The 57,671-nt window shown below is 62.4% G+C and carries 48 protein-coding genes, 1 pseudogene and 1 CRISPR repeat array (1 of these 50 running past the window's edge); of the genes and pseudogenes, 28 read left to right on the forward strand and 21 right to left on the reverse strand.

The features are described 5' to 3' along the window. Positions 1–130: 130 nt before the first annotated feature. Entirely contained in the window at positions 131–397 is a 267-nt protein-coding gene (locus BM357_RS19115; protein WP_139234485.1) for a hypothetical protein, read from the reverse strand. Positions 398–574: 177 nt separating this feature from the next. Beyond that, positions 575–1,561: a DUF4855 domain-containing protein gene (locus BM357_RS00005; RefSeq protein WP_074948384.1), complete on the reverse strand. Its 987-nt coding sequence runs from the start codon at positions 1,559–1,561 to the stop codon at positions 575–577. Positions 1,562–1,724: 163 nt separating this feature from the next. Here BM357_RS00005 and BM357_RS00010 point away from each other — a divergent pair, with 163 nt between their 5' ends. The 5 genes and pseudogenes from BM357_RS00010 (at position 1,725) to BM357_RS00025 (ending at position 5,157) form a co-directional block, all read left to right on the forward strand. Then, complete coding sequence (locus BM357_RS00010) at positions 1,725–2,708, forward strand: glycosyltransferase (RefSeq protein ID WP_074948386.1); 984 nt, start codon at positions 1,725–1,727, stop codon at positions 2,706–2,708. 93 nt (positions 2,709–2,801) lie between these two features. Continuing rightward, the gene (locus BM357_RS00015) at positions 2,802–3,317 is read left to right on the forward strand and encodes a DNA topology modulation protein (RefSeq protein WP_074949161.1); all 516 of its coding nucleotides are present in this window, start codon (positions 2,802–2,804) and stop codon (positions 3,315–3,317) included. Between the two features lie 86 nt (positions 3,318–3,403). Beyond that, a pseudogene (locus tag BM357_RS18865) lies at positions 3,404–3,946 on the forward strand (GNAT family N-acetyltransferase); the annotation flags it as partial. 54 nt (positions 3,947–4,000) lie between these two features. After that, the gene (locus BM357_RS18870) at positions 4,001–4,411 is read left to right on the forward strand and encodes a VOC family protein (RefSeq protein WP_175511413.1); all 411 of its coding nucleotides are present in this window, start codon (positions 4,001–4,003) and stop codon (positions 4,409–4,411) included. A 194-nt stretch (positions 4,412–4,605) separates the two neighbouring features. Continuing rightward, positions 4,606–5,157: a peptidoglycan-binding domain-containing protein gene (locus tag BM357_RS00025; protein WP_074948390.1), complete on the forward strand. Its 552-nt coding sequence runs from the start codon at positions 4,606–4,608 to the stop codon at positions 5,155–5,157. Between the two features lie 225 nt (positions 5,158–5,382). On the opposite strand, the gene BM357_RS00030 is transcribed toward BM357_RS00025, so the two are convergent. Then, positions 5,383–5,955, reverse strand: a complete 573-nt coding sequence (locus BM357_RS00030; RefSeq protein ID WP_074948392.1) for a bifunctional transcriptional activator/DNA repair enzyme AdaA — start codon at positions 5,953–5,955, stop codon at positions 5,383–5,385. A 462-nt stretch (positions 5,956–6,417) separates the two neighbouring features. Here BM357_RS00030 and BM357_RS18875 point away from each other — a divergent pair, with 462 nt between their 5' ends. From BM357_RS18875 to BM357_RS00050, 3 genes are all read left to right on the forward strand, one after another. Continuing rightward, positions 6,418–7,539, forward strand: coding sequence for a molybdopterin-dependent oxidoreductase (locus BM357_RS18875; protein ID WP_083430090.1), 1,122 nt, complete (start codon positions 6,418–6,420; stop codon positions 7,537–7,539). Positions 7,540–7,828: 289 nt separating this feature from the next. Then, positions 7,829–8,824, forward strand: a complete 996-nt coding sequence (locus BM357_RS00045) for an ATP-binding cassette domain-containing protein (protein WP_074949166.1) — start codon at positions 7,829–7,831, stop codon at positions 8,822–8,824. Next, positions 8,821–9,636: an ABC transporter permease gene (locus BM357_RS00050; RefSeq protein WP_074948396.1), complete on the forward strand. Its 816-nt coding sequence runs from the start codon at positions 8,821–8,823 to the stop codon at positions 9,634–9,636. The genes BM357_RS00045 and BM357_RS00050 overlap by 4 nt, the downstream gene beginning before the upstream one ends. A gap of 113 nt (positions 9,637–9,749) precedes the next feature. On the opposite strand, the gene BM357_RS00055 is transcribed toward BM357_RS00050, so the two are convergent. Together BM357_RS00055 and BM357_RS00060 are read right to left on the reverse strand one after the other, a co-directional pair. Beyond that, on the reverse strand, positions 9,750–10,925 hold the full coding sequence (locus tag BM357_RS00055; RefSeq protein WP_083430020.1) for a sensor histidine kinase: 1,176 nt from the start codon (positions 10,923–10,925) through the stop codon (positions 9,750–9,752). Next, a complete protein-coding gene (locus tag BM357_RS00060) occupies positions 10,916–11,590 on the reverse strand; it encodes a response regulator transcription factor (RefSeq protein WP_074948398.1) in 675 nt (224 codons plus the stop codon). The genes BM357_RS00055 and BM357_RS00060 overlap by 10 nt, the downstream gene beginning before the upstream one ends. Positions 11,591–11,732: 142 nt before the next feature. On the opposite strand from BM357_RS00060, the gene BM357_RS00065 reads away from it, so the two are divergent. Beyond that, positions 11,733–13,718 (forward strand): S9 family peptidase, encoded by a 1,986-nt coding sequence (locus tag BM357_RS00065; RefSeq protein ID WP_074948401.1) that lies wholly within the window; start codon positions 11,733–11,735, stop codon positions 13,716–13,718. Between the two features lie 177 nt (positions 13,719–13,895). Here BM357_RS00065 and BM357_RS00070 read toward each other — a convergent pair whose 3' ends face one another. Then, a complete protein-coding gene (locus tag BM357_RS00070) occupies positions 13,896–15,230 on the reverse strand; it encodes a B12-binding domain-containing radical SAM protein (protein WP_175511380.1) in 1,335 nt (444 codons plus the stop codon). Between the two features lie 323 nt (positions 15,231–15,553). Between BM357_RS00070 and BM357_RS00075 the strand changes: the two genes are divergently transcribed. From BM357_RS00075 to BM357_RS00095, 5 genes are all read left to right on the forward strand, one after another. Then, positions 15,554–16,093: a potassium channel family protein gene (locus BM357_RS00075; RefSeq protein ID WP_074948405.1), complete on the forward strand. Its 540-nt coding sequence runs from the start codon at positions 15,554–15,556 to the stop codon at positions 16,091–16,093. A gap of 250 nt (positions 16,094–16,343) precedes the next feature. Further along, positions 16,344–19,772, forward strand: coding sequence for a type V CRISPR-associated protein Cas12b (gene cas12b / locus BM357_RS00080; protein WP_139234486.1), 3,429 nt, complete (start codon positions 16,344–16,346; stop codon positions 19,770–19,772). A 71-nt stretch (positions 19,773–19,843) separates the two neighbouring features. After that, a complete protein-coding gene (gene cas4g/cas1g, locus BM357_RS00085) occupies positions 19,844–21,535 on the forward strand; it encodes a CRISPR-associated endonuclease Cas4g/Cas1g (RefSeq protein ID WP_175511381.1) in 1,692 nt (563 codons plus the stop codon). Positions 21,536–21,540: 5 nt separating this feature from the next. Next, positions 21,541–21,834 (forward strand): CRISPR-associated endonuclease Cas2, encoded by a 294-nt coding sequence (gene cas2, locus BM357_RS00090; protein ID WP_074949170.1) that lies wholly within the window; start codon positions 21,541–21,543, stop codon positions 21,832–21,834. A 363-nt stretch (positions 21,835–22,197) separates the two neighbouring features. Then, positions 22,198–24,319: a CRISPR direct-repeat array (repeat unit 36 nt; unit sequence GTCGGATCGTTGAGCGGGCGATCTGAGAAGTGGCAC). Positions 24,320–25,123: 804 nt separating this feature from the next. After that, entirely contained in the window at positions 25,124–25,456 is a 333-nt protein-coding gene (locus BM357_RS00095) for a hypothetical protein (protein ID WP_074948411.1), read from the forward strand. Between the two features lie 340 nt (positions 25,457–25,796). Here the strand turns inward: BM357_RS00095 and BM357_RS00100 are convergent, their stop codons facing one another. Both BM357_RS00100 and BM357_RS00105 read right to left on the reverse strand, forming a co-directional pair. Continuing rightward, complete coding sequence (locus BM357_RS00100; protein ID WP_074948413.1) at positions 25,797–26,537, reverse strand: AzlC family ABC transporter permease; 741 nt, start codon at positions 26,535–26,537, stop codon at positions 25,797–25,799. A gap of 32 nt (positions 26,538–26,569) precedes the next feature. Next, the gene (locus BM357_RS00105; protein ID WP_074948416.1) at positions 26,570–26,887 is read right to left on the reverse strand and encodes an AzlD domain-containing protein; all 318 of its coding nucleotides are present in this window, start codon (positions 26,885–26,887) and stop codon (positions 26,570–26,572) included. Positions 26,888–26,975: 88 nt separating this feature from the next. On the opposite strand from BM357_RS00105, the gene BM357_RS00110 reads away from it, so the two are divergent. Next, positions 26,976–27,560 (forward strand): helix-turn-helix domain-containing protein, encoded by a 585-nt coding sequence (locus tag BM357_RS00110; protein ID WP_074948419.1) that lies wholly within the window; start codon positions 26,976–26,978, stop codon positions 27,558–27,560. A gap of 7 nt (positions 27,561–27,567) precedes the next feature. Here BM357_RS00110 and BM357_RS00115 read toward each other — a convergent pair whose 3' ends face one another. Continuing rightward, positions 27,568–28,689 (reverse strand): FUSC family protein, encoded by a 1,122-nt coding sequence (locus BM357_RS00115; RefSeq protein ID WP_074948421.1) that lies wholly within the window; start codon positions 28,687–28,689, stop codon positions 27,568–27,570. A 225-nt stretch (positions 28,690–28,914) separates the two neighbouring features. Between BM357_RS00115 and BM357_RS00120 the strand changes: the two genes are divergently transcribed. Further along, positions 28,915–29,145 carry a hypothetical protein gene (locus tag BM357_RS00120; RefSeq protein ID WP_074948423.1) on the forward strand — a complete coding sequence of 77 codons (231 nt, stop codon included), beginning with the start codon at positions 28,915–28,917 and terminating at the stop codon, positions 29,143–29,145. 73 nt (positions 29,146–29,218) lie between these two features. Here BM357_RS00120 and BM357_RS00125 read toward each other — a convergent pair whose 3' ends face one another. Both BM357_RS00125 and BM357_RS00130 read right to left on the reverse strand, forming a co-directional pair. Further along, positions 29,219–30,736 carry a carboxylesterase/lipase family protein gene (locus tag BM357_RS00125; protein WP_074948425.1) on the reverse strand — a complete coding sequence of 506 codons (1,518 nt, stop codon included), beginning with the start codon at positions 30,734–30,736 and terminating at the stop codon, positions 29,219–29,221. A 104-nt stretch (positions 30,737–30,840) separates the two neighbouring features. Continuing rightward, a complete protein-coding gene (locus BM357_RS00130) occupies positions 30,841–31,638 on the reverse strand; it encodes a dioxygenase family protein (protein ID WP_074948427.1) in 798 nt (265 codons plus the stop codon). A gap of 253 nt (positions 31,639–31,891) precedes the next feature. On the opposite strand from BM357_RS00130, the gene BM357_RS00135 reads away from it, so the two are divergent. After that, positions 31,892–33,220, forward strand: coding sequence for a M20/M25/M40 family metallo-hydrolase (locus tag BM357_RS00135; protein ID WP_083430024.1), 1,329 nt, complete (start codon positions 31,892–31,894; stop codon positions 33,218–33,220). Between the two features lie 443 nt (positions 33,221–33,663). Then, positions 33,664–35,979 carry a YcdB/YcdC domain-containing protein gene (locus tag BM357_RS00145; RefSeq protein WP_074948429.1) on the forward strand — a complete coding sequence of 772 codons (2,316 nt, stop codon included), beginning with the start codon at positions 33,664–33,666 and terminating at the stop codon, positions 35,977–35,979. 153 nt (positions 35,980–36,132) lie between these two features. Here the strand turns inward: BM357_RS00145 and BM357_RS00150 are convergent, their stop codons facing one another. The 6 genes from BM357_RS00150 to BM357_RS00175 form a co-directional block, all read right to left on the reverse strand. Further along, on the reverse strand, positions 36,133–36,771 hold the full coding sequence (locus tag BM357_RS00150) for a YidC/Oxa1 family membrane protein insertase (protein WP_074948431.1): 639 nt from the start codon (positions 36,769–36,771) through the stop codon (positions 36,133–36,135). Between the two features lie 429 nt (positions 36,772–37,200). Continuing rightward, a complete protein-coding gene (locus BM357_RS00155; RefSeq protein ID WP_074948433.1) occupies positions 37,201–38,334 on the reverse strand; it encodes a hypothetical protein in 1,134 nt (377 codons plus the stop codon). Further along, positions 38,324–38,869, reverse strand: a complete 546-nt coding sequence (locus tag BM357_RS00160) for an RNA polymerase sigma factor (RefSeq protein ID WP_074948435.1) — start codon at positions 38,867–38,869, stop codon at positions 38,324–38,326. Before BM357_RS00160 ends, BM357_RS00155 begins: the two co-directional genes overlap by 11 nt. Positions 38,870–39,128: 259 nt before the next feature. After that, positions 39,129–39,572 (reverse strand): GNAT family N-acetyltransferase, encoded by a 444-nt coding sequence (locus BM357_RS00165; RefSeq protein WP_074948438.1) that lies wholly within the window; start codon positions 39,570–39,572, stop codon positions 39,129–39,131. Between the two features lie 95 nt (positions 39,573–39,667). Next, on the reverse strand, positions 39,668–40,975 hold the full coding sequence (locus BM357_RS00170) for an MFS transporter (protein WP_074948440.1): 1,308 nt from the start codon (positions 40,973–40,975) through the stop codon (positions 39,668–39,670). Next, the gene (locus BM357_RS00175; protein WP_074948442.1) at positions 40,972–41,634 is read right to left on the reverse strand and encodes a hypothetical protein; all 663 of its coding nucleotides are present in this window, start codon (positions 41,632–41,634) and stop codon (positions 40,972–40,974) included. The genes BM357_RS00170 and BM357_RS00175 overlap by 4 nt, the downstream gene beginning before the upstream one ends. A gap of 163 nt (positions 41,635–41,797) precedes the next feature. Here BM357_RS00175 and BM357_RS00180 point away from each other — a divergent pair, with 163 nt between their 5' ends. The 3 genes from BM357_RS00180 (at position 41,798) to BM357_RS20055 (ending at position 44,678) form a co-directional block, all read left to right on the forward strand. Further along, a complete protein-coding gene (locus tag BM357_RS00180) occupies positions 41,798–42,481 on the forward strand; it encodes a response regulator transcription factor (protein WP_074948444.1) in 684 nt (227 codons plus the stop codon). Beyond that, entirely contained in the window at positions 42,478–43,989 is a 1,512-nt protein-coding gene (locus tag BM357_RS00185; RefSeq protein WP_083430029.1) for a sensor histidine kinase, read from the forward strand. Before BM357_RS00180 ends, BM357_RS00185 begins: the two co-directional genes overlap by 4 nt. A 77-nt stretch (positions 43,990–44,066) precedes the next feature. Next, the gene (locus tag BM357_RS20055) at positions 44,067–44,678 is read left to right on the forward strand and encodes a hypothetical protein (protein WP_074948447.1); all 612 of its coding nucleotides are present in this window, start codon (positions 44,067–44,069) and stop codon (positions 44,676–44,678) included. Positions 44,679–44,846: 168 nt separating this feature from the next. On the opposite strand, the gene BM357_RS00195 is transcribed toward BM357_RS20055, so the two are convergent. Further along, on the reverse strand, positions 44,847–46,232 hold the full coding sequence (locus tag BM357_RS00195) for an MFS transporter (RefSeq protein ID WP_074948449.1): 1,386 nt from the start codon (positions 46,230–46,232) through the stop codon (positions 44,847–44,849). Continuing rightward, positions 46,229–46,831, reverse strand: coding sequence for a glycerophosphodiester phosphodiesterase (locus BM357_RS00200; protein WP_175511383.1), 603 nt, complete (start codon positions 46,829–46,831; stop codon positions 46,229–46,231). Before BM357_RS00200 ends, BM357_RS00195 begins: the two co-directional genes overlap by 4 nt. 266 nt (positions 46,832–47,097) lie before the next feature. Between BM357_RS00200 and BM357_RS00205 the strand changes: the two genes are divergently transcribed. Both BM357_RS00205 and BM357_RS00210 read left to right on the forward strand, forming a co-directional pair. Then, a complete protein-coding gene (locus tag BM357_RS00205; RefSeq protein WP_074949177.1) occupies positions 47,098–48,060 on the forward strand; it encodes an ATP-grasp domain-containing protein in 963 nt (320 codons plus the stop codon). A 54-nt stretch (positions 48,061–48,114) separates the two neighbouring features. Then, the gene (locus BM357_RS00210) at positions 48,115–49,164 is read left to right on the forward strand and encodes an LLM class flavin-dependent oxidoreductase (RefSeq protein ID WP_074948453.1); all 1,050 of its coding nucleotides are present in this window, start codon (positions 48,115–48,117) and stop codon (positions 49,162–49,164) included. Positions 49,165–49,261: 97 nt separating this feature from the next. Here the strand turns inward: BM357_RS00210 and BM357_RS00215 are convergent, their stop codons facing one another. Both BM357_RS00215 and BM357_RS00220 read right to left on the reverse strand, forming a co-directional pair. Continuing rightward, on the reverse strand, positions 49,262–50,122 hold the full coding sequence (locus tag BM357_RS00215; protein ID WP_074948455.1) for a protein phosphatase 2C domain-containing protein: 861 nt from the start codon (positions 50,120–50,122) through the stop codon (positions 49,262–49,264). Between the two features lie 18 nt (positions 50,123–50,140). Continuing rightward, complete coding sequence (locus BM357_RS00220; RefSeq protein ID WP_074948457.1) at positions 50,141–51,217, reverse strand: BAR domain-containing protein; 1,077 nt, start codon at positions 51,215–51,217, stop codon at positions 50,141–50,143. 150 nt (positions 51,218–51,367) lie between these two features. On the opposite strand from BM357_RS00220, the gene BM357_RS00225 reads away from it, so the two are divergent. The 5 genes from BM357_RS00225 to gluQRS all read left to right on the forward strand — a co-directional run. Next, positions 51,368–52,147, forward strand: a complete 780-nt coding sequence (locus tag BM357_RS00225; RefSeq protein ID WP_074948459.1) for an enoyl-CoA hydratase-related protein — start codon at positions 51,368–51,370, stop codon at positions 52,145–52,147. A 975-nt stretch (positions 52,148–53,122) separates the two neighbouring features. Next, entirely contained in the window at positions 53,123–54,475 is a 1,353-nt protein-coding gene (locus BM357_RS00230; protein ID WP_074948460.1) for a methyl-accepting chemotaxis protein, read from the forward strand. A gap of 395 nt (positions 54,476–54,870) precedes the next feature. Continuing rightward, positions 54,871–56,259, forward strand: coding sequence for an amino acid permease (locus tag BM357_RS00235; RefSeq protein ID WP_074949179.1), 1,389 nt, complete (start codon positions 54,871–54,873; stop codon positions 56,257–56,259). Between the two features lie 269 nt (positions 56,260–56,528). Beyond that, entirely contained in the window at positions 56,529–57,362 is an 834-nt protein-coding gene (locus tag BM357_RS00245) for a VOC family protein (protein ID WP_074948464.1), read from the forward strand. 107 nt (positions 57,363–57,469) lie between these two features. Then, on the forward strand, positions 57,470–57,671 hold the beginning of the coding sequence (gene gluQRS / locus BM357_RS00250) for a tRNA glutamyl-Q(34) synthetase GluQRS (RefSeq protein WP_074948466.1). Its footprint extends 767 nt past the window's final position; 202 of the gene's 969 nt are visible here — the first part of the coding sequence; the start codon lies at positions 57,470–57,472; its stop codon lies off the right edge, out of view.

Here is a 57,671-nt window from a genome sequence, read left to right on the forward strand (position 1 = left end):
GTTATTTTCCACGCCTTGGAGCTTGCGAATCCACTCAAGAACTGCGAAGCTATTGACAGAAGCCATCGTTGCGTTCCTCCTACTAGTTTGTTTCGACACACTCTAGTAGACACGCACGGTGGCTTCGTCGTCAATTGTGGACGACGCATTTTACACCACTACTTGAGACTTTAACACGGTCTGTATTCGGCATGATGTTCAGTGAGCCTGCGTTGATCTCGGTTACAATGGCATTCATCGTACTGGAATCACGAACCAACTTTGCGGTTGCATGAGTTTGGTCATATTTTGTAACTATTATGAAATCTGGTGGCGTGGCAACAGGTGAAAACGTGGGGTGGCCACACCCCGCCAAGATGAACGACAGAAGAAGTGCTGTTGCAACCTGTTTCCTCATGCGATTCAACTCCCTGCATGTTAGACGCATAAGGAATGGACTCGTTACACGGAAGCCCGTCTTATTCGGCGGCACAACTCGCAAAGGAGATGCCTGGTTACCAGAGGCCGTGATTGAAGTCGCCTGTGCCGCCAGCAGACTGAAGAATATATATCTGGCCGCGGAGCATTCCTGCATTCAATAGTCCATACCCGTATAGTAAGTCTTTCGGTAGATCCCGCGAACAAACGTGTAAAGACGACGGTAGCTCTCAAAGTCCTCTTTGTACATGATGTGAATCGAATAGTCGGTGAATCGGTACACGATGACGGCGTCCATGATGTAGCCGCAGTATTCAGGCAGCCCCAGGTTAAAATAGTCAATCAAATGGGTGTCACCATACAAGAGGCCGCGCCCGCAAGGAATCTGCATGCCCATGTTGTAGGTTCGAGCACCCATACTCGTCCACTCAACCCACTCACGTGCATACGGTCCTTTCCCATAATAATTGGCGTTCACTGCAGCCACGTCAAAACCAAATTGGCGCCATTCCCAGAACGCATGCGATCCGTAGTTCGGCAGCCACAGCGTCAATCGATTGCGGGCATGAATTTCCTCATTGACCCGGGTGACCAGCTGTGCGTCTTCTTCAGGCAGTATGACTTCCCTGAGCCATACAAAGCCACGAAAAATGAGCTTGTTGTGCAGTTGCGGAGACTGCTCCCAACGTTGCAAAAACGCATCCATCCACCACTTGAGGGCCTCCAAACGGTCTCCATCATCGGCAAAATTCAGCGTTTTTCCGTTGACGTCTCCAAAATGCAATTGACCACGGTGAGGATAGGGAAGCGACACCCACACGTCGACCGGATCACTTGAGGCGTTCCACAGCGCTTCCAGATTTCGTCCAGGGGTATACAATTCTTCGATCCAGTTTTTCCAGGTATCCTTTCCGGCCGCTTCCCCGAACGGATGGGCCAAGGGGTGCATGGATGCCGTACCGATCGCGACACACATGAAGATAAACGAACGAAACATGCGATCGAAATGGCTTCCATTTGGCAAGGTGAACTCGAGCGCCGGCTTGAGGAGCAGCTCGGTCCATACCTCTTGACCACCACAAGGTAGGACGACGATTTGGTCTTCAATTCCGAGTTCGTGCCCAGAGAGATATTTGTAGCTCACGCCAGGAATCCCCCCTACCATGTCTTGGCGCATGGTATGCGTCAACACTTCCTTCCGAACCGGTCATTCACCACAACGCGATTTCCAATGTGCTCACTGGCCCGAACACGCTGTGACAATCGCTTGTATGATACGACGAGTTGATTTGGAGGAGGGCGTTGACATGTTCGTTTTGCATGCTCCAACCGAGATTGCTGGTCAAATGGGATTGCTTTGCGGAGGGCTTCGTTCCATCGGGATCCGTGCCACTGGCTACAACTGGTTTCAATCCTACATTCAGTACAACGAAAACATCATCAATACGGATGCGTTTGAGCTGGCGCACTTCGCTTACTATCTCACGAGAGATGCCGATGTGTTGCATTTTCACAATGGGGACACGCTCACTGTCGGACATACGGAATTGCCAGCGTTGAAGGCCATGGGGAAAAAGATGGTCATGCATCATTGGGGAGGCGACGTTCGAGCCAAGTGGCGTACCCGGCAACTGAATCCTTATGAACTTACAGATGCTTATTTCCCGGACGAGGAAATTGACCGCCACTTACGCCAGCTGTCTGAGTATATCCCGACCGCGATCGTACAGGACTACGAGTTGTATCCATACGTCAAGGACTATTATCAACATGTGCACGTATTACCCCTGGCTTGCAACGTCAAACAGATTGCGCCCGTATATCCTGACCCTGGGCGTGTGGTTCCCCTGGTCCTGCATGCTCCCACGAACCGCGAATTTAAAGGGAGCAAATATGTTGAACAGGCCGTTGAGCGATTGCGACCCATGGTACCCTTCGAATTCCAATTGATTGAGCACATGCCACATGCGAGAGCGATGGAAATCTATGCGCACGGTGACATCATTGTCGACCAGCTTCTCAGCGGCACTTACGGAATGCTCAGTGTGGAAGCCATGGCCCTTGGAAAAGTGGTTGTGGCGTACGTTCGTGACGATGTGAGAGCGCACCTTCCGGCCGACTTCCCGATTGTCGTGGCAACACCGGAAAACTTGGCCGATGTACTGCTTCCACTCCTACACAATGCGCAGTTGCGGCACGACATTGGGAAGAGAAGTCGTGCGTTTGTCGAACAGTTCCATGCCGTGGATCGGGTGGCCCAACAGTTGTTGGAAATCTACAGGACACTGTGATCCCGCCAATCCGAGAGGAAGGTGAGACGGGGGGTGATGACGAATGCACTCGTCAGCGTGGAGCCCGCGCGGATGTCAAAGGAGGGGCTGAGCGTGAGAAAGGTGGCCATCATCGGCTCGCCCGGGGCCGGCAAATCCACCTTCGCCCGCAGGCTTGGTGACATCACGGGGATTGAGGTGTACCACCTGGATCGTCTGTTCTGGAAACCGGGGTGGGTTGGGACGCCAAGGGAAGAGTGGAAGACGCTTCAACAGCAACTGATCCAAAACGAGTCTTGGATCATGGATGGTCATTACGGAGCCACCATGGACATTCGCATTCAAGCGGCGGACACGGTGATATTCTTGGACTTCCCACGGCGGGTGTGCCTCTGGCGAATTGCCAAGAGGGTTATCCGGTATCGTGGTCAAATCAGGCCCGACATGGCGGAGGGGTGCCCCGAGAAGGTGGATTTCGATTTCATTCGATACGCCTGGGGATTCAGACGGCGGGAGCAAGCGAGGATTGTCCAGCGGTTGGAAGAGGCGCGGCGAGAAGGGAAACAGGTCGTTCGGTTGAGCACGAGGCAGCAGGTTGAAAGGTATTTGGCTGGATTACAATCCTTCTGATGCCATCGGGCAGAGGAGCATTTCGCATCTCGGATTCGCAATCCAAGGAGGACCCTGTTTTGGCAAGGCAGGAGCAACGCAATGACATGGTGTTAACGGATGGGGACCTGGTTCTTCGCCCCATTGAGGAACGGGACCATGCGGTTCTGTGGCACTTCATCCATGGGCGGCCTGATCCGGAATGGAAGAAATGGGACGCTCCATACTTTCCGCTGGAGTACAGGGACTTTGAGTCATTCTGCAGGCAACTTCAGGAACGGTTGGATGCGGATGAGGGCGTGCCGTCGCGGCTCGTCATCGAAGTGTCGAGGGCTGTGATAGGCACCGTGTCCTATTACTGGGAACACAAACCGTCCAATTGGTTGGAAGTTGGAATTGTGATATACGATCCCGCGTTTTGGAACGGGGGTATCGGTACCCGGGCGCTCCGTTTATGGATCGATCACCTGTTCAAATCCATGCCGTCGTTGCCGAGGATCGGGCTTACCACGTGGTCGGGAAACGAACGGATGATGCGGTGCGCGGAGAAATTGGGGATGAAATTGGAAGGGCGTCTGAGGAAGTGCAGGTATTACAACGGGGCGTACTATGATTCCATTCGCATGGGTGTGCTCCGCGAGGAGTGGGAACAGCGGGCCATAGCCCCGTCTGCGGCACGCACCGACACCCGCCGAACGGGCGGGATGCAGGTGTGCGGATGTCCTTCGGGATCGCTGCACCACATTGAAATCAACGTGTCGGACCTTCGTCGGTCAGCGGAATTTTGGGGATGGTTCCTGAGCCTGCTCGGATACGAGCCGTATCAGGAATGGCACAGCGGGCGGAGCTGGAGGCTGGGGGATACGTACCTCGTGTTCGTCCAGGCCGAGCCACGATACCATCATCCGCCATATCATCGGCGTCGCGTGGGATTGAACCACCTGGCCTTTCACGCCGCCTCTCGTGCGCAGGTCGATAAGATCACGCAATTGCTCCGACAACGTGGCGTCAGCATCCTGTACGAGGATCGGCACCCGTATGCCGGCGGACCGGACCACTACGCGGTCTTCTTCGAGGATCCGGATCGTATCAAGGTAGAGGTGGTGGCGCCGTGACGCCTGATAACCATGAAGAGAAGAAGTACATAAAGCCAGCGTGATTTGTCCGGGGCGCCCAGTTTAAGGATTGTTTTGAAACCATTACCTTGTCTTCGCCGTCTAATCGGTTGGTGTCGGGTGAATGCATTCGCTGAGGTGAATGGGAATTCCACCGTCACGCCTTTCCACGTCCATCCAAGGAGGAGTCCTTCATGAGGAAGAGGTTGCTGACGTTGGCTGCTGCCTGCACACTGGCCGGTCTGCCGATCACGGTGGTTGCCGCGGGATCAGAACAGGCTGTAACCACCCAAAGCGCTGCTGGGCAACAGGCGGCGAGCAACGGGAACTATGCTGGTGTAACCGTCTCCGTCGGAGCGCGTGTCCGAACAGGGCCAGCGACTCCGTATCCTACAGTGAAAATCCTGCCGGGTGGCCAAACGGTACGGTTCACCAAGGTAACGGACGGGCAGAGGGTTGGGGGCACGAATGTTTGGTACTTTGATGCGAGTGACAACGGTTGGATTTCTTTTAGTGCCCTGAAATGGGTGAGTTACCCTGGGGTATTGGTTCGATACGGAAGTCAAGGGCCGTTTGTGGAGGAAGTTCAGTATCAACTGAATCGCCTGGGCTATCATTCTGGCACCGTTGATGGAATTTTTGGACCACAAACGCTGAGCGCGGTCCGCGCATTTCAACAAGTCCATGGACTGACCGCGGATGGCATCGTCGGACCTCTGACCTGGAGCAGGTTGTTTCCAAAATAACTCGGCTGCTTCCGATGAGATACATGACCTGTGCAACTCTGAGATGAACCCGTAAAGGTAACGATCCTGTTCCGATGCTGTCGACACCCCGTCGGCAGCATTCTCTGTGCCGCATGAATCCGCGCTCCAACGGAAAAGACGCGCCGCCAGTACGGTGAAGATCACAAACATCCCAACCGAGCCTTCCGGCATTGCCGATGACCCGGCGGCAGGTGGGCGCGGGGTTCATCTTGCGGCCTCCTGGGCGGTACCCACCGTGCCATGCTGCGTTCGGTAGTGTTTCGGGCTGCACCCGGTCATCTTGCGAAACACGGTGGAAAAGTGCGATGCACTCCGAAATCCCACCGCGAGGGCGATGTCCGTGATGGTTCGGAGGGGCTCGGTACGCAGCGCCTCTTTCGCCACTTCGATCCGTTTGGCGAACAGGTACTCCGCTGGAGTGACGCCGGTCCATCGTTTGAACGTCCGGTGCAGGTGATACGGGCTCATGCTCAGTTCCTGCGCCAGGGACTCCAACGTCAAGGGCTCTTCGAAGCGGCGATTTACGATGGCTTTCACCATATGCACCATTTCTTCGTCCGGCCGCAGGGGCGTATCGGGGCGGCAACGTTTGCAGGGCCGGAATCCGGCGGCCTGCGCTTCGCCGGCACTCTTGAAAATGCGGACATGCTCCGGCAGCGGCGCGCGGGACCGGCAGGACGGGCGGCAGAAGATGCCGGTGGTGGTCACGCCGTAGAAGAACCGGCCGTCGAATGTGGCATCGCAGTTCACAATCGCCTTCCACTGTGCTTCGTCCATACATTCCGCCTCCTGATTTCACTGTACCGCAATTTCGGCCGTTGAGTCAGTGTTTGGGAATATGACAGCAAGAAGGCAAAAGGCGTGTGAGTCCGCGCATGTTTAAACGGGGATCCGACTTTGCCAAGATGCTGCAACGCCCACTGTCACGTCCATTGAAGGTTACCGTGATCTAGCTGGAGGCACGATTCTACATCACCGCCTTGAAGCTTTTCACCTGGAATTTGTGGGTTCGAGGATGATGGCGGGGAAGGAATTGGAACAGCAGGTGGAGAAGCAAGAGCCGACGCTGAGCTCACCGGCAATCACACGCTACTTCGAAACGAATCGTGAATCTGCCCGGGGGTTACAAGGGTTGCGGTTTTTACCCTTCAATGGGGGTGAACTGAATATCGACAATAAAATGGACTTGAGCCCATTCCGGAAAACGTGCGTCGCACGACCGGGGGAGGGGATGGCGTGATGAAGTGGCGGTTCAAATCTGGGAAGTGGCCACGGTGGATGATCCAGCTCCATACCTACACCATCATCTCCTTTGTTCTGTTAATGTTGACGGGCGTGGCCCTGTTCGCGCCTCGTGTTCACGCCATGCTGATCCCGTACTTGCCGGTGATCTATGACGTTCACATCGTATTCGGCCTCGTCTTCGGCGTGACGTTGCTCACACCGCTGCTGGCCCGGCTGCCCGCCGGCAAATGGATTCGCCGTTTGGACTGGTTTATCCCCATGGTGTTCGGAGCCATCATTGTGATGACGGGGATTCTCATCTGGCAGGTGACCCGCTTTCCCACAACTTGGCGCAGCCGGGCTTTCCTCTGGCACGGGTGGATGTCATACGCGCTGTCCGCATGGCTGCTCATTCATGCAACGTATAAAGCAATGGGTTATCGGCCGGCCCGAGATGGTCTGAATGCCGGTTTGGATCCCACGCGAAGAATGTTCGTGAAATGGTTGGGGACCGGGGTCGTCGGTGCGGTGGTGTTGACCATTGTGGATCCCGTTGGCCTCCTGAGGCGCTCGTTTACCTCCGGGAACAATGGGGCAGGAACCGGCGGTACATCCACCGACTTTGCTGCCTATTACACGGTTACGGACGGATATCCCGCTGCGGACCTGAAGACCTACCGGCTGACCCTCGATGGCTTGGTGACCCATCCGACGACGCTCACATGGAACGATCTCGTGACGTTGGAGGCAATCCAGGAACAGGTGGACTTTCACTGTGTGACGGGATGGAGTGTCCCAAATGTCCAGTGGAAGGGCGTGCATCTGAAGACACTCGCAGACTTGGTGAAACCTTCGACGACGGCCAGCTATGTGCACTTCTACTCGTTTGACGGTGTGTACACGGAGTCTCTGTCGCTGTCTGAAGCCCTCGACCCGACCGTGATGCTGGCCTATCAGTTGAACGGCCAACCGCTACGCAGGCAACAGGGTTTTCCGTTGCGCTTGGTGGTTCCCAAGATGTACGGATACAAGTCCATCAAGTGGGTGAACCGAGTGGAATTCAGCGACAAACCGCTGACCGGCTATTGGGAAGCGCGAGGGTATCCCAACGAGGCCTATCTCGGCAATCCGATGTAGGCACCAAACCGATCCTCGGGCGATACAACAAAGGATCTCAACAAACGATCTCAACAAAGGAGCCTCCCTTTTCGTCCCGGGCAAGGAGACGAACGCGACGTCTCCAAAATCCTCCCATCCCCCCGCATGGTGAAGCCCCACGCCGATGACAAGCGCTTGTGGGCTCCGAACCCCTGCGCCCTCCTGAACGGCTGTGATTCCTCCCCGTTGTTCATATTGAGTTCACACGTGTGAGGTACGCTTCCCTCAGATTCACGGTATTGGAGGAATCCGCGTGGACAGTGTGAAGATGAAAACGGATTGGGCCATTGAAGCGCGTGGTCTTGTCAAGAGCTTTGGCAGCAACCGAGCGGTCGATGGGGTCGATCTGAAGGTGCGTGCCGGAACCATTTACGGCGTGCTGGGGCCGAACGGGGCCGGGAAGACCACCACCGTGCGAATGTTGGCGACCCTGTTGCGGCCGGACGCAGGCTCGGCGCGCATTTTCGGATACGATGTGGTGAAGGAAGCGCAGATTGTGCGTCAACTGATTGGCGTGACGGGGCAGTACGCCTCGGTGGACGAGACGCTCAGCGCGACCGAGAATCTGGTGATCTTTTCCCGGTTGCTCGGGTTGGGGCGCGCGGAGGCACGGCGGAAGGCTGCGGAGCTATTGGAGGAATTCGGTTTGACCGACGCCGCAAAACGTCCGTTGAAACACTTCTCCGGAGGCATGCGCCGCCGGCTGGACCTGGCTGCCAGCCTGATTGCTCAACCGCCTCTCATCTTTCTGGATGAGCCGACGACGGGGCTCGATCCACGCACGAGAACGCACATGTGGGAAGTGATTCGGCGTTTGGTAAAGAGCGGATCGACCGTATTGCTGACAACCCAGTATCTCGACGAGGCGGATCAGCTCGCAGACCGGGTGGCGGTCATTGACCGCGGCAAGGTGGTCGCGGAGGGCACGGTGGATGAGTTGAAAACTTCGGTGGGGACGTCGTCGCTGCACCTGCGGGTTCATAACCCGATGGATATGGAGGAAGCCCGCCGCATTGTGAACAGGGTTCTCGGCGTCCAGTCGGTTGTGTCCACGGTCTCGGGAAAGATCACGGCACCGATGATGGACGCGGACAGGGTCACGGATCTGCTGATCCGGCTGCGCGAGGCGGGCATTAAACTGGCGGAGATGAGCGTGCAGAAACCGACGCTCGACGAGGTGTTTCTGACCATCACCGGGCATGGCGTCGAGGATGAGTCCCAGTCGGACGAGGAATTGAACAAAGCGGAGGCGATGCAGAGATGAGCAGCATTCCCATGACATCGGGTATCCAGCGTCCGCTCAGGAATCGTACGAGCTTCCGGCAGACGTTGAGCCAATCCTTCACCATGGCCTATCGCGGGCTGTTGAAGATCCGGAGGACGCCTGAACAACTGTTCGACGTGACGTTCCAACCCATCGTCTTCACGCTGATGTTCACGTACATCTTTGGCGGGGCGGTATCCGGGAATGTGCACAACTATCTGCCGATCATCATTCCCGGAATCCTGGTGCAGACCGTCATCACGACCTCGATTGTCACGGGTGTCCAACTGCGGGAGGACATGGACAAAGGCGTGTTCGATCGATTCAAGTCCCTGCCCATCGCCCGCATCGCGCCCTTGGCGGGCGCCCTGTTGGCCGACACCGTCCGGTACACCATCGCGACGGTGCTCACCTTGGTCATGGGATACATCATCGGCTATCGGCCTGGAGGCGGTCTCCTGAACACGGTCATCGCAGGGATTCTGGTGATGGCGTGCTCATGGGCGGTCAGCTGGATCTTTGCCTTCTTCGGCGTGATTGCGCGGACCGCGTCCAGCGTACAGGGAATTTCGATGCTCATCCTGTTTCCTCTGACGTTCCTGTCGAACGCATTGGTGCCCGTGAATACCATGCCGCACTGGCTTCAGTGGTTCGTGAAGATCAATCCCCTCTCGCATCTGATCACGGCGGTTCGCGATCTTGCGAATGCGGGGACGGTCGGCAGCGATCTCGTCATTTCGCTCGTCGGAGCCGCCGTCATTGTGGTGATCTTCGCACCGCTCACGGTACGCGCCTACATGCGGCGGACGTAAGCCGTACGCGACGGCAAACACCGGCAGCACCATGCACAGGATTCGTCCGGGAGAGCGAGGGACCGCAGACCTCTGTGGAGGTTGGCGGTCCCTCTGCGCTGTGCGTCGAAGAACTATGAGGGGCCGGATTCTGAAGGACGAATGGGCAAACGAACGGCAAACGTCGTACCCACGCCTACCTGGCTCTCGACGTCGATCTCCCCGTGGTGCATGTCGACGATTTTCTTCACGATGGAAAGACCCAAGCCGCTTCCGCCGCCGCTGCGGGCTTTGTCGGCTTTGTAAAACCGCTCAAAGATGCGGACGAGTTCCTCATTCTTCATGCCGATCCCGGTATCTCGCACGCAAACTTCTGCCCACTTGTCATCCATCGTTTGCGCCGAGATGAAAATACTTCCCTGTGGCGGAGTGAATTTGATGGCGTTGGAGAGCAGGTTAATCCAGATGTGGTTGACCAGGTCTTTGTCCGCCTCAATTTCGATGTGAGGCAAGGAGAGGTCAATTTCCAGGGACTTCTGCGTCCACATGGGTTCGAGGGACAACACCACATTCCGGATTTGCCGATCCAGCCTGAAGCGTTCGGGAGAAAACGGATGATATCCCGATTCGAGGGAAGTCAGCTTCAGCAGATTGTCGCCGAGCCTCGACAACCGCTTGCTCTCGGCCTCGATGATGCTCAGATAATGCTGCCGCTGCTCCGGGGACAAGTTCTCGTTTTTCAAGACGTCGATAAATCCGGAAATCGACGTCAGCGGTGACTGAATCTCATGGGACACGTTGGAGATGAACTCCTGACGCATCGCTTCCAATTGAGCCAGTTCCTTCGCCATGTTGTTGATGGTGTGTACCAGTTGCCGAAACGGGTGATTCCCGCCGCCCGGTTCGTGTACCTGGTTGACGTCGATGTGGATGTTAAAATTCCCCTTCGCCATCTGGCGCATGGCGTCCAACAGGGAGTGCCAAAACGCGTGTTGCTTCGGAGCGGTGATTTTCCCTATCACAACGCCTGTTGTCAGCAGCAGCAACCAAGCTGCGATGACCGATGTCATGTACACGACGTACGCTTTTGGCTGCATGCCAAGCCATCCGTAAACGCCGGCCGCTGCGAAGTAGGCGAGGAAAAAGACGGCGAGGACGGCCATGAAGACCAAGGCGGACAACAACACGCGCAGGACAATGGATTTTTTTGAATCCGGACTTTGCGGGGACGGTGTGGCGGACGTGGGGTGTCCAGGATCCACCCGTGTGTTTTGTTGCCTTTGACCGTCGCGGATACGCACTATGAGCATACCTCCAGGCGATATCCGAGGCCGCGGACGGTGCGAATCGTAAAGGAACCATTGTCTTCGGGGAATCGATCCCGCAGCCGTTTGATGTGCACATCCACAGTCCGTTCGTCACCGTCGAAGTCGGAACCCCAGATGTCTTCAATCAATTGATCGCGCGACAACGTTTGCCCGGGATAGCTGGCGAGTTTGAACAACAGCTCGAACTCCTTTCGCGGCAAGGATAGACTTTGCCCGCCGAACCTGACTTCAAACGTCTTTCTGTCCATGAACAACTCGCCGATCCGAATCACCTGCTCGGTGCTGATCCGGTACCTCCGCAGCAACGCTTTCACCCGCGCGACCAGCTCCGCGGGGTGGAACGGTTTCACCAGATAATCGTCCGCTCCCAATTGCAAACCCTTGACCTTTTGGGGAGTTTCGCCCAGCGCCGTCAGCATCAGGACCGGCAGCGCGGACTCTTCCCGAATCCGCCGGCACAATTCCCAGCCGTCGATCTTGGGCATCATGACGTCCAATATGACCATGTCCACTCTTTCACGGTCCAAGATGTCGAGCACCTGCAGACCGTCTGCAGCCTCCATCACCGAAAATCCGGCCTGCTTGAGGTACAGCGCAATCAATTCGCGAATGTGCTCATCGTCATCCACAACCAACACCGTCGTCAAGGTTGCCCCTCGCCCCCTCCTACAGGTCCATCGTACCAAGCCATCCACCGGGCGGCAATCGGGTTCGACCGGATGCCTGGATGCCGGGTTTCCGTGGGCGGGGACCTGCGGTAAGATCGGGATCGAGAGAGGAGAGTGCCAGATGAGAATAGAGGATCTCTTTCAAATTGCCACGTGGGGCCAGCTTGCGTTTGATCCTGTGCGCCCGAGGCTTTACTTCAGTGAATCTCGCCCGGACAAACGGACGAACAAGATGCATCAACGGATCATGATGCTGGATGTGTCGGCGGGCACGCCGACTCCAATCGCGTTGACGAACGGCCCCTCGGATCTCCGGCCGCTGCCCTCGCCGGACGGCCGATGGCTCGCCTTTTTGTCCCGCAGATCCGGCAGTGCCCAAGTCTGGTGCCTCCCGCTTCGGGGCGGAGAGCCGACGCAGCTCACCTCCATCCAGGGTGGCGTGAAGGACTTTGTTTGGTCTCCGGACAGTCAGGGGCTGGTTGTGGTCGCGCACATCGAAGAGGGAAAAATCCGGAAAGAATCAAAACCTTGCGATCCTGGCCCGGACGCGTCCGATGCCGAGCTTGAACAGTATTACAACCGCGATGTCAAACGCATCAAGCACCAGTATTACAAACTGGACGGTGAAGGTTTCTTTGACAACGGCCGCGACCAGTTGGTCTGGGTACCGCTCGAGGGGGATCCGGAGCTGCTGACCAGCGGCAAAGACCATTTCGGAGGCCCGGTCTTCTCGCCGGACGGTGAACGTCTGTTCTGCCTGCACCGCGATTACGATCCCGAGGGCCCCCATCCCGGCATCACCCACGTGGAGCAGCTTTCGTGGAAGACGCGTGAGTGGACGCGGGTGCCGCTTCCAGACTGGTCCATCGGCGGTCTGCAGGTGTCGCCCGATGGCAAGCATCTCGCGTTCTATGCGGACAAGCCGGAGGAAATGGGCTACGGTTTGACGACATTGTACCGCTGGGATCTCGCGAACGGCGTGCTCACGGACTTGTCGAGTCATTTGGACCGGCATGTCGGGGACGAGAGTTCGACGGACGTGCCGGCGCTCTCCACGGCAAAGCCCGTGTGGCGCGGGGACCAGGTTCTCATGCTCCTGTCGGACGAAGGCCGCGTGACCCTCGCGTCGTTTGGTGTTGGTCGTCAGGTCACCCGGCTCTGGGACGAGAAGCGTGTCGTCTATGATTTTGCGGTCAAAGGGGACGAGGTTGCACTGGCCATCTCCGATCCCACTCACCCGTCCGGCATTGTCCTGGCCCGCCTCGGGGAAGCGGAGCAGCCGGCCATCTGGGCGCCGACTCCCTGGGCGGACGATGCCGAAGCCAACGGTCCGGTGGCGCCGGAGGAACTGTGGGCCACCGAATCGGACGGCACCCGCGTGCACACGTGGTGCATCCGTCCGAAAGGGGCGGGCAAGCATCCCGTCATTCTCGAGATCCACGGCGGGCCGATGGCCATGTACGGCTACCGGTATTTTCACGAGTTTCAGTGTCTGGTTCAGGCCGGGTATGCGGTGGTGTACACGAATCCGCGGGGATCGACGGGGTATGGCAAGCGTTTCTGCGACGTGATCATGGGACAATGGGGCGACAAGGACTACCGCGATGTCATGGCCGGGCTGGACGCGGCTCTCGCGGCTTGGTCTGACCTGGACGGGGACAATCTGGGCGTGGCCGGCGGGAGTTACGGTGGCTTCATGGTCAATTGGATTGTCTCGCACACCCAGCGGTTCCGGGCGGCCGTGACGATGAGGTCGGTGGTCAACCGGTTCAGTGCGATGGGCTCCAGCGACATGGGCTGGCTCCGCGTCCGGCAATACGGGACCAAACCGTGGTGGGAAGAACCGGAACCGTACTGGCAGCAGTCGCCGCTTCGATACGCCTCGAACATCCATACGCCGCTGCTCATCGAGCACCAGGAGAAGGACTTCCGCTTGCCCATCGAGCAGGCTGAGCAGCTGTACAGCGCGCTGAAGTACCTGGGGCGTACGGTGGAAATGGTCCTCTACCCGGATGAATCGCACGGGATGAGCCGGACCGGGAAACCGTGGCATCGGGTGCATCGCTTGCGTACCATCATCGACTGGTTTGACCGGTACATGAAATAAGAGATACGGTTTGCCGCGGCTGGCCCAGCACCCTGGAAGGGGATTCGAAGGCACGCGACCGGACGGCCTGCTCCTGCGACGTCTGGCGACGAGCGTGCCGGGATGGCAGCCTGTCCTGGGTGCGGGCCAGCATTCGGCAACGCGGGTTCGTCTGGACGTGATGCGGCCAAAGTTGTTTTACGAAGTCCCGGCAACTTGCGATCCCGCAGGTGGAGCTGGAGTGTCTTCCGGGTTGTAACCGATATTCCCGAAGTTGCGCAGGGCAAGGTTGTATCCGATATTGCGAATGATGTTCCACCACAGGCCGGTTCGAGACTTCCACATCCGCTCAAAGATGGAAGAGGCAGAGTAAAACTGTCGTGCGGCCCACTCGGTCCCCATCAACAATTCCTCCGGGGACATTTGCGCGGGCTGGAAGACGACGTGCTTTTTCCCGTCGTACTTGGACCAATCCCGGGTGAGAATTCTTCCTTCCGCGTCCAGACGCCGGAACAAGGGCGTGTTCGGGAAGGGGACCAACACGCTGATGGTTGCGGAGTCCAAGCCGATCTCTTTGTAAAACTCCACGGTTCGGCGAAAGATGCTCTTGTCGTCGCCGTCGAAGCCAAACACGGTCCCCGCCTGCACCGCAATCCCGTCATAGTGGAATCTGCGCAGGACTTCCCTGTATTCTTCCACTTTGTTGTGACGTTTGTTCGATCCGTTCAGGCTCTCCTGCGAAATGGTCTCCAGCCCGAGGAAGAGCGCTTTACATCCACTCTTTGCGGCCAGTTCCATAAACTCGTCATCAAAGGCCACGTCGTGGGTGGCCTGGCTGGTCCACCAGCGTTTGAACGGAGCGATGGCTCGGAACAGGGATTTGGCATACTCCCGATTGGCTCCGATGTTGTCATCCCAAAAGATCAGGGCTTTGCCCGGCATCACCTTCACTTCTTCGACGATTTCATCGATCGGCCGGTAGCGCATTCTGCGCTGGTACATGGCAGGAATGGTGCAGTAATCACAGGCGAATGGACAGCCCCGCGTGGCGATGGTAATGCCCTTGCCGTACACGCGCCCTTTGATCAAGTCCCAACGCGGGTGGGGCATGTTTTTCAAGTCCGGCAAGTGGGTGCATCTGTAAAACGGCTTCAGGGTGCCTTGTTCCACGTCCTGTACAAGGACCGGCCAAACCGTCTCCCCTTCACCGATGACCACTGCATCCGCGTGTTCCTTGACTTCCTCCGGCATGAGGGTGGCGTGAGGTCCGCCGATGACCGTGGGGATCCCGCGGGATCGGAATCGCTCCGAAATGGCATAGGCGTGCGGGGCGGCGGGCGTGTTGGCGGTGATGCCGACGAGATCGACATCGATGTTGAAGTCAATTTTCTGCACGATCTCGTCCACGTGAATCACGTTCCAGTGTTCCGGCGTGTACGCGGCGATGAGAGGCATGGTCAATTGCGGGAAGCGGATCAGTCTTCGGTGACGAACATATCTGGACTCTGCGGATTCGGCGGTAATGAGTAACACCCGTCGCCTGTTGGATGTCTGTCGTTTGTGCATTTCAAACCCCTTCGTTCCTTCTTGTATCCATGATACTATAAATTAAGCAAATTACGGAACTCACTGAGCGTTTGGAGGGAAATGATGAAGGCCGGCTTTTGGATTGCATGGGATAGGGAGAAGCGTGGTTGGAACGATCACGTCGCGAAGACAAGAGTGGTCCGGGTTTAGCCTGCGAACGATGATGGAGGGGCCACAGTGGGGTTTGGGCCAAAATAATTTGCTCTGGCGGTGAATAGGTTGACAGCAGGCGGCGGGGATTGTCCGCGCTCGGCAAGGAGGCTCCGTACATGCTGGCCCGTCTGCGATTCACCGCGAGAACGTGCATGATCCTGTGCTACCTGATTGGGCAGGTATCGATATTGTGTTGGCTCTATCCGCCTCCGCGACCCACGCGGGGCATGGGTTTGCAGATGATGGATTTGTTGGTGTTGTCCGCAGTGACCATCGGTATTGTCTACGAGTGGTTCAAGGTTCTCCCTCGGGCGAGCATTCGTCAGGCGGTGCTGTTCATGTTGTCCATCATCTTTCAGGTGGTGGAACTGTTTGCGTTCGCCTATTACCTGATTGTCTGTGTGAATCCGGCGTCGTTTTCCATGCCTGACGGGACGTTTGCCGGGCCGCACCGGTTCGGGCACGGGTACGAATTCCTGTACTACAGCGTGACCACCTTTACAGGTACCGGGTACGGCGATGTGACCCCTGCATCGGCGATGGCCAAAGAGTTTGCCTCCACGGAAATGCTGGTGGGCTGGATCATGAGCACGTTGATGATGGCTTTGCTCGGATCGAAGATTTCACAACTCTTCTTCAGGCGGCGGGGAAGGTAGTGGGGGCAGCGGCAGATGTTTGCCAGCCCATGGTCCATGGGGGATCCCCCTCACCATCTGCCCGAGCCGGCCGAGGGCCACACCTTTGTGGGCCCACAAGGAGCGGGCGCCTCAGGCCGCATTTTCGTGGTATCTCCAGGGGTGGCAAGGTTTTTGATGTTTGAAATTTGAGATTCAAGGTAGGATCTGGACAAGCTGCGGAGAAATGAAGGTTTACCCACGACGGACAGGGTGAGGGATGAACGTGGCCGTGAAATCCATCAAGGTCAAGCTGATGTTGGGTCACCTCCCGGAAATCCGGGAAGGGCTGTGGCACCTGCACGAGGCAGTCAACTTGGGAGTTCGCTACTACACGGAATGGCTGGCCCTCCTGCGCCAGGGAAACCTGTACCGGCGAGGCAAGGATGGTGCGCAGGAGTGCTACATGACGGCGGAGCAGTGCCGGCAGGAGTTGCTCGTGCGGCTGCGGGATCGACAGAAGCGCAATGGGCATACCGGGGACCCGGGCACGGACGAGGAGTTGCTTGGCGTCGCCAGGCGGCTGTATGAGCTGTTGGTGCCGCAGTCCGTCGGGAAAAAGGGGCAGGCGCAGATGCTGGCCAGCGGTTTCCTGAGTCCATTGGCGGATCCGAAGTCCGAGGGAGGAAAGGGCACGTCCAAGTCTGGGCGCAAGCCGGCGTGGATGGGCATGAAGGAGGCCGGGGATTCGCGTTGGGTGGAGGCGAAGGCCCGGTACGAAGCCAATAAAGCGAAGGATCCGACGAAGCAGGTGATTGCGTCTCTCGAGATGTACGGCCTGAGGCCGTTGTTCGACGTGTTCACGGAGACGTACAAAACGATCCGCTGGATGCCGTTGGGCAAACATCAAGGCGTGCGCGCCTGGGATCGCGACATGTTCCAACAGTCCTTGGAACGCCTGATGTCCTGGGAATCCTGGAACGAACGCGTCGGGGCGGAGTTTGCCCGGTTGGTGGACCGGCGGGACAGGTTCCGGGAAAAGCACTTCACCGGGCAGGAGCACCTGGTCGCGCTGGCGCAACGGCTGGAACAGGAGATGAAAGAAGCGTCGCCGGGGTTCGAGTCCAAATCCTCTCAGGCGCACCGGATCACAAAGCGCGCGCTGCGGGGGGCGGACGGCATCATCGATGACTGGTTGAAGCTGTCTGAAGGGGAACCGGTGGATCGATTCGATGAGATCCTCCGGAAGCGTCAGGCCCAGAATCCTCGCAGGTTCGGATCCCATGATCTCTTCTTGAAGTTGGCGGAACCTGTCTTTCAGCCGCTGTGGCGGGAGGACCCAAGTTTCTTGTCGCGCTGGGCGTCGTATAACGAAGTGTTGAACAAACTCGAGGACGCGAAGCAGTTCGCCACCTTTACGCTGCCAAGTCCGTGCTCGAACCCGGTGTGGGCCCGGTTCGAGAACGCGGAGGGTACGAACATCTTCAAATACGACTTTCTCTTCGACCACTTCGGAAAGGGACGACACGGAGTTCGGTTTCAGCGGATGATCGTGATGCGGGACGGCGTGCCGACCGAGGTGGAGGGGATTGTCGTGCCGATTGCACCCTCCCGGCAGTTGGACGCGCTCGCCCCCAACGACGCCGCGTCGCCGATTGACGTTTTCGTCGGCGATCCCGCGGCCCCGGGCGCATTTCGCGGACAGTTCGGGGGTGCGAAGATCCAGTACCGTCGATCGGCGCTGGTACGCAAAGGACGGCGCGAAGAGAAGGCGTACCTTTGTGGATTCCGCTTGCCGTCGCAACGCCGGACGGGGACGCCTGCCGACGACGCGGGCGAGGTGTTTTTGAACCTCAGCCTGCGCGTGGAGAGCCAGTCGGAGCAGGCAGGACGTCGCAATCCTCCCTATGCGGCCGTGTTTCACATTTCCGACCAAACCCGCCGCGTGATCGTGAGATATGGCGAAATTGAGCGGTATCTGGCGGAGCACCCGGACACCGGCATCCCGGGGTCACGGGGGCTCACGAGCGGCCTGCGTGTGATGAGCGTAGACCTGGGATTGCGGACGTCCGCCGCTATCTCGGTGTTTCGCGTGGCGCACAGGGACGAGCTCACGCCCGATGCGCATGGACGCCAGCCCTTCTTTTTCCCCATTCATGGTATGGACCATCTCGTCGCCCTCCATGAGCGCTCCCACCTCATCCGCCTGCCGGGTGAGACGGAGTCCAAGAAAGTTCGCAGCATCCGGGAGCAGAGGCTGGATCGGTTGAACCGGCTGCGGTCCCAGATGGCGTCGTTGCGGCTACTCGTTCGAACCGGGGTCCTGGATGAGCAGAAACGGGATCGCAACTGGGAACGCCTTCAGTCCTCCATGGAACGCGGCGGAGAGCGGATGCCATCCGATTGGTGGGACTTGTTCCAAGCACAGGTGAGGTATCTGGCTCAGCATCGGGATGCTTCCGGCGAGGCGTGGGGGCGGATGGTACAGGCGGCAGTCCGCACCTTATGGAGGCAACTGGCCAAGCAGGTGCGCGACTGGCGAAAAGAGGTCCGTCGGAATGCAGACAAGGTGAAGATCAGGGGAATTGCCCGGGACGTTCCAGGGGGCCATTCCCTTGCGCAGCTGGACTATCTCGAACGACAGTACCGGTTCTTGCGGAGTTGGAGCGCCTTCTCCGTGCAGGCCGGCCAGGTGGTCCGCGCCGAGCGGGATTCCCGCTTCGCCGTGGCGCTGCGGGAGCATATCGACAACGGCAAGAAGGATCGGTTGAAGAAATTGGCGGATCGGATCCTCATGGAAGCCTTGGGATACGTGTACGTCACGGACGGCCGCCGCGCCGGACAGTGGCAGGCTGTGTATCCGCCTTGTCAGCTCGTGCTGTTGGAGGAGTTGAGCGAGTACCGGTTCAGCAATGACCGCCCGCCGAGCGAAAACAGTCAATTGATGGTGTGGAGCCACCGCGGCGTGTTGGAGGAGTTGATCCACCAGGCGCAGGTTCACGACGTGCTGGTGGGCACCATTCCGGCGGCGTTCTCGTCCCGGTTCGATGCTCGGACGGGCGCACCGGGCATCCGGTGCAGGAGAGTGCCGTCGATCCCGCTGAAAGATGCCCCGTCCATCCCCATTTGGCTGTCTCACTATCTCAAGCAAACGGAACGGGACGCTGCTGCTCTGCGGCCGGGCGAGCTCATCCCGACCGGTGACGGGGAGTTTCTGGTGACCCCCGCGGGCCGCGGGGCATCCGGTGTTCGCGTCGTCCATGCGGACATCAACGCGGCGCACAATCTGCAGAGGCGGTTGTGGGAGAACTTCGACCTCAGCGACATTCGGGTTCGGTGTGACCGGCGTGAAGGGAAGGATGGCACGGTCGTCCTCATCCCGAGGCTGACGAACCAGCGCGTGAAGGAGAGGTACAGCGGGGTCATCTTCACGTCGGAGGACGGTGTCAGCTTTACAGTGGGAGACGCCAAAACCCGGCGCCGATCTTCGGCTTCGCAGGGGGAAGGTGACGACCTGTCGGACGAAGAGCAGGAGTTGCTCGCTGAGGCGGATGACGCGCGCGAGAGGTCTGTCGTCCTGTTCCGTGACCCGTCTGGTTTCGTCAATGGGGGGCGATGGACCGCGCAACGGGCGTTTTGGGGCATGGTCCACAACCGGATCGAAACCTTGTTGGCCGAGCGGTTTTCTGTGTCGGGAGCGGCCGAAAAGGTGAGAGGATAGGTATACTGCGGCCCACTTCCACCCAAGACTGGTACGGGGATTGATAAACAGGGTGGATGTGGGGGATATCGATGGGCGCGATCCCGATTCGGATGCTCAATGAACTGGCGTACTGCGAGCGTCTCTTTCACCTCATGCACGTGCAGGGATTGTTTGATGAATCGGCGGATACCGTGGAAGGCACCCTGCAGCACAGGCGGGCAGAGTTGAGACAACGGCCATCCCAGGTCGGACCGGATGCATGGGAGGAGGCGCCGCAGAGCCTCTATCTCGGGGACGAAGAACTCGGCATCGTCGGGAAATTGGATGCCATCCGGCGGCGCGAGGATGGGGTGTGGGAACCGATTGAGTCCAAACACGCCAGCGCTCCGCGGGACAGCGACAGGTTTCGAGTGGGCGAATGGGAACTGGAAGGCGGGGCATGGCCCAACGACCAGATTCAGTTGTGCGCGCAGGGTCTGTTGCTTCGCGCCAACGGGTTTCAAACGGTGGCAGGGCAGATCTTCTATCGCGGCAATCGGAAGACGATCCGGGTGCAGTTCTCCGAGGCGCTCATCGAGGCGACGCGTTCCGTCATCCGGCGGGCGCACGAATTGGAACGCGAGCCCATGCCGTTGCCGCTTCGCCATTCCAACAAGTGCTTTCGCTGTTCTTTGAACGCCATTTGCCTGCCCGACGAAACGTTGCATCTCTTGGGTGGCGCGGAGACACCCGACGGTGCGGTCCCGCATGTGCGCGATATCGTGCCACAGCGGGACGATCTCGCCACCGTGTACGTATCTGGCCATGGAAGCCACGTGGGCAAGTCGGGCTTTGAACTGGCCATCGTCGGTCCGGACGGCCAACGGACCACGCTGCCGATGAAGGATGTGCGACACATTTCCCTCTTCGGCAACGTGCAGATGTCCACGCAGTTGGTTCACGAATGCCTTGAGCAGGGGATCTCCGTCAGTTATCTGACGTCAGCCGGGCGACTGGTGGGAATGGCGCACCCGCTCGCGACGAAAAACGTCCTGGTGCGGCGAGAGCAGTTCAGACACTTTGACTCGGAGGACACGAGAACACAACTGGCTCGTGCGGTCATTCGAGCCAAGATCCTGAACCAGAGGACAATGTTGCGTCGAAATGGGAACGGGATCGACAAACGGGTTCTGCGGGACTTGCGCGACTGCGCCAACAAGGCCATGGATGCGCCGGACGTGGCAGCGCTGTTGGGGATCGAGGGCTTGGCAGCCAGGATTTATATGGAGAACTTTCCGTGCATGCTGAAGGTGAAGGATGTGCCGCCCGGGGAAGTCCTCATGAAAGGGCGAAACCGGCGGCCACCCAAGGACCCGGTGAATGCTCTGCTGTCCCTGGCCTACTCGCTGTTGACTCGAGAGCTCTACGCGGCGGTGGCGGCTGTCGGACTCGATCCGCTGCTGGGATTCTATCACCGTGTGGAACCGGGAAGACCCTCCTTGGTTCTGGATCTGATGGAACCGTTCCGGGCCATCGTAGCGGATTCCGTGGTCATTCGCACATTGAATACCGGCGAGATTGAATGGTCCGATTTCTACGTGGGACCCGAGGCGTGCGCGTTAAAGCAACATGGAAGGAAGAAGTTTTTCCTGGCATTCGAGCGGCGCATGCATGAGATGGTGACACATCCGGTCTTCGGTTACCGGCTGAGCTATCGGCGAATGTTGGAGTTGGAAGCCCGTTTGCTTTCACGCTATCTCATGGGGGAGTTACCCGAATACCGGCCCCTGGTGACGCGGTGAAGTCCATGCGACGGTATGTTCTGGTAAGTTACGACGTGAGTGATCCGAAGCGTTGGCGGCGAGTGTACAAGATCATGCGCGGGCACGGCGTGCATGTGCAGTATTCGGTGTTCTTGTGCCAACTGACGGATCAGGACGAGGTTGAATTGCGGTACCGGTTGGCGGAGGCGATTCATCCATCCACGGACCAGGTTCTGTTCGCCCGGCTAGGGCCGGTGGACTCGAAGCGTTTGGAGAAGCAGATCACTTGCATCGGACGGGAGTTCGTTCCGTTGGACCTCAAGGGGCTTGTGTTTTAGACCGAATGGCTGGCGGCCGGCAGGGCGACGATATGGGGAGGACTTGACAGCGTCGACAGGATTCGATTATGTTGGAATTGCCGATCTATAGGACGGCAGATTCAACGGGATGTGCCAATGCACTCTTTCCAGGAGTGAACACCCCGTTGGCTTCAACATGATCGCCCGCTCAACGGTCCGATTTCGAGCGCCGGTTCAGGTCAAAACGCCTGGGCGGCGCTCGAATCGTAGGCAGGACGCCAAACCGCGGAGGTGCTTTGCGATGTTCGGGGAGACGAGAGTGGACCAAATCCACAGGGCATCTGTCGGCGCTCGCGCGGGAGTGCTGGACATCTTGAAGCATGCGGCCTGCGAGCACCTGCTGTCGGATCGTTGAGCGGGCGATCTGAGAAGTGGCACGTCTTGGAAAGGCGGTGAGCACATGGAGTATGAGGTGTCGGATCGTTGAGCGGGCGATCTGAGAAGTGGCACGAGGGTGAGCGGAGCCGTGACCCACGGCTTTCCGTCGGTCGGATCGTTGAGCGGGCGATCTGAGAAGTGGCACAGCGTGTAGGTCGTATTATTCGCCAGCGTGTAGCCGTCGTCGGATCGTTGAGCGGGCGATCTGAGAAGTGGCACTCGAACTGCGGCGCCTCGGCCTCCTGATACGCCTTATCGTCGGATCGTTGAGCGGGCGATCTGAGAAGTGGCACTAGTACAATCCAGCGCCGTTCATAGCCGCCGCCATGTCGGATCGTTGAGCGGGCGATCTGAGAAGTGGCACCGGAGATGGACGTGCTCCAACAAAGATTCAGCCGCGGTCGGATCGTTGAGCGGGCGATCTGAGAAGTGGCACCGTGCGCACCTCTAATTCACATCAAATTCCACCGTGTCGGATCGTTGAGCGGGCGATCTGAGAAGTGGCACATCGTACCACGCGCGCGATCAGTCAAGGCATACATGGTCGGATCGTTGAGCGGGCGATCTGAGAAGTGGCACATTTGATCGCTTCTTTTCCAACTTCGTAGTACTGCGTCGGATCGTTGAGCGGGCGATCTGAGAAGTGGCACCCAGCGCAACCGGGTCCTGCGCTTCAATCCGCTCGTCGGATCGTTGAGCGGGCGATCTGAGAAGTGGCACCACCAGGTCCTTGAGCCGCGTGTAATGGAGAGAATACGTCGGATCGTTGAGCGGGCGATCTGAGAAGTGGCACCAGCATGCGTTGCACCTGGCTTAAGCTCGTGTTCAGTCGGATCGTTGAGCGGGCGATCTGAGAAGTGGCACTGTTTAATTTTGCCTTATCAGCAGCAGACATAAATGTCGGATCGCTGAGCGGGCGATCTGAGAAGTGGCACCCGCTCGAAGATGGGCGGGTTTTTGTGTTGTCTCATTGTCGGATCGTTGAGCGGGCGATCTGAGAAGTGGCACGGCCTCCAATCAAAAAGAGAGGGCCGAGAAGCCCTCGTCGGATCGTTGAGCGGGCGATCTGAGAAGTGGCACTGCTTTGCGGGTGGAGCTTCCTTGTGAGGCCGATCAGGTCGGATCGTTGAGCGGGCGATCTGAGAAGTGGCACCAGCTTTTCGCGCACCGTGATCCTTGCTTCCGCTGCGTCGGATCGTTGAGCGGGCGATCTGAGAAGTGGCACCGGCATCCGGCTCAATCACGTATGCCAAGTTCAGTGGTCGGATCGTTGAGCGGGCGATCTGAGAAGTGGCACGTGGGAAAAGTTCGCGTCCGTGTACGTGGAGCTTAGTCGGATCGTTGAGCGGGCGATCTGAGAAGTGGCACTCCAAACTGAGAAAACCGCTATTCGATCTCGCGATTGTCGGATCGTTGAGCGGGCGATCTGAGAAGTGGCACAAAAGTGGCATCCTGATTGTGGCGGCCACGACCAGGTCGGATCGTTGAGCGGGCGATCTGAGAAGTGGCACTGTGAATATGGTCGTGTCAGTCCACTGGAATCCGCGTCGGATCGTTGAGCGGGCGATCTGAGAAGTGGCACTCCTTTTTCTGTGGAGTGTAAGAAGCATGAAGGTTGGGTCGGATCGTTGAGCGGGAGATCTGAGAAGTGGCACTCGTTACACCACTCCGCAACACGATTCGGCGACACCGTCGGATCGTTGAGCGGGCGATCTGAGAAGTGGCACGCGGGTCGATCGCGTCCGGTGTGGTGCAGGGCTTTGAGGTCGGATCGTTGAGCGGGCGATCTGAGAAGTGGCACTCTGAAGCACGCCGTGCAACCGTTCGACCTCATCGGTCGGATCGTTGAGCGGGCGATCTGAGAAGTGGCACCCGAAGTCCATGGACATCAGCAAGCAGTTTGACAAGAGTCGGATCGTTGAGCGGGCGATCTGAGAAGTGGCACTTGAGGGGCCAGTGACGCTCGATGAGCCCATACCATCGGATCGTTGAGCGGGCGATCTGAGAAGTGGCACGGATGTGTACTGCGAGGAGATCGAACGGCAGATGGGTCGGATCGTTGAGCGGGCGATCTGAGAAGTGGCACCGTGTCTTGTCACGCATCTCGTGCTACTGCAGCTCAAGATGGAACTCGTCCTCAAAAAAGATGACAGCCAATCCCGTTAAAGGCTGGCCGGCCTTGGATTGGCTATCTGCTGCTCATTCGGCCCAAGCGCTGGTGCTGCAGGTCCCGCCTCTCTGCCCGTCAGACCGCCATCTGGCGGGCACTATACATGATGCGCTCGGTTCTTTAGTTACATTATGAACTGCTCGTTCCTGCGTGTAAACCTGATTTTGTCCCCAGTTGTCTGCTTTTGCCCATTCTTGTCCCGCACCGTTTCAAACCGTACCATCCCGTCCTACTCGGTAGTGCACATCCGACACAAGTATCTGGGTCCGGAACCGGTCGTTGGCGTAATGATCTCCTCCACGGGTTTACGGTGGAATCGCAACAGCGCACCCCGCGTAGCTGGCGATGAATTCGTTGAGCAGTGGCACCGGCGGAAACCAGCGGATCGGGCCAAGGATCGGGCCCCCGAGGGGGACCGACACCCTCCCCGTCCCCTGATCTTCGGCATACGGTACGACATGCCGTGCGAAGGGGGGGGACGTGAATGGACGGTGTGCTTTCGGGACTACCCGCGGTGTGCGGCGGTGTTCCTCATGATCTTCGGGTTCATCCCCCCGTTGGTGCCCGATGCGGCGATGATCTGCGTTTCGGTGCAATGAATCTTGTGGTGTGCCCGCGCCACGCGTGTGCCGGGCCATCGTCCGGCCACGCCCTCTGTCTGGTCCATGGCGGTTCGGTGCAGGGTGTCGGACTGGGGCGCCGGCCCGGGAGGTGAAACGAATGGTCTCGAGAGCGCAGTGTCAACAGTATGTGGGTCAGTGGGTGCGTTTCCGCACGCCGTACGGGCAACACGTGGGGGTCGTGGAGCGGGTGACGCCAGACGCCATGATTGTGGTGTCTCCGGCGCGGTACGTCCCGGCACAGGTGACGAGTATGGAGGTCGGAACGGATGAACAGAAGCTCGATCTCGCGCTCGCCTGGTGGGGCGGCTATGGCCCAGGTGTCGGGGGCGCCTACCGCCCCTATGGAGGTTGGGGATGGGGCGGGCCCTGGGCCCGCTGGGCGGTGGCGTTCCTCACCATCTACGCGCTGTGGGGGCTGTTGTGGTGGTGACGGGCGAAGAGGACGATGGGAAATTCGGGACCAGTCGGGAGACTGGTCCTTTTGCCGCACGGTCTGCGCTGTTCGCTGGATGTCCGTCGTGAGCCGGGCCGGCCGATCCACGTGGCACGCCGACGACAGGATCGACAAATCAGACCAATGACAGGATTGACCAGGCACCAACGACACAGGGGCCCCGATCCCCATCGGGGTGATGGAGGTTACGTCTGCTTGACAGACAAGCCCGAAAGCGATGGCGTGGCTGGGGAGCGGGTGCCTGCTGGCGATGGAGAACACGATGGAAAACACGATGGAAAACCCGGTGGAGATCCGTGGAAAGATGGGCGGAGCTTTACGGATTACAGGTCGGTTCGTGCCTCTGGTCTCCCGGAGGAACCATTCCCGGAATGCCCCGGTTGAGCCATTTGGATAGGCCTGCGCCGGTGGTCGCGCCGAGGATGGCGCCGATCACGATGCCGGCTCCGCCAACGTGCAGCCAAGTGCATACGAGGGCCGCAGCGGCGCCCGTAAGGGCGGCGGCCAGGTGGGCAGGCGACGTCACGCTCATGAGGAGCAGGGCCAGGAACAGCGCGGGCAGGGCGAAGTTCAGGACGGACGACAGACCCGCAGGGGCCGCCTGGCCAATGACCGCGCCGGCGACGGTGCCGGCCAACCAACTGGCGTAGCAGGTGAAAGAGAGTGTGATCTGCGCCGCGGGATCGGGCGGGTGCTGCAGCAGCCTGCCGCTGGTGACGGCGAAGACCTCGTCCGTCAACCCGAAGGCGGCGAGCCACTTGCTCCTCTCCGGCCAACGGCTGACCGCGGGGCCGAGCGTCGTCCCATACAGGGCGTGGCGGAGGTTGACCAAGAGCACCGTGGCAACGGTGGCGGCAAAGGAAGCGCCCGACGAGACCAGGCTGACGAGCATGAACTGGGCTCCGCCCGCGTACACGGCGACGGAGATGAGTACCGCCAGCCACACGGGCAGCCCGCACTGCACGGCAATGACGCCGAAGGTCATGGCGATGGGGAAATACGCCAACGCGACGGGGGCCGCGTCCTGAAGCCCCCGGCGAACCGCGGAAGAAAGCATATCCGTCACCTCCCGGTGGGATGCGCAGCGCATCAGGTCAACGGACGGATGAGTGCGAAACACACGACGCCGACGGCGACCGTCCACAACAGGCTCCGCGTCTTCCACGCCGCGACGGCCGTCGGCAGGCTGGCCAGGAGGGTGGGATTGTGCAGCGGAGGCACCGCCTGCCCGCCCGGCAGCACCAGCAGCGGGCCGAGCAGTGCGCCGAGCACCGCGGGCGTGACGAACGACATCCAGGCCTGTGCCCACGAGGGCCAGGACACGCGGCTTCCCAAGCTCAGCGATCCCGCGCGGATCAAGTACGTGCCGGCGCCAATCAACAGGACTTCCAGCAGGGTGAGGCTCATCGGCGATCCCTCCGGGATCGGGTGCGTTAAGTGAAGTATATCATAACATACAGAAAATCTGTTATGATGGCCTGCGGGAGGGATGTGGGTGGAGTCGGATCGAGTGACAGCGCAGATTGGGGCCATCCTGCGGCGATTGCGAAAGGAGCGGGGCTGGACGCTTGACCGCCTGGCGGAGGCCACCGGCGTGAGCAAACCGATGCTCGGCCAGATTGAGCGGGGAGAGTCAAATCCGACGGTGGTGACGCTGTGGAAGATTGCGACGGGTCTCGGCGTGCCCTTCTCGGCGTTCCTGCAGCCGCTGGAAGCGCCGCGGGTGACGGTCGTTCGCCGGGAGGAGCAGCCGGTGGTGGCCGACGACGGCGGGGGGTATGTGGTCCGGAGCCTGTTGGCGATCCGCCATCCGCACGCGGCTGAGGTGTATGATGTCCACCTGGCCGCCGGGTGCGTGCATGCGGCGGAGGCACACGGGCCCGGGGTGTCGGAGGGGCTGTGGGTGCATCAAGGGGTGCTCACGCTGATTGCCGGTGAGCACCGGTACACCCTGGAAGAGGGGGACGCCGCGGTGTTTCGCGCGGACTTGGCCCACGTGTACGAAAACGGCGGGGACGGGATGTGCGCGTTCACCGTCTTCCTGACGTACGCGCGGGCGGGGGAGAGCCCGCTGCCGTAAGGCCGCTTCAAGACACCAACTGCCGGATGCGTTCGGCGAAATCCAACGGCTCCGCGTCTGGAGCGGGACGGCTCGCCTGGCGGGCCTGCGCGCAGAGGGCCAGCGCGGCGTAAAACTGGCGCAGGTGCTGGAGGACCTGGTACTGCGCCATGTGCCGGCGCAGATCGCTCGGGGCCGGGGTGGCGGGAAGCTGCATGAGCGACAGCTCCGCGCGCCGGAAGGCGGGATCCGCGAGGCCGGCGTGACACGGCCGCCCGGCGATGACATGGGCCAGCGCCCGTTGGCAGAGGCGCAGGGCCCGGTAGAGGTCCGGGTGCATCCGGTACCCGGAGAGCGGCTGGAGCGAGCGATGGACGTCGCGCGTGCGCTCCAGCGCCGATTCCAGGGCGGAGAAGATGGCTGTGGGATGGACGGTGGGATCGACCGCCGTGCGGGGGTCATAGCGCTGGTCCTCGGCGACGTACGCAGCGAACCGGAATCCTTCCTGGATGCGCTGGCGGACATCGTCAATGCGGGCGCGAAAGTCGGGGTACGCGGTCATCATCCCCCGGTCCACGTCCCGGCGAAGGATCTGCCACAGGGTGGTCAGTCCGGCTTCGCACTGGTCGATGAGGTAGCGCACGGTGCCCGTGTGGGACGGGCGGATGAGCACATTCGCCAGCGTGCCGTAGCCCATGCCGATGGTGACCAGCGCCAGTTGGTTCAGACCGCTCGCGACGGAGGACATCCCGTCGGCCCCCATGGTGTTGATGACGATCACGACGGCAATCAGGAGCGACTGCGTCCATCGCCACCGGACGTGCCATCCGAGGACCAGGAGGACGATGAGCCCGATCCACCACGCCGGCCGGCCCAGGGCGAGGATGGCGCCCATGCCCACGGCTGCGCCCAGGCCGGCGCTCAGCCACTGGCGGACGCCTTGGCGCAGGGAGCGGTGGACGGACGGCTGGACGGCGAGAACGGCGACGACCCCGGCGAACTGCGGGGACATCAGGTGCAGGGCGCGTGCGGTGGCGATGGACAGGGCGATGGCCAAGCAGGTCTTGACGGTGCGGGGCCCGACCGCGGGGAGGAGCGGGCGCAGGCGGCTGAGGGCGGCAGAATGGATGCGGGAGCCGAAGGCGGACATGGGCATCATCCTGTTCCTTTGTGTAATGAAATATGACGTAAATCCGGTGCTTCTGAATGGATTTTACGGCGAGGTATCGCGAGTGTCAATGGGGTTGTGTAATCAAAAATAACATATCCCCATCCATGGTGCTGTTTGTGTAATGAATTCTAACATACCATCCGCATGTCTCCATTGCATACCCGGCCATCCCGCGGGAGAGGATCATCCTGGAGGTGATTGTGCATGAAAATGGAAGCTGTGCAGGAGCAACTGCGCGAGTGGGGAGAGCTCATCATCACCACCGCGGCGGGCGAATCGTACGAGATCCACCTCGGGGACACCGCGTTTGACGTCGACAAACGACTCATCAAGCTGAGCACGCCGGAAGCGGAATACTTGATTGACGGAGACGCCGTGGAGAACGTGAAAAAGCATTACGGCCACAAGGTCGATCCGGACGACGTCCACCATTGACCGTGGCGGGCGGGGGCGCGGGGGAGGGGGCGCCACTCCCCCCACGCCGATCGCATCGGAACGGGAACGTGGCTCAGGGAATGGAAACGGACGGCGGGGCCGCCGCCGACCAGGCGGCGCGCTCGGGGCCGTACGGATCGTCCTCCACATGCGTGTCCGTCCCGAAGGCGAGCAGCGCCCGCCGCTTCAGGTCGTACGCCGGCCACACGGGTTCCTCCGTTCCATCCGCGGTGTTCGGGTTGCCGGTCTTGGCGAAGTTGGTCCACGCCCGGTGCATCTGGTCCGCGATGGGCTGCCGGTCCGGCGAATCCCCTGTAAACCGGTCCACGCCCGTCTGATGGAGATTGTTGAACACGAACGGGATCTCCATCGCGTGGCACGCCCCGAGCCGGCCGCCGAGGACGGGAGATGCCCAGTCGAACCGGTACATCCACACGGGCGTCCCCTGCTGCACCAATTTGTCGGCCGTCAGCAGCATCGGCTCGACGAACACGCGGTATGTCACCAGCGGGCTCAGCTTGGCGCCCGCCGTATCCCCCTGTCTGTGCGCGAGGTAGTAGTTGATCACGCCGTCCGGCAACCTGGGATCCATCCGGCGCAACTGCTGGCGAAGCGTATCCTCGTCCGCCTGGAACCAGCGGTCGTCCTGGGCGACGAACAGGTTGTACTCGTCCCGGGTGACGCCGAGGATGACCGGAATGTCCCGCGCGACGCCGTCATCGAGCGCCAGCATCGGGTGCTTCGGCAGGATGCGGCCGTCCACGACGGGGCCGAACGGCAGCGCCGGTTCGCGCAGGGCGGACGCCGCCTCGACAAATTTCTCCCCGGGCACGGCCAGCAGCGCGTCCGCGTCGCCCGCCTGGACGCCGAGGGCGGCGAGGTAGCGCTCGGTGATGGCGGAGGCGGTGTCGGGGGTGTGTACGCCGAGAGCGCCCGATCCACTCTGCAGGATGGCGCGCTGGAACAGTCCGCGGGCGCTGGGCGTGGCGAGCAAGGTGGCGACGCTGCCGGCGCCGGCCGACTCGCCGAAGAGGGTCACCTGGCCGGGATCACCGCCGAAGGCGGCGATGTTCTCGTTCACCCAGCGCAGGGCGGCCACCTGGTCCTGGATGCCGAGGTTGGCCGACGACGCGAATGCAGGCCCGAAGAGATCCCCCAGATACAAGAACCCGAGCGCCCCCAACCGGTAGTTGATGGTCACCAGCACCACGCCGTTTTGCGCGAACGAAGTCCCGTCGTACCAATTCACCGAACCGGATCCGGCCACGTACGCCCCGCCGTGGATCCACACCATCACGGGGTGAGGGCCGTCGTCCTCCGGTGCCCAGATGTTGAGGTACAGGCAGTCCTCGCTCTCGGGCAGCTTGGCGCGCCCGACGATGTTGGCGATGGCCTGATCCTCGGGTTGGAGGGATGCGGGACCAAAGACGGTGGCGTCGCGCACGCCGTCCCACGCATCGGGCGGTTCGGGCGGTTGGAATCGCCGTGTGCCCACGGGCGGTTTGGCGAACGGGATGCCCCGCCAGTGCCGCACGCCGCGGGCGGAGAATCCTCGCACCAAACCGTACTTCGTCTCCACCACATGGTTCATGCAGTCCTGCCTCCTCCGTCCTGTCATCCTGTGAACTTCCTACAGATATTTTAGACGGAAAATCATTTGGGGAACAGTCTCTTCCTGTTGTCGGGTCGAAATATTCACGCTTCCACTCCGAACGCGTACACGCTGTTGCACAGATTTCCGAATTGGAAGTCGCGATGCCACAGCGCGGCGGAAGGCGTATCGGCGGCGGCCCCCATGGCGTACAGCAGCGGCGCGAAGTGCTCCGTGCCCCAGGCTGGGACGGCCTGATGGGCCCCGGGGGCCAAGCGGCGATAATCAAACAAGGCCTCGAGATCCCAGGCGACAAGGCGGGATTCGAGCCAGGTCTCGAAGGCCAGGGCCCACTCGTCGGGGACGCCGTCTTGGCGCGCCCAGTCGAGCGCCGCCAGGTTGTGAACGGTCGCGCCGCTGCCGATGATCAACACGTCATCCGCTCGAAGCGGTGCCAACGCCTGGCCGATGGCGAATTGTCCGGCGGGTGTCAGGCGCGGGTTGACGGACATCGCCACCACGGGGATGGAGGCGTCCGGATACAGGCGGCGGAGGATGGTCCAGACACCGTGATCGAGACCGCGACGGGCATCGAGGTGGCAAGGGACGCCCGCTTCCGCGAGGCGGCTGCGGATGGTTCCGGCGAGCGCGGGCTCGCCCGGGGCCGGGTACTGGATCTGGTAGAGCTCATCGGGAAAGCCGCCGAAATCATGGATGGTTTCGTAGTTCGGGCTGGCGCTGACAGCCTGCGCCCCGCTCAGCCAGTGGGCGGTGAACACCACGACGGCCCTAGGGCGCCTCAGCCGGCTCCCGAGGGTGTCGAGAAACCGGCCGTACACACTGTCCTCCACGGCGACCATGGGCGATCCGTGGGCGATGAACAGGCTTGGGAGAAGGGACATCCGCGTTTCCTCCATTGTTGTGGCGTTGTGCGATCCCGTTCGCCAACGGGATCGCGCATGGCTTGTTGCCGTTCGGCGGGTTGTGTCTGGTCACGGATGCATCACCTCCATGTTACACCAACGGGCGGCTGTCATCTGTCCGGTTGCGCCGCTCCCCGAACCCGTGGCACACTGGAACCAGTGTTGGAAGTTTGTCCTTCATCGGCATGTCGGCACCGAGCGACAGCCGGCGGGGCACTGAGGAGGCGGCGGCATGGGACAGGAGAACGTGCAGGAACAGGTGCGGGGTACCGTCCAGGGCACCGCGCCGGATCACGCGCAGGAGAACGACGCGGTGCGGTACATCTCCCGCGAGGTGGCGGAGGCGGTGGAGCGGCTCAAAGCGGACGCACGGGTGCAGGCGGCCCTGCGGTTCGCCGAGGCGGACCACGAGACGACGGTGGCGGACCAGATCCGGCTGACGGAGATTCCGGCGCCGCCTTTTCACGAGGAGGCGCGCGGGCGGGCATTCCGTGCGGACCTGGAGGCCTTGGGCCTGGCGGACATCCGCGTGGACGCGGAGGGGAACGTGTTCGGCGTGCGACGCGGCACGGGCGACGGCCCGACGGTGTTTGTGAGCGCGCACCTGGACACGGTGTTCCCGGAGGGCACCGACTGCCGGGTGAGGCGAGAGGACGGCAAGCTGTTCGCGCCGGGGATCGGCGATGACGGGCGCGGGCTGGCGGTGGTGTTGGCGGTCCTGCGGGCGATGAATAGCGCCGGCCTGGAGACGGTGGGCGACGTATGGTTCGGCGCCACGGTCGGCGAGGAAGGCCTCGGCGATCTGCGCGGGGTGAAGGCGTTCTTCCGCGAAAACGAGGTGGACGGGTTCATCTCCGTGGAGCCGGACGATCCCGCGCGCACCACGTACCTGGCCACCGGCAGCCACCGCTATCGCATCACCTTCCGCGGCCCAGGCGGGCACAGCTTCGGCGCGTTCGGGTTGCCGAGCGCCATCCATGCGATGGGCCGGGCGATTGCGGCCATCGCCGACGTGGAAGTCCCGGCGGATCCGAAGACGACGTTCACCGTGGGCACGGTGCGGGGTGGCACATCCGTCAACACCATCGCCGCCGAGGCGGAATTGATGCTGGACATGCGATCCAACGACGAGGCGGCGCTCTCGGCACTGGAGGCGGAGGTGCTGCGGCGGGTGCACGCCGCCGTGGAGGCGGAGAACCGGCGCTGGGACAGCGACGCCATTACGGTGGAGGTGGTGCAGGTCGGGGATCGGCCGGCGGGATCGCAGCCGTCGGACGCACCGATTGTGCAGGTTTCGCTGGCGGCGTCGCAGGCGCTCGGCTTCGGGGCGGAACTGGACGGGCCGAGCAGCACGGACTCGAACGTCCCCATCCATCTCGGGATCCCGGCGGTGACGCTCGGCGGCGGGGGCCGCTGCGGCGGGGTGCACACCGTGCAGGAATGGTTCGATCCGACGGACGGCCACCAGGGCGTCCAGCGCGTGCTCTTGACGGTGCTGGGCTTGGTCGGCGTGGCGGGGGTGACGGAGCCGTTGTTGCCCAGGCGGGGTTCCGGCCGATGACCGGGCCCCGCGCACATCCCGAAAAGTCGCTCTTAACTGCCGGGGTTCAGGTCTTTCGAATGCGCTGAAGCACGGTTTGGCCAGGCGGTGATCCTCGTGTTCTTGGGGGTATCCGAACGCAGACATCCTCAACTTTGATACGAGTCCCTTATCCCCCATTCGTTATGAAGACACGGAACACTATGTCATTACAAAACAGTTTCTGCTCAATCGGGAAGGAATGTTGAAGACGTTGTTGGAGTCAGAGGATTGAAGAAAGCGGAGGTGTCAACAAGGAGATAGACACTCCGGGGTCCAGGCAGGGTTTCACAGAAATCAACTGGCATGAATCGTAAAGTTCTGGTAGAATATTCACGTGATGTTTTGAATCTGCAGTCTTTGCATGCGCCATGTCATCTCGCATCTGTTCCGAAGACAGCGCGCATGACCTGGAGGGGGAAACGATGGAACAAGAGTTCAGAAAAGAAAGACGTTTGCCGCACCGTCCCAGGCGTTCTGGCGCATCCATCGCCGCCAGCACCGTGGCGGTCACCTTGACCATGGCCTGTGGTGCGCTGCCGGTCTACGCGGCGACTTCGCAAGTCTCCAGTGGAACCGCGGGCACATCGGGCGCCACGTCGACCTCCGCATCCGCTGCATCCCAGGACGTGACGCAACTCCAGCCGAAATTGTCCCAGCAAGACGCGCTTGTGGTCGTGGAGAAGCTGTTTTCGCCGTTGGTGGCGAATCTCGGGACACCGACGGTAACTCTGAACCCCGATCCTTTGGTGGCGAACCAAGTCGTCTACGAGATCGACTGGAACATGATGGCGTTCGCCAACCAGTCGGGCCCTCGCCTCAATCAGAATTACGCGCACGCCACGGTGGATGCGAATACGGGACAGGTATTGCAATTCCAAAATACCGGGTCGGCTTGGCAGGAAAAGAACCCCATCCGTCTCGCGGATGCCCAGACGATTGCGGTGGATTGGGTGAAGAAACTGGCGCCCAGTCAAGCGAGCAGCGTGGCGCTGGCGGATAAGAGCCAGCTTCAGGGCGGATTTTCCTTTCTGTTTGTCCGGAAAGTCAACGGAATCCTGGCGCCCTTCGACAGCATGCGCGTACAGTTAGGGACCGACGGACAACTGCAATACTACAATTTCTCGTGGCATGAGGCGACCTTTCCCGCGGCGGGGGAGGCCAACGTCATTCCCGCCTCCCAAGCGCAGAAGATATATGAATCCCACCTGAAGTTGGCGCTGCGTTACCAGCAGAGGTACACGCCGCAGGGACCAGGGCCGATGGAGTTGGTGTACCAGCCCATCGGAAATGCACCGGGTTTCGCGGCCAGTCCACTCCCGGTGATTGATGCAACGACCGGGGAGGAAATTGGGACCGATGGCAAGCCCGTGACGCCACCGTCCCAAGGGGACGACACGCCTGCGCCCATCGATCCGAACGGTCCGAAAAAATTCCCGGCGCCCTCATCGACGCCGCTCACCCAAGATCAAGTCACGGCTCAGGTGGCGAAGCAGTTCGGCCTCGATGGCCCGGATTGGACACTCAGAATGGCACAGCAGCATCGCGGGAACGGCAGTGTGTTTCCCAATCACGTGATCTGGAGCCTGAGTTACACCAACGCCAAAACGGGGGCCGGTGTGTCTGTGGACGTGGACGGTACGGATGGCGTGATTGTGCGCTACAACGCCTACAGCCAGGGCCTGTCGCAATCACCCGCAACGCCCATGTCTGCTGCGCAACTGCAGGCCGCAGCCAATGCGGCGGTGGCCAAGTTGTACCCCAACCTGACAGGAGCCATTGCCCCTGAACAGACCCAGGTCGTGGGCTATCCACCGAATCAGGCCCCATTCTTTTACGATTTCCTGGTGAACGGGATTCCGGTGCCGGGACTCCAGTTGACGCTGGACCCCGCCACGGGACAGGTTCAAGGTGTGTCCTTGCAGATCGACCCGTCCACCGAGTTTCCGTCGCCGAGTAAAGCCCTCTCATTGCAGCGCGCCATGTCGGAGTACGAACAGGCCGCTCCGCTCGTCCTTCAGTACATGTTGCCGCAACAGCCCTCTTCGCCGGACAAGCCCTTTCCGCTCAACTACGGCAGCACCGCGAAGCTCGTCTATGCCGCGGCTCCGCTCGCGAACGGGATTGGCACACTGAACGCGTTGACAGGGGAGTGGGAACAGCCGCCGTTCTTGGGGCAGTCCATGGGATCGGGCATCCCCGCGAATCTCACTCCGCAGGCGGCCATCTCTGTCCTCGAGCAGCACGGGATCATCACGAGTGATGAGGTGAGCGGTTCCGGTGCGGTGAATCCTTCCGAGACCATGACCCGAGGGCGTTTTATTGCCTGGTTGAGTCGTGCCTACAATATGAACATTGGATCGGACCCAACGCCCCAGTTCCCTGACGTCACGCCGAGCACGCCGTACGCCAGCGAACTCTCAGAGGCCATTCTGCAGGGATGGATTCACAACCAAGGGCCGATTCAACCGCAGGGTGCGCTCACACGGGCGCAAGCTGCGCAGTGGTTGGTCGAATGGATGGGCTGGCAGGGGCCGGCTGCACACCCCGCGTTCTTCAAAGTGGGATTTAGCGATGCGAAATCCGTGCCGTCATGGGCGCTTGGAGCGGCGGCGATGATGAGCCAGGCCGGGGTGTTGCCATTGCAGAACGGCAAATTCATGCCGAATCAAACGCTCACCGTCGGTGAAGCGGCACAGGCGCTGGTTCGGGCGGTGCAGGTGTATCTCTCCAGCAACTGATGACAGGACAGAGGAAGCATCCAGGCATCGCGTGACGGATGCCCCGCGGCGGGTGTCACGCGGTTCAATCCGACAGAGAGGGGCTGGCGCACCAGCCCCTTTTTCAATCTCGTTCTCCTGTGCGTCGAGCGCCGGCCTTCGGCTGAGGGTGGATCAATCCAGGGCGGGCTTGCGTATCAGGATGCGCCCGAACAGCCAGCGCTCTACCGCACTCCACAGGCCCGACGTGACGTAGTAGAGGGCGACGGCGACCGGTGCACTCCACAGGATGACCAGGGTGATGGCACCGGTGACAGCGGCTCCAAGACTCTGGGGCGGTTGAACGGTGATGGATCCGTACGTTACGAGGCTGGCCAAGGCCATCAGCACGGCCGCGGCCAGTGGGACGAGATGCAACGGATCGCCCAGGGTCAAGGCGGGCACCCAGGGGACCAGCACGCTGGTCACCGGGTGGTTGAGATAGCGAAACAGGCGGTACAGAACGATGAACACGGGGCTCTGGGCGAACACCAACAGAGTGGAGGACAGCGGTTTGACGCCGTGATCGTCCAGGACCTTTCTCTGGACCTTCAGCCACTCGGCGGGCGACCCCTTCCAAGTGGCTTTCATCCCTTCGAGCACGCGCGAGGCGGCCAGTTGGGCGAGGGTGTTCTTGGCGATGCGAACGGACAGGGGCGTCAACAACAGCCGGACACCCAGGGTGAACAGGACGATGGCCAGGCCGGTGTCATGGGTCCAGCCGGCCAGGATCTGCAAGAGGGTGAGCAGACTCTGCTCCACGTGAGCGTACATACACGATTCCTCCTTTGGGCATTCGTCGTTGGGCACGTGCACCATGACGCTGCCAAAAGGAGGATGGATCTTCATCATCCCGTTTCCGTGCGGGGCGCTTTCGCCGCACGCAGCGGATGATGCGCAGACTCCAGGGAACATGAGGCTCCTGGGCAGACACGGGACAGACGGGGGCATCGAATGACCAGACGCGGACGGGCGCAGGGTGTCGTCCCGTACGGCGCCACCACACGACCGCAAATGTCGCGAGGATGGCGAGCCATGGGAGAAGGTACAGGATTGGATACGATTCGTTCATGCCCCTCACCTGCCAAAACTGCAGCCACTCGTTTGGTCGCGCTGTCCCAGAATCTGATCTTACCACGCCATGGAATGGCGGGTCCATAGGGATTGGAATGCCCTTTGGTGCGGGGCGGGGGCATCATCCTGCTATTTCGTTACCACCACAGGGATTTCCGTGAGTCCTGTTAGGCGCACGGGATCCTTGGTCATGGGGACTGGGTTCAGAAAAATCCGCCCATGGTTCGCAACGGTCGCCATTTTGTATACCATTGCGTTCGTATATGGAGAAGGCAGCCGCCACGCCAAACTTCCGTCCCCAGGGTCGCCATAATCCGGATACAGTAGGGCTGCTATCGGGACGGCCGGAGTGGGGGTGATCTCCAGTACGAACGTCTGCCCCACTTTCAGGTGAAGCGGCCCAGGGTCCCCGGAAAGCTCCAATGTAGTGACATCTCCAACTTTGGTGCTCTTTGCATTCAACCGATATATCACACTGTTCTTCGGTAGGTCCCCCGGTTCTGGATACGGTCGATTCACAGTTTGCTTGGTTACGCCCTCCGGCGAGAAGGAGTACCAGATGGGTATGCCGAACCCGAAGTCTCCCCCCCGCACCAACAATTTGTTGCCTTGCTTCCACATGAAGCCCAAGTCCTTGCGAACGTCTTTCGCGCTTGTGGTCACGGACCAATGATCGGGGGTGCTATGCGCAAACCGCAAGATCTCAATCGTACAGAAATCTGCCCCGGGTGCATTGGTGGGATTGAGGAGCGGCGGCGGCAACTTCAGTGCACAATACTGGGTACTACCGGCTGTGAACCACAGCGGTTGTTCTCCCGTTGTGTAGGGTGCCTCGAATTGATACAACAGGTGCCCGTTAGACACGAAGTCATATTGTAAGTTGTCACTTTGCCCATTATTGGTGATAAACCGGTAGACGTAGAGCACAATGTCTCCGTTGGGGGAAGCAAACTGCTGGCTGTCGGTAAATCCGGTTGGAGGCTGAAAGCGCGGCTGCGTGAAATTCGTCGCGGCAGTGGGTGACACGCCTTTCCTGTCCAACTTGTTTCTTTCGATAACCCACAGCCCTGCCATCGCCGCGGCGGAACACATGATGACCATGGCCGTCTGGAGGGCACGTCGGTGATGACGGCGGACACCTCGGAGGTCATGGAGAGCGTGAAGTTCTTTCTGAATCTTGGACCGGATACGGATTTCCGCGTCACTGTCGAGTTTCAGATCTCTCCATGAAGCCAATTTCTTTTCGTAATCATCAAGCTTCATGAGGGTTATCCTCCTCGTGGAAGCCATGGTTTTCGATTGGAGCATGGTCGCTCAGCAGCTTTCGAAGCTTGTTCTTGGCTCGGTACAAAACCATCCGAACCTTCGGCTCTGTCCATCCCAACAGGACTGCGGTCTCTCGAGTTGAGTATCCTTCCACCACGCGAAGGCTGATTACCCTGCGTTGATCGAGGGGCAGCTTCTGGATGATGTCGTCCCATTCCACCATGCTGAACAGACACATGACGTCGGCAGGATAAACCATACTCTCCCCATCATCGCGAGGAGGTTGCGTTCTCCTTCTCTTTTGAATGTGATCTGAAATACAATTCCGACAGATGGACCATATCCAGGTTCTCGCGCTGGAATCACGCCGAAACGTGTGCCAGGATCGTACGACCTTCATGAACACCTCGGCCACAACATCTTCGGCATCCGTGGGATTCCCGAGCACGAACAATACATGACGATACAGTTCATCCTTGTGCAAGCGGAAGAGCGCTTCGATAGACCTCTGTACGTCAAGCTCATCGTCCATCGCGTCACGTCCTTCGCAAATCACCTTGCCTCTATAGACCGAAACGTGCACGAATTTGTTTCTGGATGTGCTGTCTTGAGGGATGGCCCCGAAGAGGGTGAGGATGTCCTGGGTCCATTGTGTGATGGACGGTGGGAATTTTCTCGATTGCGCGGATTCGGTACGGGTTGGAGAACGGCCACGTGGGAATGCAACCTGTCCGAGCATGTTATCGGCGCCGAAAATTTCCGCCCGCCGCAGGTGCGATGACGAGGCCGCGTCATCGCACCGGCTTGTCCATCGCAATATGTTCGATCCCGGCCTCGTCAAACGGGTCCCCGTATGCGCGGTACCCGAGCTTCTCGTAGAAGCCGCGGGCGTGTGCCTGGGCGTAGAGGACGAGCTTCTTGAAGCCGAGTCGCGCGGCCTCCGCCTCAACAGCTTCCATCAACAGGCGTCCGATCCCGCTGCCCCGCAGCGCCCTTCGCACGGCGACGCGCTCCACCTTGGCGACGCCCGCTTCACCGTAGGGCCGCAGCCGGGCGGTGCCGACGGCTTTGTCCTCGCCGTCCCGGGCGAGGAAGTGGATGGTACCGGGGGCCTCGTCGTGTTCGTCCAGTTCCAGTTCCTCCGGTACGCGCTGCTCGTCCACGAACACCTCGCGGCGGACCGAGTAGGCGGCCTCAAGATCGGCGCGGGTTTGGATCTTATCGACACGGTACATGCGCGTTCATCCTCTCTCTGAAGGGTGTTGTGTGCGGGGACCATCCCGGTGCACCGCGAAGCCGGTCGGGTGGGGCGGCGGCACAGCCGGCTGCTTCAACCGCCGAGCGACGCGTCGAAGACGGACGGTGAACGCCGGCGCCGCCACAGCGTCAGGCAGAGCAGCGTGAAGGCGGCCATCGCCAGGGTGGCCACAGCGAGCAGGCTGCGCAACCCGTGGTGGTCCATCACGGTGCCGGTGACCATCGGCCCCACGCCGCTGCCGAGGAACAGCGAGAAAGCGAAGACCGAGACGGCCGTCGCCCGGCCTTCCGGCAGCAGTTCGGTGGCGAACGTCTGCAGGGTGGAGTGGCAGTAGCTGAACCCGAAGCCGAGCACGAGGAAGCCGGCCGTGAGCGCCGCCACACTTGGCCAGGCCCAAATCATGGCGTAGCCGAGCGTCATCAGGGTGGCCCCAAGCATCGGCATCCGGAACGCTCCGGCGCGGGACAGCACCACCGCGATGGTCCGGCTGCCGACGAGCGCGCCGAGGCTATAGAGGGCCGTCAACAGGCCAATCACCAGGTAGCTCAGGTGCAACTGGCTCACGCCGAAGACGCCGAGGTATGTGAACCCGCCGTAGAAGGCGAACCCTTCGCAGAAGACCAATCCGTACAACCCCCACGCGCGGAGGCTGCGCAGGAGGACGGCGTAACGCCGGAGGGCCTCCGCTGACGTGAACCGGTGGCGGGTGTCCTCGGGATGGAATTGTTGACCGGTGTCCCCGGGCGTGAACCGTTGGCCGGTGGCCGCGGGATCGAGGCGTTCATGCCTCCGGGCGTCGCCGTTCTCTGGCCGTCGCATCGCCAAGAGCGCTGGGATGGCGGCGAGGCCGAGCAACACGAACAGCACGCGGTAGCTGACGAACTGGGCGAGCAGTCCGCCGATGACGATGCCCAGCACCTGGCCGGTGGTCGTCATGGACATGAAGAACGCAATGGCGCGGGGACGCGACGCGGGCGGAAAGGTGTCCCCGATGTAGGCGAGCGTCGTCGGGATGATCCCGGCGGCGAAGATGCCGGTCAGCACGCGCAGGACCATCAACCAGGTGAAGCCCTGCACCGCCCCGCACAGGATGGTGCCGAGCCCGAACAGGCCCACCGCCACGACGATGGTCCGCACCTTGCCGACCGCGTCCGCCAACGGGCCGTACACCAATTGGAACAGGCCGTACGGCAGCGAATAGGCGGTGACGAGCAGACCGGCGGTGGCGGCGGTGACGTGGAGGGATTGCGCCATGGCGGGGAGCATCGGGGCGATGGCCCGGTTGTCCGCGTTGACCAAAAATCCGCCGAGGGCCAGCGCCCACAGGGCGCCGGAAGAGGGTGCCCGGGCGTCCCGGTCGGACGGACCCACCGTCGTCACACCCAACCTCCGTCGCCCCCGTTGTCAACACCGCCCGAGTCCCCGAAGCCGGAGTCTCCAAAACCGGAGTCTCCGAAGCTCGAGCCGTCAACGCCCGCGTCGTAGGAGCCCGAATCGTACCCCGGGTTCCAGCTGTCGCTCGCCGGATCGTAGGGGTCGCGTTGGAAATCCACCTGATGATACGAACTGTCGCTGGGGTCGGGGGCGATGCCGTATCCCGCGTCTGCGCCGTACCCTCCGTCCGGGCCATCCCAGCCGCGGTTGGCCAGCTCCTGTTGGAGTTGATGGATCTCATCCTGCTGGAGGATGTTCTGTTGCATCAGTTCGTCCATCATCTGCTGCTGATCCAGGCTGTTGAAGTAGTTGTACTGCGCCCAGTCGATGCGGCCCTGTTCCAGCAGGTACGTCAACAGCGCCCCGGCGGCCATCCCGCCGAGGAAGCTGCCCGCGCTGAACCCCGTGGACGGAGGCGGGTCCATCGGGTTGTACGATGGCGGTATGTAGCCGGGGCCATAAGGCGTGTAGCCGGGGCCATAAGGCGTGTGGCCAGAGCCGGAACTGTACGGCCGAGACACGGGCCTTCCCGACCATCCGCTGCCGCGGCGCGCCAGCAACAGAATCAAGAGAACGACGATAATCGCCACCAATATCCAGGTCATGCCGACAAACCTCCTGCTCCCATGCGTGCCCGCGCCGACCCCCAGACAGGGGCGGATCCGGCGCCAAGCCGCTATCCGAATCGTATCACATCTCGCGCCGGGCGGCAGGTCCCGCGTCGCGGCGGACAGGCGGATTTTGTACACTGAGGGGGAGGTGACAAGGATGGAACAGGCCCGCGAGATCCGGCTCCTGGTGGTCGACGACGAGCCCGGCATCCTCGAGTTTCTGGAGCTGGGGCTGCGCAACGAAGGGTTTGAGGTGCACACGGCACCGGACGGGCCGTCCGCGCTGACAGCGGCGCAGGCGGTGCGGCCGCACGTGGTCATCCTCGACGTGATGCTGCCGGGATTGGACGGGTTCGCGGTGTGTCGGGCGCTGAAGGAGATGGGAGACGTGGTGGTGATCCTGCTGACCGCGAAGGATGCGGTCGCCGACCGCGTGCGCGGGTTGGACATCGGCGCGGACGACTACGTCGTCAAGCCGTTCAGCTTCGAGGAGCTCCTCGCGCGCATCCGGGCCCGGCTGCGCGTCCAATTTCCGTACCTCGGCAAGGAAGTCGTCATCGGGCCGTTTCGCATCGACGACGGGCGCAAGGAGATCACCTTTGAGGGACGCCTTCTCGCCCTGTCGGCGACCGAATACGAACTGCTCAAGTACCTCGTGCTGCACCATGACACGGTGGTGAGCAAGGCACGCCTGCTCGATCACGTTTGGGGCTACGACTTCGGCGGCCAGGACAACATCGTGGAGGTGTACATCCGTTCCCTGCGCGACAAGCTGGAGGACGACGAGCACCGCGTGATCCGGACCATCCGGGGGGCGGGGTACCGCCTCGATCTGCCATGAGGCGGCGGGCATTTCTTGCCGTCGCAGGCCTGTGGCGGGCCCTGCGCCGTCTCGTCCGGCCGAGGTCGTTGCGCTATCAGCTCTTGGCACGCTCCCTCTGGGTGCTCTCCGGACTGCTCTTGTTCATCGGGCTGTTTCAGTACGCCTTCATGACCCATTTCCTCTACCACAACACGGCCGCGGACCTCCGCTCCGAGGTGCGGGCCATCCCGCTGCGGGTGTGGATGGCGGCACCGCGCTTCGACGGGTGGTCCCGCCCGGACCGGCCTCAGCCGTTTTCCATCGGGCTGCCCGGCACCCGGCTGGCGTGGGTCGACGCGTCCGGCCAACTGCAGGCGCTGTTCCCCGCGGCGTCCGGGACGGACGCCGTCCGCCTGCCGGCGACTGTGTACCGGGACGCCCTTGCGCACGGCACCGGGGAGGGGGATTACCGGGTTGTCCGGGACGCACAGGGGCGTCCGCAGCTCGTGGTGCTGGTGCCCGTCGGGCCGCCCGGCCAGCCGGTGGGCCTCGTCCAAGTCAGCGCCGACGCAGAGCCGCTCCGGCGCGTCCTCATGCGGCAGCTCATCATCTTCATCTGCCTTGCCGCCTCGGCGATGGTGGCCGGGTGTCTGACGTTCATCCCGACCATCCGCCGCACGCTCGATCCGCTCTCCCAGATGGTCGACACGGTCCAGCGCATCGACGCGGGGAAGCTCGACGAGCGGATCGACATCCAAGGCGCCCAGACGGAGGTCGTCCAGCTCGCCGCGTCGTTCAACGCGATGCTGGAACGGCTGCACCGCGCATTCGCCGCCGAGCGGGCCGCCCGCGAACGCATGCGCCAGTTTGTCGCCGACGCTTCCCACGAACTGCGCACGCCCATCACGGCCATCCGCGGCTTCATCGAGGTGCTCGGCCGCGGTGCCGCGCGCGATCCCGCACAGCGCGAGCGAGCCCTGGCGAGCATGCAGCGCGAGGCCGAGCGGTTGAGCAAACTGGTGCAGGACCTCCTCACCCTGGCGCGGATGGACGAGGCGCCGGAGCTGCATCTCCGCCGCCAGGCGCTGGACGGGCTGCTGACGGAGTTGGAGCCCCAGTTGCGCGTGCTGGCGGGGGCGCGGGCCCTCGAGTGGGACGTGGACGAAGGGGGGGTGGCCTGGGTCGACCGGGATCGCATCCAACAGGTGGTGCTGAACCTCTTCCAAAACGCCGTGCAGCACACCGATCCGGAGACCGGCCGCATCCGCGTATCTCTCCGGCGCGAGGCGGGTGGTGTTCGCATGGCCGTCCGGGACAACGGGGAGGGCGTTGACGAAGCGCATCGGGATCGGCTGTTTGAACGGTTTTACCGGGTCGATCCCGCGCGATCCCGCAGCCACGGCGGCGCGGGCCTGGGACTGGCCATCAGCAAAGCCATCGTCGAGGCGCACGGCGGGACCATCGCTTGCGAGAGCGAGCCGGGGCGCGGGGCGGAATTCATCGTGACGCTCCCCGCTGCGCCCGATCCCCCGAGACCGCCTGCATGACGCCTTCTCCCGGAGGGCACCCTCCTGCTTGAATCCAGCATCAGGTTAGGAGGATGCTTGTGCTCAGGAGGACGCTTGTGGGCGATTGGAGAATCCGTTTGGCTTCATTCCTCTGCGTTTGCGGCATGGCTGCGGTGTGGCCGTCGCCGGCGTTCGCGCAGACCCCGGCTCCCGGCCCGGCCCCGGCTCGTCCGGCCCCCCAGGCCGCTCCGGCGCCGGTGGCGAACGTCACGGCCACAATCCAGTTTCGCGTGGTGTCTTCCCCCGACTTTCGCGCCATCCCGGGCGCGCGGGTGGTGCTCATCGGCCAGAACGGGCGCTTGGTCAAAACCGGCCTCACGGACGGAGACGGGATCTGGCGGACGACGGTGACGGTGCCGCGGGACCCGCGCTTCCCCGGTCTCGGGTTTGTCAACGCGCTGTGCGTCGCCTTGGGCCACAACGAGACCGTGGTGTTCGACGTGCCCATCCGCCAGGGCACCGCGCAGCCGGTGACGCTCAACCCGATTCAACCCGGGCTGCGCAACGAGCCGATGGCGATGCTCGGGCAGATCCACCGCCTCGACGTGATTGACTTCGTCAACCGCTTCGGCGACGCAGCCGGCCTGGAGCGCCAGACGCCGATACCCGGGGAAGAGGGGTACTCCCCCTTCGGACCGAGCCTTCGCCGGTCGGCGAGCACCCGGTAGATGACGGAATCCGGCGCCCGCGCGAAGAGCGGGCGCCGAGAAGGGTCACGCGCGCATACCCGGTGCGGGGGTCCGGTGCGGGTTGGCATGGTCGGGGCCCGGCGCGGCTCAGGCATGCGGCAGGCAAGGGGCCCGGCTCAGGCGGCAGGCAAGCGGGCCCGGTGCCGGTCACGCCTGCGACCCGGCGGCCCGCTCGGTCGCAGCCGGGACGTGCACCCGCGTTCGGATGCACAGGGCCAAGAGGGCGCACATGAGCGCCGCGAGGCAGGAGACCAGGAACATGCCGGCGTAGTTGCCGCCGGCGGCCCGGATGACCAAACCCGCCACCGGGGCGGCGACCATCAGGCCGATGGACTGGACGAAGTTGCCGAATCCGTACAACCTGCCCCGCATACGGGCCGCGAGATCCTCCCCGGCCTCGGCGCGCAACAGGTCGGTAGCGAGCGCATAGGCGACGGTCAGGTTGGCCGACCAGAACACGCCCTCGATGGCGACGATGATAAACACCCACACCATGGTGTGGACCACCAGCCCGCACAGCGCGAGCAGCCCGAAGAGCGTCATCACGACGGCAATCAGCCGCTGCGGCATCCAGCGGCGGTACCATCGCCCCGCCCACACGGCGGCCAGCATGCCGGTGGCGGTGAAGACCGACATGGCGAGGGCCGACTGGAGCAGGGTGCCGTGCGCCACGTGGGTCACGAACAGGGTGAAAAACGACGCGATGGCTTCGAATGCGAGCCACGCGAACGCCTGGGCAATGAAATAGAGCAGAAGGTTTCCGCGCAGCAACTGGCGGTAGGGATGGCCTCCGGGGGCGGGGGACGCTTCCGCGGCGCTGCCGGCGCAGCGATCGCCGGGAGTAGCCTCGGGAGCAACGGCAGCACGAGCGGTGGGGCCCGGGCCTTTCGCCACCGTCTTGGGGTGGGGGATGGCGCGCTCCGGAACGCCGAGCCCGGTCCACACTCCGCCGACGGCCATCAGCAAGGCCGTCATCCAGAATCCGGCCGTGTGCGAGGCGGTCCACACCAACGGGATCACGAGGAACGACAGCAGGTTGCCGAGTTGCCACCACAGGTTCAGGTACCCGGAGGCGACGCCCCACCGATCCCGGGGCACGACGTCCGGCATCCAGGCATGATATGGACTGGCGCAACTCTGCTGGAACACATAGAACAGCGTCAGGGCCGCCGCCGCGAGGACAAAGGAGTGGGCGTACGCGAACACCAACCACAGCAGCGCGGCTGCGGGCAGGCAGATGAGCACGTATGCCTTGCGGCGCCAGCCCGGGCGCCGGGCGTGATCACTCATCCACCCGGTCAACGGGTTGAGGACGAGGCCGAACAGGCCCTCCAGGGCGAGCACGAAGCCGATGACCGGCTGCGAGGCGTGAAACGACTCCAGCATGGCGGCGGCAAACACCTTGTTCGCGGCGAATCCGACGTTGCGCGCCGACCCTGCCATACCGAGGACGTGCACGAGCCCGCGGGGGGTGGCCGCACCGGATTCGGGGGATGTGGCGGCGGTCTGGGACGGACGGGACGGCCGGCTCACCCGCGACTCCTCCCGACCAACTTCAGCACCAGGTCCGGCCGGTCCGACCCGATGGCGTCCACGCCCGCTTCCACCATCCGCCGGATGTCTTCCTCGCGGTTCGGCGTCCACACCGACACCAGCACGCCGCCCTGGTGGCAGCGGTCGACATAGGCCTTTGTCACGCCCTCGAAGTGGAGCGACAGCATCGTGCAGCCGGCGGAGCGGGCGACGGCGACCGGATCGACCGGATAACCCGCCAGAAGCGCGCCGCACTGCAGTCCAGGAAAGGCTTTCGCCAGGTGCAGCAGGATGTCGTGGAAGAACGACAGCGGCACGATGCGCTCGACCAGCGCGGGGCGCGCTGCCAACAGCCGGGCGAGGGCTTTGACGGTCTGCGGCGTCTTGAGCTCCACCGCCACGGGGATGGAGATGGCGTCCATCACGTCGGCCAACAACGGCACCCCCTGCCCGTCGCCAACGTCCACCTGGCGGAGCTCGGCCGAGGTCAGCTCGCTCACGGGCTTGTCGATGCCGGCGGTGCGCAAAAGGTTGTCGTCATGGATCACCACCAGCTCGCCGTCTCGGCTCACATGCACGTCGCACTCCACCAGGTCCACACCCATCTACGCCAGCTTTGTGAACGCGGTCATCGAATTTTCTGGATACAGTTCCGCTCCGCCGCGGTGCGCCACCACCCACATGCCTCGTTCGGCCTCCTCTTCGCCGGGGCCCCGGTGGTCCCGAGGTCCACGTCGCGTGTCATCACACTCCAGATCATTCGTGGTGCAGGCGGATTTCCCTTGTCGGTGAGTTTCACGAAAAAGCATGGTATTCCGCTTCATTCTTCTGTACGATGAATGCGAACGAGGGAGGGGAGTTGGCCGTGGCGAAAATCTACGTGATTCACGAAAACGACGAGTGGACGGTCCATCTGACCCGGCATCTGGACCAGCTCGGCCTGCCGTACGAGCTGTGGCACCTGGACGAGGGGCGGGTGGATCTGTCGGAGGAACCGCCGCAGGGCGTGTTCTACTCCCGCATGAGCGCGTCCTCGCACACCCGCGGCCACCGCTTCGCGCCGGAGTTGACGGGGGCGGTGCTCGCTTGGCTGGAGGCGCACGGTCGCGTGGTGTTCAACGGATCGCGCGCGCTGCAACTGGAGGTCAGCAAGGTCAACCAGTACATGGCGCTGCGCCGGTACGGCATCCGCACGCCGGAGACGGTGGCGGCGGTCGGGCGCGCACACGTCCTGGCGGCCGCCGAGCGGTTCTGCGGCAGACCGTTCATCACCAAGCACAACCGGGCCGGGAAGGGGCTCGGCGTGCAGTTGTTCTATTCGGTCGAAGCGCTGCAGGAGTATTTGGACGGCCCCGGCTACGAGGCGCCGGTGGATGGCATCACATTGCTCCAGGAGTACATCCAGGCGCCCGAGCCGTACATCACCCGCTGCGAGTTCGTCGGCGGCAAGTTTTTGTACGCTGTGCGGGTCGACACTTCCCAAGGGTTTCAGCTTTGCCCGGCGGACGCCTGTCAGGTCGGGGATCTGTTCTGCCCGGTGGGCGAATCGGTGCCAAATAAGCCCAAGTTTCAGGTCATCGACGGTTTCGACGATCCCATTCTGCGCCAATACGAGGCGTTCCTGGCCGATCACGGCATTCAGATTGCGGGCATCGAGTTCATCCGCGATGCGGACGGCGTGATCTACACGTACGACGTCAACACCAACACCAACTACAATTCCGACGCCGAGGCGGCGGCAGGTGTGTCCGGCATGCGCGCGGTGGCCGAGTTCCTCGGCGCGCAGCTGCAACGGGTGGAGGCGGAGTTGGCGTCGGCCGTCCGTTGATGCGGGTGAATCGCAGAGGTGCGCCGCAGCCGAGCGGAGAGGAGACAGACGAGCATGAGATACGGATTTTGGATGCCCGTCTTCGGCGGTTGGCTGCGCAACGTCGAGGACGAGGGGATGCCGGCGACGTTCGAGTACGCGAAGCGGGTGGCCCAGTCCGCGGAGCGGTGGGGCTACGACACCACGCTCATCGCCGAGCTGTACCTGAATGACATCAAGGGCCCGGAGGCGGATTGCCTGGAGGCCTGGACGACGGCGGCCGCCCTGGCGGCGGTGACGGAGAAGCTGGAGATCATGACGGCGGTGCGGCCGGGCTTCCACAATCCCGCCGTGACGGCGAAGATGGCGGCGAACATCGACAGGCTCAGCCAGGGCCGGTTCACCCTCAACGTGGTCTCCGCCTGGTGGGCCGAGGAGGCGCGCCAGTACGGGGGCGTGTTCACCGAGCACGACAGCCGCTACGAGCGGACGCTGGAGTTCGTCGACGTGCTCAAGGGGCTCTGGACGCAGGATGTGTTCACGTACGAAGGCAAGTATTATCAGATCCAGAACGCGAGGCTCGCCCCGAAGCCCGTCCAGCGGCCGAACCCGGTGCTGTACGCGGGCGGGGAGAGCGAGCGGGGCAAAGACACCATCGCCGAATGCTGCGACGCCTACGTGATGCACGGCGGCACGGTGGAGGAGATCTCCGCCAAGATTGAAGACATGCAGCGCCGCCGCGTCGAGAAAGGCAAGCTCCCCTTCCGGCACTTCGGTATGGCGGCCTACGTGATCTGCCGTGACACGGAGGCGGAGGCCGAGGCGGAGCTGGCCCGCATCACGGACGTCAAGGCGGCCGGGGGGTACGCCAGCTTCGGGGATTTCACGACGAAATCGCAACTGGAGCTGAAGCTGAGCCTGTACGACTACTCGGTGTCCAACCGCGGCTTGCGGCCGAACCTCATCGGGACGCCGGAACAGATAGCGGATCGCATCCTCGCGTACGAGCGGGCGGGCCTGGACTTGTTGCTGCTCCAGTTCTCGCCGCAGCTGGAGGAGATGGAACGGTTCGCGCGGGACGTGATGCCGTTGGTGGAGGAAAAGCGCGCGTTGACGCGGGCGTGAGGCGACGGCGCGACGGATCGCCTCGCGGGCGGATGCGTGGCGGCACGTTGCGCGGTGCGGCCAGGGGGGGACGGAAGCCCTCCTGGCCGCCTGCCGTTCATGCCCGGATCTCGAACCGGATGGCGGTCGCGTCGTCCGACACCTTCAGCCGGGGGTGGCGGAGGCAGTCTGGATCGCTTGCCTCCGCTTGGCGCAATCGATCCGCCGCCACGGCGAGGGGCCCCGCCTCTCCGGATCGAATGGCGCCGGTGAGGGCTGCCCAGTCGGTGAGCCGGAACAGATCGACGGCGCGGGAGAACCCGTCGCTGGCGAGGACCCCGTGCAAGCCGGCCTCGGCAGGCAGCCGGCCGGTCACGGCGTGGGGAATCCCTGTACCGTCGAGGCTTGCGGCGAAGTAGCCGCCCGGCGTGTTCATGCGGCTGCGGTTGGCCCGCAGCAGCGGCAGCGCCTGTGCCTTGGCTTCCTCATAGGCCACGCCGTGGCCCTGCCGCTCGTGGATGAAGCGGATGACCGCCTCGTCGAGCGGGGCGAGCCGCGGATCGGAGAAGACCTGCACCGGGCCCGCGACGGCGCGGAGCGCCAAGGTGCAGTCGCCGAGGATGGCGTACTCCAGGGCGTCCTCTCGCAGCTTCACCGCGGCCAGGGATGCACTCGGTTGCTCATACGGCAAGAGCGATCGCCACTCGAAAGCGCGGCGATCCGCCTCCCGCCGGACAGCCCGCACCGCCTCGGCCAGGTTGTCCAGGAGCGGCCGGTCGTCGCAGAGCAATTGGGACAAGGCCCCGGCCAGCGTTTCTGCGAACCACGCCGCGTCCGACGCGTCGGAGAAGTGACGGCGCCCGCCCAACCCGGTCGCGCCGTCCATCACGGCGGCCCCGCGGGCGGTGCACACCGCCCGGTCCTCGTTGTGCTGGCCGACCCCTTTTTGGCTGATCATTTCCAAACACTCGATTCGCATCTTGCACCGCCTGTCATCTCACACGTCGTGATGCACAATCAGCCCGACCAGGATCAAGAGCGCGCCCAATCCCATCGACAGCCAGACGGGTGTGCGCCGATTCGGCAGCCCGCCGATGGTGAGGATGAATCCTCCGTACACCATCAGCAAAACCCCGCCGAGCAGGATCAACAGCATCGCCGCATCGGCGAACGACTGCTTGCTGAGGATCTGGATGGATCCGATGGTCAAGCTCAGGGCCGCGGTGAAAAATCCGAGGATCTGCAGGCTCTCCCGTTTCAGTTCGTCGATGGACTGGTTGACGCGGGCGTTCACCTGGTCAAACTCCTCGCGGGCGGCCGCCAGCTGACGCTGCGTCTCCCGCAGCTGCGTCTCCAGCTCGTTGGACGCTTTGGCCAGGTGGATGTTCGTCAGATGCGTCTGGTAGTCGGCGAGCCGAATCGGGTAGTCGAGCTTGTCCGAGCTCTCCTCGTCGATGGCGCGGTGGACGAGATCCATCGCGCGATCATAGTGGCCGAGCAAAGCCTCGAGCCGCCCATAGGTGGCGTAGAATTTGGGATACGCCTCGATGGAGATGGCGCGGGTGACCGCCGCCCGCGCCCGTTCCAGTTGGTCTTCGGTGACCTCGCACCCGTTCTCCTTTGCCAGCACCACCGCTTCGGCGAAGTTGTGCAGCACGCCCACATGGTCCGGAAGCTTGTCGAGCGCCCGTTCGGCGGCTTCCAACGACGGCAGCCATTGGCGTTGGCTCTTGAGCATCAGGGAGTCCACGTGATCGAACAACACGCGGGATCGGAACTCTGGCCGGTAGGGGCGCAACGCGTCGTACCAGACGGGTTCCTTCATCCGTCGCGCATAGGTGGCGATCACGAAGTACGCGCAAAACCGGATCCGGTCCTCGTCCTCCGGCGCATCCGGCAAGCTGAGCCGGCCCGCGAGGAACTGCTGCAGTTGGTGGATGAGCCGGGCGTCCGCGTGCTCCGCGATCTTGGCGGCCTGCACCTCAAAAGCCCGATCCTGCTCTGGCGGCAACGCCCGAAACTGGGCGACGACGGCGGCCAACCCGTCGGTGTCTGGGCGCAGTTGCGTCGACATGGATGCACCTCCGCGGCGGCGAATCTGCCATCCATTGTATAATAAAGAGGCCGGCGGTGAATCTGCCATCGGATCGTCGAGCGGATGTTCCGAAAAGCGGAACCTGTTGGAAAACGGAAGCCAGGATGAGCGGGCGGGGGAGGAACCGGGATGTACGAAGCGATTCGCTACGAAGAACGAGGGCGTGTGGCTGTGATCACCCTGAACCGGCCGGATCGGTTGAACGCGATCACGCCGCAAATGCTGACGGAGTTGCGGGACGCGTTTGGCCGCGTGCAGCAAAGCGACGCTGTGCGGGCGGTGATCCTGACGGGGGAGGGGCGGGCCTTCTGCGCAGGACAGGACCTGCGCCTCGTGGAAGAGCGCCCGGATACGGATTACCGGGGGCTCGTGGAAAGCGGATACAATCCCTTGGTGGAAGCCATCACATCGCTGGAGAAGCCGGTGGTGGCCGTGGTGAACGGGGTGGCGGCCGGAGCGGGGGCCAGCCTGGCGTTGGCGTGCGATCTCCGGTTGGCTTCGGATCGAGCTTCCTTCGTGCAGGCGTTTGTCCACATCGGGCTCGTGCCGGATTCCGGGGCGACCTGGTTTCTGCCGAGAATGGTCGGGTTGACGAAGGCCATGGAACTGGCGCTGCTCGGCGAGCCGGTGTCGGCGGAGGAGGCGTTGCGCATCGGGCTGGTGAACCGGGTGGTCCCGCACGACGAGCTGGCCGCGCACGCGGAGCAACTGGCGGAACGGTTGGCGGCTCTGCCGACGCGGGCCATCGCCTACACCAAACGGGCCCTGTACCAGGGTATGCACGCGTCCCTCCGCGACCAGCTCGCCCTGGAGGCCGAGCTGCAGCAGTTGGCCGGGCAGACGGAGGACCATCGCGAAGGCCTGCGGGCATTCCTGGAGAAGCGTAAGCCGGTGTTCCGCGGCCGGTGAGGCCGTTGCGTTGTGGCACGAGAGGCTGTGGCAGGAGGAGGTTGCGGCAGGAGGCGCGAGACTGGGCCGTGATTGGGGGGCAATGGGGGGATGTGGGGTCCGCGATCGCCATGGTCAAGGCGGTCGTGAACGAAATTGTGTTTATTCGACTGGGCTCGGGACGGGATAGCAACGCATTTGTATTTATGTGAACGGTTGAGGGCGCGCATACGAACAGTTTCGGCTTTATCCGGGTTGATCCGGGCCCGCCGGAGGCACCGTCGGCCTCGAAAATGAAAGTTTTCGCCTTACTCAGTCGATGGAGGCTGAAATAACGTCAAAAGGGTTCGTATTGTCCTGTTCTTGAGACTCGATACCATCAAAACCTATCTTATCCCCATGGCCCGCCTGCCGTGCACAACTACGGCGCCTCATGGCCCGTCCCACGGGTACGACTCCAACGCCTCATGCCCCGTTTCCCGGGCTCGACCACGCCGTCGCATCCTGCCTCGTGCGGGTTATCATGTCGTCTCCCGTCTCTCGCGGGCATTACCATGCACCCGCCCGCGTCCTCAGACCCTCACCGACCCCACCTCGCCTACGCTCCTGCCGTCTCAAGTTTGCCCCCGGGCGCTCGCCCGCGCGCCTCATCCTCACCGCCACGCGCCACGGCCTCGCCCTAATGCGCCCCGTCTCCGCCATGTCCCCGGCGCTGTGCCCTCGCCAACCCCCCTTCCACATCCATGTCCCCGCCCCTGCGCCCACGCCTCTACGCCCCACGGCGCCCTCTCCGTCTCCCCCGTGCCCTGGTTCCTCGCGCGCATCGCGCTCAGGACCAGAGATGGAATCATTACGGAATGTTGCTGATAGTTCAACAGGATGAGGCGCAGACCCTCCGAACGGGTCTGGAACCCAGTCCCTCCATCCATTAAGGTTTGAGAATGTAGAGGGGGAAATCATTGTTTCGAAAGGGATTGAAGGAGGGGAGTTTGTACCGTGGCGTACAAGCATGTGGAACCGGGGAATTCGGAAGGAGAACGTGTGGCGTGGGTACCTTTCTTCCGGCAGATCCGCGGTGAGGTGACGTTGTACTGGATAGGGGCTTCCATGGGTGCCATTGTGTTCGATCTCGTCATGTGGCGCACCATGAGCCACACCCTCAACGGGTGGCTGCGTTGGACGTTTGGCTCCATCATCGCCGGCATTGTGGTGTTGGCGGCGTTGGTCCAACTGCGCCTTCGGGTGTTGCTTCGGCCCATCGGGCTGCTGTACCACGAGATGCAGCGTTTGGCCCAGGGGGACGTGGGCGATCGGGAGTTGAACGTGTCGGGGCATACGGATCTGGTGGCGGTCGTGGAAGCCCTGCGCCAGGCCAAAGGGAACATGCGCGACACCCTTCAGCACTTGAAAGAGGCGTCCCTGCGGTTGACGCAGTCGGCAGAGGAACTCAGTGCAAGTGCCCAGCAGACCACCCAGGCATCAGAACAGACAGCGGCCTCCGTGAGTGATATTCAGGAGCGCATGCAGGTTCAGCGGCAGGAGATTTTGGAGACGGAGATGCGCATGCGGGAGACGGCGGAAGCCGTGGAACGGATCCAGCGCCTCGGCGACATGGCCACCCGGTTGTCACAGGTGAGCCGGGGCAAGGTGGATGCGGGCAAAGCGGAGATGCAGCAGACCGCGGAGCGGATGCTGGTCATGCGGCAGCAGGCCAGCGACATGACCCGCCAAGCCGAGTCCCTGTGTGCGCAGGCGGACCAGGTGAAGGAGATCACCCAGTGGATTCAGGAGATTGCGGACCAGACACAACTGTTGGCTTTGAATGCGGCCATCGAGGCGGCCCGGGCCGGCGAAGAGGCGCGCGGCTTCACGGTGGTCGCGGACGAGGTGCGGCGCCTTGCAGCGCAGGCGAAGTCGGCCTCGGACCGCGTTCACACGGTGGTGTCGGAGATGGGCCGCCAGGCCACCGCCTCCCTGGCCGCGGCGCAGTCGGTCGCGGCCGCGGTCGAAGCCGGTCAACGCGCGGCAGAGTCGGCGGCGGCCACCTTCCTGTCCATTGTGGAAGATTTGGCGCAGCAGGACGCCTATATCGCAGAGATTGAAAAGGCGGCTTCGGAGATTGGGGCGCGCGCGCAGACGGTGAAGCAGAACATGACGGAACTGGTCGCCGCCGCCGAGCAGCAGACCGAGCTCGCGGAAACCGTGGCCGCGGCCAGTCAGGAGCAACTCGCCATGATGGAGGAGGTCACGGCCAGCTCCGAGGACGTCCGTGAGATGGCTCGCACGTTGCGACGGCTGGCGGACCAGTTTTCGTGGGAAGAGGAGGTTCCCCGGTTCCAGGAGGGGTGATCCCAGGAGGGGGTGAGCGATCCTCCGGCGACGAGCACGCGGCGACGAGCACGGACGTCGAATGCGGTTGCATCCGGTGCGGAAACCATTTCTGGTTGCCAAGCGAACGCTGACTCGTTAGGATGGTACAGGGTTATGAGGTTCTGTCGATAATTATGCAGAGCTGCATCCTGTGACCACAGGCCCATTCAAAGACCCGCCGGACGGAGGGCCTTCGGATGGATAGAGGAGTGTTGCGCATGGCGAGCGTTCGTTTGGAATCGCACCCGGGCACGCCCGCACAGACGTCAGCGGACGGTGGCGCCGGGACCCGCGGGGCCGCCGGCGGGGCCACCGCGGGGGCCTCGGCTGCAGACGACGGGCTGCGGCGGGGGCTGCGGCAGCGGCATTTGTCCATGATCTCCATCGGCGGAGCTGTCGGCACCGGGTTGTTTGTGGCCAGCGGATCGTCCATCGCGACGGCGGGGCCGGGCGGAGCGCTGCTGGCGTATGCCATCGTGGGCCTCATGGTGTACTTCGTGATGACCAGCCTGGGCGAGATGGCGACGTTCATGCCGGTGGCGGGATCGTTTGAGCAATACGCCTCCCGCTTTGTCGATCCCGCGCTGGGCTTCGCCCTCGGCTGGAATTACTGGTACACGTGGGCGGTAACGCTGCCGGCGGAACTGGCGGCGGGGGCCATCGTGATGAAGTATTGGTTCCCCAACACCCCGTCCGTGGTGTGGAGCGCCCTGTTCCTCGCTCTCCTGTTCTTGCTGAACGTCGTGTCGGTCAAAGGGTACGGTGAGGGCGAGTACTGGTTCGCGGGGGTCAAGGTCCTGACCATCCTCGTCTTTCTGACCGTCGGCGTGTTGATGATCTTCGGCATCCTGGGCGGCCACCCGGTGGGATTCCACACGTTCAACACGGGAGGGTCACCGTTTCACGGCGGCTGGCTCGGCCTGCTCGGCACGGTGATGGTGGCGGGCTTCGCGTTCCAGGGCACGGAACTGGTCGGCCTGGCCGCGGGAGAGAGCGAGAACCCGCGCGAGACGGTGCCGAAGGCCATCCGGCAGGTGTTTTGGCGGATCCTGTTGTTCTACGTGTTGGCCATCTTTGTGATGGGCATGCTCATCCCCTACACGGATCCGAATCTGCTCAATGCCAGTGTCGATCACGTCGCCATCAGCCCGTTTACCTTGGTGTTCCAGCGGGCGGGGCTGGCGTTCGCAGCGGCGGTGATGAATGCGGTCATCCTCACGGCGGTCCTGTCGGCGGGCAACTCCGCCCTCTACGCGTCGAGCCGCATGTTGTGGGCGCTGGCGCGCGAGGGCAAGGCGCCGCGGTGGTTTGCCCGGGTGGACCGGCGCGGCGTTCCCATGCACGCCTTGTACGCGAACACGGTGATCGGCTTCGTCGCCTTTCTGTCGTCCCTGGTCGGCAACGGCGTGGTCTACACCTGGATGCTCAACGCGGCCAGCCTCACCGGCTTTTTGGCCTGGTTCGGCGTCGCCGTGAGCCACTACCGGTTCCGCAAGGCGTACCTGGTCCAGGGGCGTGATCTGGACGCACTGGCCTACCGCGCGAAGGCGTATCCGTTCGGGCCCATCCTGGCCGCGGTGCTGTGCGGGCTCGTCATCATCGGACAGGATATCAGTGCGTTTGTCGGCGGGCAGATTGACTGGGCCGGCGTCCTGGCCACCTATATCGGGATCCCGCTGTTCCTGTTCCTGTGGCTCGGCTACAAACTGGTGAAAAAGACGAAGGTCATCCCTTTGCAAGAGGTGGATTTCGACGTTCATTGACGCCCGGCGGCACGGACGGTGCGCACGTGCGAAGGCACGCGCCGCGCCCAACCGGTTGTCCGTCCGGTGCTACGATAGGCCATCCGCCCCCGGCCCAAGGCCGCCGCGGCGCGGGTGGCCGTTTTGTCATGCGGAAGGTGTATGATACAGACGAACAGCGGAACCCGGCTGTTGAACACCATCTGCGTCTTCAACCCCATCGGGGTCTCCATCCGTGCCGGACGATGACGCGCATCGGTCCGGCGGAAATCCAGGGAGGAGGGTGTCCGGTGGATCTTCGCTTTGATCACCTGATCCACGCCGTATCCGATCCGGAGAGGGCGCGCCACGCCTTCGCCGATCGCTTCGGTTGGCACACCGTAGCGGGGGGCGAGCATCCGGGGTTTGCCACCTACAACGCCCTCGCCTATTTCGGCCTGCCGTACATCGAGTGGGTCGGAGTCCGGAAACCGGAGGTGGCGGCCGAGCGCCCGTTCGGCCGCGACGTCCTGCGTGTTTTGCGAGCGGGCGAGGGGCCCATGCAGTTCGCGGTGCGCACGAACGACATCGTGGGCATGGCCGACCGCTGGAGCCGGGCGGGGCTGGTTCACGAGGGGCCCATCGAGGCGTCACGGGTGCGGCCGGATGGCGTGACGTTGCGTTGGAGGATGCTGTTTCCCGCGCAGGAACCGGGGAAACTGCTCTTGCCATTCGTCATTGAATGGCCGGCGCCGGACGAAGTCCGCCTGGCCGATCTGCGCCAATCGGGCCTGTCCCCCGATCCCGCCGCCGCGCCCCGGCTGCGGGCCGTGCACGCGGTGGTGGGCGACCTCGCGCGCCTGCGCCGAAGCATGGACGCCTATTTCCCGGGCGTTCTGGAACCTTGCGAATCGTCGGAACAGGGGCGCGGCGTGCGCTGGACCTGCGGTGAGGTGACGGTCTTCGTGTGGGAGCCTGCGGAGGGCGCGCTGCGGCGCGTACTGGACACCGTCGGCGAGCGGCCGTTTTTGGCCGAGTTCGAGCGGACGGCCGGCGTCCGGACACGGACCGCTGCAGACGCGGCGAGGCGGCTCGAGGCTGCCGGGGCACCGGTGCACGGGCTGTGGGTCGTGACGTCCGAATGACCTGCGGGCAGGATCGAGGACAGGGCCGAGGACAGGATCGAGGGCTGGAGCGTAGGCCGGTTTGCGGGCAGGAGCGTGCGCAGGACGGTGCACACGACCGCCGGCCGGTGCGTGGCCGATTTGCGCCGAGCCCGACCGGCCTGCTCCACCTGGGCAATGCCTTCACCGCCCTGGTGGCGTGGCTGCACGCGCGCCAAGCGGGAGGGGCGTTCGTCCTGCGCATGGAAGACATCGATGCGGCGCGATCCCGCCCGTCCTACGCCGAACAAATCCTCGCCGACCTGCGGTGGCTCGGCATCGACTGGGACG

Source organism: Paenalicyclobacillus macrosporangiidus (genome assembly GCF_900116805.1).
In the GTDB taxonomy this organism is placed as follows: domain Bacteria; phylum Bacillota; class Bacilli; order Alicyclobacillales; family Alicyclobacillaceae; genus Alicyclobacillus_H; species Alicyclobacillus_H macrosporangiidus.

Excerpts from the sequence above, each read along its gene's own strand:
- BM357_RS00075 (WP_074948405.1), top strand. The coding sequence starts at position 15,554 with ATGCTGGCCCGTCTGCGATTCACCGCGAGAACGTGCATGATCCTGTGC.
- BM357_RS00055 (WP_083430020.1), bottom strand. The coding sequence starts at position 10,925 with ATGCTCATAGTGCGTATCCGCGACGGTCAAAGGCAACAAAACACACGG.
- BM357_RS00155 (WP_074948433.1), bottom strand. The coding sequence starts at position 38,334 with ATGAAGCTTGATGATTACGAAAAGAAATTGGCTTCATGGAGAGATCTG.
- BM357_RS00130 (WP_074948427.1), bottom strand. The coding sequence starts at position 31,638 with ATGTCCCTTCTCCCAAGCCTGTTCATCGCCCACGGATCGCCCATGGTC.
- BM357_RS00165 (WP_074948438.1), bottom strand. The coding sequence starts at position 39,572 with ATGTACCGTGTCGATAAGATCCAAACCCGCGCCGATCTTGAGGCCGCC.
- BM357_RS00050 (WP_074948396.1), top strand. The coding sequence starts at position 8,821 with ATGAGCAGCATTCCCATGACATCGGGTATCCAGCGTCCGCTCAGGAAT.
- BM357_RS00135 (WP_083430024.1), top strand. The coding sequence starts at position 31,892 with ATGGGACAGGAGAACGTGCAGGAACAGGTGCGGGGTACCGTCCAGGGC.
- BM357_RS00115 (WP_074948421.1), bottom strand. The coding sequence starts at position 28,689 with ATGTCCGCCTTCGGCTCCCGCATCCATTCTGCCGCCCTCAGCCGCCTG.
- BM357_RS00030 (WP_074948392.1), bottom strand. The coding sequence starts at position 5,955 with ATGGACGAAGCACAGTGGAAGGCGATTGTGAACTGCGATGCCACATTC.
- BM357_RS00145 (WP_074948429.1), top strand. The coding sequence starts at position 33,664 with ATGGAACAAGAGTTCAGAAAAGAAAGACGTTTGCCGCACCGTCCCAGG.
- BM357_RS18875 (WP_083430090.1), top strand. The coding sequence starts at position 6,418 with ATGAAGTGGCGGTTCAAATCTGGGAAGTGGCCACGGTGGATGATCCAG.
- BM357_RS00065 (WP_074948401.1), top strand. The coding sequence starts at position 11,733 with ATGAGAATAGAGGATCTCTTTCAAATTGCCACGTGGGGCCAGCTTGCG.
- BM357_RS00175 (WP_074948442.1), bottom strand. The coding sequence starts at position 41,634 with ATGACCTGGATATTGGTGGCGATTATCGTCGTTCTCTTGATTCTGTTG.
- BM357_RS00215 (WP_074948455.1), bottom strand. The coding sequence starts at position 50,122 with ATGCGAATCGAGTGTTTGGAAATGATCAGCCAAAAAGGGGTCGGCCAG.
- BM357_RS00120 (WP_074948423.1), top strand. The coding sequence starts at position 28,915 with ATGAAAATGGAAGCTGTGCAGGAGCAACTGCGCGAGTGGGGAGAGCTC.
- BM357_RS00160 (WP_074948435.1), bottom strand. The coding sequence starts at position 38,869 with ATGGACGATGAGCTTGACGTACAGAGGTCTATCGAAGCGCTCTTCCGC.
- BM357_RS00225 (WP_074948459.1), top strand. The coding sequence starts at position 51,368 with ATGTACGAAGCGATTCGCTACGAAGAACGAGGGCGTGTGGCTGTGATC.
- cas4g/cas1g (WP_175511381.1), top strand. The coding sequence starts at position 19,844 with ATGGGCGCGATCCCGATTCGGATGCTCAATGAACTGGCGTACTGCGAG.
- BM357_RS00105 (WP_074948416.1), bottom strand. The coding sequence starts at position 26,887 with ATGAGCCTCACCCTGCTGGAAGTCCTGTTGATTGGCGCCGGCACGTAC.
- BM357_RS00025 (WP_074948390.1), top strand. The coding sequence starts at position 4,606 with ATGAGGAAGAGGTTGCTGACGTTGGCTGCTGCCTGCACACTGGCCGGT.
- BM357_RS18870 (WP_175511413.1), top strand. The coding sequence starts at position 4,001 with ATGCAGGTGTGCGGATGTCCTTCGGGATCGCTGCACCACATTGAAATC.
- BM357_RS00100 (WP_074948413.1), bottom strand. The coding sequence starts at position 26,537 with ATGCTTTCTTCCGCGGTTCGCCGGGGGCTTCAGGACGCGGCCCCCGTC.
- BM357_RS00185 (WP_083430029.1), top strand. The coding sequence starts at position 42,478 with ATGAGGCGGCGGGCATTTCTTGCCGTCGCAGGCCTGTGGCGGGCCCTG.
- BM357_RS00125 (WP_074948425.1), bottom strand. The coding sequence starts at position 30,736 with ATGAACCATGTGGTGGAGACGAAGTACGGTTTGGTGCGAGGATTCTCC.
- BM357_RS00150 (WP_074948431.1), bottom strand. The coding sequence starts at position 36,771 with ATGTACGCTCACGTGGAGCAGAGTCTGCTCACCCTCTTGCAGATCCTG.
- BM357_RS00180 (WP_074948444.1), top strand. The coding sequence starts at position 41,798 with ATGGAACAGGCCCGCGAGATCCGGCTCCTGGTGGTCGACGACGAGCCC.
- BM357_RS00045 (WP_074949166.1), top strand. The coding sequence starts at position 7,829 with ATGAAAACGGATTGGGCCATTGAAGCGCGTGGTCTTGTCAAGAGCTTT.
- BM357_RS00235 (WP_074949179.1), top strand. The coding sequence starts at position 54,871 with ATGATCTCCATCGGCGGAGCTGTCGGCACCGGGTTGTTTGTGGCCAGC.
- BM357_RS00095 (WP_074948411.1), top strand. The coding sequence starts at position 25,124 with ATGGTCTCGAGAGCGCAGTGTCAACAGTATGTGGGTCAGTGGGTGCGT.
- BM357_RS19115 (WP_139234485.1), bottom strand. The coding sequence starts at position 397 with ATGAGGAAACAGGTTGCAACAGCACTTCTTCTGTCGTTCATCTTGGCG.
- BM357_RS00220 (WP_074948457.1), bottom strand. The coding sequence starts at position 51,217 with ATGTCGACGCAACTGCGCCCAGACACCGACGGGTTGGCCGCCGTCGTC.
- BM357_RS00210 (WP_074948453.1), top strand. The coding sequence starts at position 48,115 with ATGAGATACGGATTTTGGATGCCCGTCTTCGGCGGTTGGCTGCGCAAC.
- BM357_RS00010 (WP_074948386.1), top strand. The coding sequence starts at position 1,725 with ATGTTCGTTTTGCATGCTCCAACCGAGATTGCTGGTCAAATGGGATTG.
- cas2 (WP_074949170.1), top strand. The coding sequence starts at position 21,541 with ATGCGACGGTATGTTCTGGTAAGTTACGACGTGAGTGATCCGAAGCGT.